Source organism: Robiginitalea marina, assembly GCF_024006985.1.
Lineage (GTDB): Bacteria > Bacteroidota > Bacteroidia > Flavobacteriales > Flavobacteriaceae > Robiginitalea > Robiginitalea marina.
Map to the genome: position 1 here is coordinate 1 of NZ_JAMXIB010000002.1, position 57,671 is coordinate 57,671.

Sequence of the window (57,671 nt, forward strand, 5' to 3'; positions counted from 1 at the left end):
GGCAGGTAAGAATCCTGCCCAATCCAATATTTTATTCGGCCCTGCGGCCTTCCCGCCAAAGGCGGGACGCGATAACCGGGCTACGCTACACCCCGGGCCGAGCGTTAAGATAACGTCCAGTGGACGTTTTTAGTCCCGATAGCTATCGGGAAGCCAGCTGGCGCGTGGGCCTCAATAACTCAACTCTCAAACCGGTAATTCCGCCAAAAGCAGAAAACAAGTTTTTAAATCCCGCTGCTGCCCAAGCAACAAAGGGACCCGGCAGAGTTTACCGCGAACAACACCTACCGGTCTGGTTCAGGGCAACGCCGCGCTGTGAAAAAAAAACAGCGGACAGGTCCGCTGCAGCCTCGCTGGGCGAGGTTTGAGCGGAGAGACTGGGACTCGAACCCAGGCGACGGTTACCCGTCGACAGATTAGCAATCTGCTCCGTTACCACTCCGGCACCTCTCCAATTTTTTTCCTGAAAAGAACGTTCCGAAACTACCTCCGGGTTAATGCGGATGCAAAGGTAGTTTTTATGGTTTTGGGACGCAACTTTTTACGGAAGTTTTTCCTGCACCCGGCTACCGCATTTCCCTTAAGTCTTTTCGGAACGAGCCCGGCAGGCCATCTGGGGAAAGTGCTTCCACCCTAAACTGCAAATTTTCAGTGTCTTCAGGGATGTCGAAGCGGATTACGGCCTCCCCGTTTTCATCGGTTTGCACCCCGGGGTTCCAGTATACGGTGGAAAGCTCGGTTTTCCGAAGCTTTCGGTTTCGGTTGCGCTCAGCCAGGTAGGATTCGAAATCCAGTTCGGGTTCGTAACCTTTAAAATTAAGCCCCCCTTCCTTCCGGTCCACATAATCCAGGAAATTGCCGCTACGGGTATAGATCAACACCACGCCGGTAGGCGCCTGCACGCCAAATATGGAGGTTTGCCCCGCATCGATAAGGAATTCAATCCTGAGGATATCCAACGGGGTAAGGTAAACCAGGGGGGAATATTCCGGATCCCCTCCGGTGCGGATGATCTGCCCGTCCACTACCCAGAGCACTCCTCCCCCGCCCCTTCGCAAATGATACGCCACGGGAATCCCCTCTACGGTGGGCCTTACCTGGAACCCGGGAATTTTAAGCAACAACAAATCGATGGGCAGGGGTTTTTCAAGGTCCTGATACACGATGTCCCTGGGGTTGGGTTGCACCCCGTAAAGGCTGGGCACCAACTCGTGTTGCAGCCTGCGTTTATCCTCAACGGTGGCTTCCCTTAGCTTTATGACCCCTGTGGTGTCGTAAGGTACCGGCTGTGTAGCTTCCACAACCTCCATTTTCCGCTGGGTTTTCGCATAGCTTTTGCTCTTCGCGGGTTCGGCTATGCCCACTCCTTTGCCGGGTGTTTTTTCCCGGATCGGGACCACCTTCACCAACCGTTCTTTCTGGTCGTCACCCCGGGTGCGGAAGACGAGTTGGGTCTCTCCCACCACCTCCAGGCCTTCGAGGTGCAGCACCCCGGCGGCATCGGTGGTCACTTCCCGGATGACCAGGGTGGAATCGGAGGTGGCCAGTACCTGTACCCTGGTTTTGGCCAGTAGGTTGTTCTCCAGGTCATAGGCTGTGCCGTGCAACTCCAGGCTCCGCTGTACCGGATACCTGATTTCACCGGGGAATGCCTTCTCCCGGGCCTCCCCTGTATTGCTTAGTGCTTTCAGGTCGGATAGAAACCGTTCCCTCCGGTCGCCCGGGTTGCGCGTCGAAAGCCACCCCGGTTGCAAAAAGGCGTCAAGCCCCCACTCCCCAGATACCGCGCCCTTGCGGACACCCACGGAGAGGTCGGTTTGCACGGGGGTCCCGTCGGGGGCGGTTACCCGTATTCTGAAGGCGGCCTGCTTTGCAGATCCGTCGGCCGGGCCGATCGGGGCCACCTCAATGTCCAGTTCCTTCCTTGGATCCAGCCAAACAGAGCGCTCTGCCCACTGCGTCCCGTCGTAATCCCTTAGCCGGAAAGTCATCAGCCCCCGGGCCAACCCCGCCGTAGGGATTTCGAAGGCCTGGGTGGGTCCGTCCTTGAATTCGAGCACATGGACGAACGGCAACCGTCCATCCTGCTCCCCCTCGAGCAACAGGGGCTGCGCGCCCATGCCTTCGGTGGCCTCCACCTCGATAAGGAGCTTCTCCGGGGAAAGGTTGTTCATCTTCAGGGCATACCCCCGGGGTTCCACCCCGGGCAGTGGAAAAAGTTCCCCGTTGGCCGTTTGGAACTGGTAGGATTTACCCTCCAGGGGACGGAAAATAGCCAGGCCATAGCCATCCGCATAGCCCTGGACCTTTACCACGGCATCCCCTGTTTCATCGACGATAGCACCTTGCAGGTCATCGGTTGACCGCAATATGAGCCGGTTCGGGAGGCCTGCCAGCAACCGGCCCCCTTCGGGGTGGAAGGAGATGCCTTCCGACGGGGGGGGCTCAGGCAAATCAAGGTTTTCCGTAGCCTCCCCTACCCGGATCGGCATCCTGAAAAACTGTCCTTCCCCGTAATTCTTCATCCAGCGGGTATACGCCAGGAGCTCGTAGGAGCCCTCACGGAGCTTCCCGGGAAGCCTTAGCACGCCTTCCCCCGTCCCCTCCCGGATCGGGTGGTACTGGGCCGCGACCAGGGCATTTTCCCTGTCGCGCAGTTCCACACGCAACACCCCGCTGGGGCTGAACCGCCTGCGGGTAGGGCTGTTGAAAACATAGGCTTTGAAAAAAAGGACATCCCCGGGCAGGGCCTGGTCCCGGTCGGTATGGAGGTAAACCCGCTCCTCCCACCGCGCCAGGGAATCGGCGATCACCTGGTCCTGGTATGGGAATGCCCCCTGCTCCATAAAGGAAGGCAAAGGGGTCCTGGCCTGGCCCTGGGCAGACAGGGAAAAAATAGCGAAAAGGGTGAGCGTCGAAAAGAGGGCTGCCTTTACCATTTTATCAGCATTTTGCGGTTGTTGATTAAAAGTTAAGGCCGAAACCGCATAATTCCTACATTTTTAGGAATTTATTAGTAAAAACCAGGGGTAGTCCCGAAAAGACCAGCCTCTTCCCCTTGGCGTTCCCCTGAAATAAACCAGACTTATTCCGGGTATTCCACGCGCAGGTGGTAGATATTGGTTAGGCGTTGTTTGAGGACCTTTTTCACCGTTTCGATGTCCTTGAAGGTAATATCGGCATTCAGGAACTGCCCCGCCTGCATTTGGCCCCCTACGATGCGGTCCACGAATTCATCGATGATCGGGTAGGTCGGGTTTACCAGGCTTTTGGAGGCCGCCTCCACCGCATCCGACATCATCAGGATGGCGGTCTCCCTTGAGAACGGGATGGGGCCGGGATAACGGAATTCCTCTTCCTGAATTCCCTCGGGGTCGGCTTCCCGGGCCTTTTTAAAGAAATAGTAGACCAGGGTGGTGCCGTGGTGGGTCCTGATAAAGTCGATAATCCGGTCGGGGAGCTTGTTCTTTCGGGCCATTTCGATCCCTTCCAGGACGTGCTTTATGATGACCCGGGCGCTGGTTTGGGGGTCCAGGTCGTCGTGGGGGTTGATGTTGGTGGTCTGGTTTTCCGTAAAGAAGGTGGGGTTGTTCATTTTACCGATATCGTGGTACAGGGCCCCTACCCTCACCAGCATGGCGTTTGCCCCGATCTCGTTGGCCGCAGCCTCGGCCAGGTTCGCCACCTGCAGGGAATGGTTGAAGGTCCCCGGGGCCTTGTTCGACAATTCCTTAAGCAACCTGGAATTCGTATCGGAAAGCTCCAGCAGCGACACATCGGAAACCATCCCAAACATCTTTTCATAGATATAGATCAGGGGCTGGGCGAATAGGGTAATCATGCCGTTGAGCAGGAAGTACCCGAAGGTCACCCACACGATATTGTCCAGGTTGCCCTCGTGGATCACGTGGAAGGCAAAATACCCCAGGATGTAGATCAGGGTGATCTGGCCCACGGAAATAAAAAGGTTGGCCCGCTTGTACAATTCGGAAACCGTGAGGATCGTTACAATCCCGGCTACGATCTGCAGGAAAATGTATTCGAAGCTGTTGGGCACTACAAAGCCGAGGATCAGCACGGTCAGTACATGGACAAACAGCCCCAGGCGGGCATCGAAAAAGGTCTTCAGAATCAGCGGCAGGATACACAGGGGCACCACAAACACCATGGCCTGGTCATATTTGACCACAAGGGTGGTCAGAAACACCATCACAAGGATATTGAAGAAAATAAAGGTGACGTTAACATTGTTTCGATATACCTCCGGGCGGTACTTTTTCAGGAACAGAAGCAGCATCATCAGCACCAGGGCAACCAGCACGGTATAGCCGGCCTGTATGAAATAGGTATTGCGGACCGACCAGAGTTCCGATTCGTATTCTGCCTTCAGGGATTCCAGGACCTTCAGGTTTTCCGCTTCCACCACCTCCCCTTTGGCGATGATCAGTTTACCCTCGTCCACGCTGCCCCGTGTAAGGGAAATCCCCGACAACCGGTTTTGCAATTCCCTTTCCATAAGGCCCTTGTCGAGGACCAGGTTTGGCTTGAGCACCCTGAGCAGGAGGGAACGGTACGCCGCCGCAAAGGGTTCTTCCCGTTTTTGGGAAACCAGGCGCCCCAGGTAACCTTCCATTTCCCCGGGATGAAGCAGGGTGTGCGCAGGCACCCGGCTGGCCTCATTGTTACGCACCAAATACACTTCCGTGGATTTGGGAACCGCCCCTTCTTCAAGAAGGCCCCGGCTGTATACGCTGTCGATCATTTCCCGCCCTTTTCGGCCCAGGCGCGCCCATTGGGCCGGGGAAAATTCAGATTGCGGAAAAAAATTCGGGAACTGCGCCTCGTAATCCTGGTGTACCTCCCGGGCGGTATCGGATTCGTACCGGTAGTAGGGGATCTGCTCCTGTTCGATCGCCTGCCGCTCTGCGGCAAGTTCTTCAGCCGACTTCCGTATGGAAAAATCGAAAGGGGCGTAGAGGTTCTCGTACTGCCAGGGTTTCCCTTTCTGGAATTCGTATTTGAACTGCCCGCCCCGTGGGAAGAAAAAAACGATGCATCCAATGGCCGCAAAATACAGGATATACTTGTATATCGTCGCTTGGGATCGGTACAGGGAATCCAGGGTTTTGGACATAGGGCCGGCTCTTCGGGTCAAAAATAGGAAAATCCCCCGCTATTTGGTGGCCTTTTGCACCACCCGGCCGGAGCATCCGGGTTTAATTTAGTAAATTTGCAACAGAAAAAATCCATCCAATGAAAGAGGTTGTCATCGTGTCCGCCGTCCGGACCCCAATAGGTAGTTTCATGGGATCCCTCTCCAGCATCCCCGCCCCCAGGCTCGGGGCAGTAGCCATCCGGGGGGCACTCGATAAAATAGGGCTCGACCCTGCAAAGGTGGAAGAGGTCCTGATGGGCCACGTGGTGCAGGCAGGGGCCGGGCAGGCGCCCGCACGGCAAGCTGCGATCTATGCCGGAATCCCGGATACGGTTCCCTGTACAACGGTGAACAAGGTATGCGCCTCAGGCATGAAGGCTGTCATGCAGGCAGCCCAGGCCATCGCCCTGGGTGACCGGGCCATCATGGTCGCCGGGGGCATGGAAAATATGAGCCTTATTCCCCATTACCTCCACCTGAGGAGCGGACAAAAGTTCGGGCCGGCCACCCTGTTGGACGGGATGCAAAAAGACGGGCTGGTGGATGCTTATGACGAGCAGGCCATGGGCGTCTGTGCCGATGCCTGCGCTGCAGAATACCAGTTCAGCCGGGAAGACCAGGATGCCTTTGCCATACAGTCCTACGAGCGTTCCGCGGCGGCCTGGGAGGGCGGGAAGTTCGCCGACGAGGTGGTGCCCGTGGAAGTCCCCCAGCGACGGGGGGATGCCCTGGTAGTCGCCCGGGATGAAGAATACAGGAATGTGCATATGGATAAAATCCCGCAACTCCGGCCTGCGTTCTCAAAGGAAGGCACGGTAACCGCGGCCAATGCGTCCACCATCAATGACGGCGCGGCTGCCCTGGTACTGATGAGCGCGGAAAAGGCAAAAGAACTGGGGCTTGAACCCCTGGCGCGTATCCGAAGCTACGCCGATGCCGCTCAGGAACCCAAATGGTTTACCACGGCCCCTGCCAAAGCCCTCCCCCTGGCCCTCGACAAAGCCGGGGTATCCCTTGGCGACATCGACTATTTTGAGTTCAACGAGGCCTTCAGTGTAGTCGGGTTGGCAAACATCAAATTACTGGGGCTGACTGACCGCAATGTCAATGTACACGGTGGTGCCGTATCCCTCGGCCACCCCCTGGGCTGTTCCGGGGCAAGGATCCTGGTCACCCTTATCCATATCCTCCGGCAAAATAATGCCCGCCTGGGGGCCGCCGCCATCTGCAACGGAGGGGGGGGCGCCTCAGCCATGGTCATCGAAAGGTCCTAAACCCCGCGAGCAGAAGGAATGCAATACGGTATTTGTTCCCTGAGCCTACTTCCTGTCCACGAAACCGCGGACGGCCATAGCGGCCTGGTGACCCAATTGCTGTACGGGGAGCTGTTTTGCCTGTTGGAATCCCGAAAGCACTGGAGCCGCATCAGGACACAGGCCGACCAAACCGAAGGATGGGTGCGCAACAGCCAGGTCCACTCCCTGGAGGAAGCCGCCTACCGCGCTTTGGAACAGGAGTCGGGCGGCGGGTGCGCCGCAGACCTGGTGTCGCACATCTGTACCGTTGACGGGGTACTGCTTGCCGTCCCCCTGGGGGCTAGCGTCAGGCATGCCGCACACCTCGGCCATTCGCATGAAGGAGCCGTATTTCCCCAACAGGGGGCCGGGAAGGAGGCCCTGGTCGAAACAGCCCTCCTGTACCTGGGTACCCCGGAAATGCAGGGGGGGCGTTCCCCGTTTGGGATTGATGCCGGGGGCCTGAGCCAGATGGTTTACCGCAGCCAGGGCCTGTTGCTGAAACGAAACCCGAACCAGCAAGCCACCCAGGGGGTTCCCCTGAGCTTTATCGAAGAAAGCGACCCGGGAGACCTCGCGTTCTTCGACGGACCCGATGGGGTGATCAACCATGTGGGGATCATCATGAAGGACAACTACATCATCCATTGCGACGGGGAGGTCCGCATCGACCGGATCGACCACACGGGCATCTTCAACACCAGCCTTAGGCGCTACACCCATCCGCTGAGGGTCATCAAGAAAATCGCAGAATAAAAAAAGCCCCGGGGGTAACCGGGGCCTCATTTCATCAGGTGCCTGGACTTATTCGCCCAGCAGTTTTTTGATGCGCATAAAGTTCTCGGTATCCCCAAGGGCACCGTAGATGTTCTTGAGTTGCGAAAGCACACTTTGGTTGTCGGGGTTTGTCTTCAGGGCATCTTCCAGGACCCTGGCCCCTTCGGAAAACAAGTCGTCCTTCTTTTGCTTGAGTTCGTCGTATTTGGCGATATCGGCCCGGGAGGTCCCCAGGGCGTTCATTTCGTCAATCAGGGCGTTCCCCTCGTTCACATACGTGGTGGAAAGGTTCAACTGGGCATTTACGTATCCGGGGTTGACTTCAATCGCCTTCCGGTAGGCTGCACGGGCTGCCTCCAGGTCTCCCTGCTCCATGTTGATCACCCCGATGTTGTAATGCAGGTCCGGGTTGTCGGGAGCCATGCGTGCCGCCTCACCCATCAGGGACTTGAATTTGTCCTTATCCCCCATCTGGTAGTACAGGTTGGCCTCATTCAGCACCAGGTTTACGTCGTTCGGGTTGTCGGCACGCGCATCCTTATAGGCTTCAAGGGCTTCGTCATTCTGGCCCAGCTGGGTGTAGATCAGGGCAATATTCCTTACAATTTCAGCGTGTTTGGATTCGGTTTTCTCATCCATCGGGTTGGTGTAGGTGCCCGATTTCACCATGATGTCGCGCTGGGTTTTGTCCATTTCCTCCACCTCGCCAGTTTCCACGTTGGTAGCCTTGTAAACCATGGTGCTCCCGTCGTACCCGACATCTTTCAGCTCCTTGTAGTAGTCCAGGGCCATTTCGTACTCACCCCCGTTCACCGCGCTGCTGGCGGCATAGTACAGGAATACCGTATCCCTGGGGCTGAGTTTGTAGCTCATGTAGAGTTTTTCGGCAGCATCCTTGAAATTTTTGTTTTTGTTGTCTTCCACAGCGGCATTCACCAGGTCATTTGCCACTGTCGTCATCTGGGTCTTGGCGTCGGCAGTGTATTTGGCCTTGCCGCTGGCCTCCTCGATGCTCACTACTTTGTTGTAGGCGTCCACAGCCTGCTGAAAGGCACTGGCATCACCTTTCCTTCCCAGGTCGGCAAATACCTGCCCCTGGAGGAAATAATACTGGGCCTGGGTCCGTTCATCGGCCCCGGAAATCAGCCCTGCAGCGCTTTCAAGGCTGGCCTTTGCTGTGGCGATATCGCCGCTCTTCAAGGCTTTTTCCGCTGCCTTGATTTCGTTCTTCTGAGAAAATCCGGCCACGCTCATCAGCAGGGCCGCCATAAGAAAGATTTTGGTTTTCATGTAATCGTGTTTATTCAAATTAGTGTTTATTCAAATTCAGTGTTTGGATTATTTACGAGTTTTCAGGGGAATCCGGATGTTCCTGGTCAAGGACCGTGCCATCTTCGGTTTTTACCTCCATATCCATGATTTCGGCCTCATCGAGGTTTTCCTCATCCTTCATCACCTTAGCCACTGCGGCGATGGAATCGTTATCCCTGAGGTTGATAAGCTTTACCCCCTGGGTGGCCCGCCCCATGGTGCGCAGGTCTTCCACGCTCATGCGGATGGCGATGCCCGATTTGTTGATGATCATCAGGTCATCGAGGTCGGAAACGTTCTTGATAGCCACCAGGCCACCGGTCTTTTTGGTGATGGAGATGGTCTTGACGCCTTTGCCGCCCCGGTTGGTAATCCGGTAATCGTCGATGCTGGAGCGTTTCCCGTAGCCATGCTCTGAAACTACCAGGATATCCTCGTCGAAATTGTTTACGGAAACCATCCCGATGACCTCATCCTTGTCATTGGCAAGGGTGATGCCGCGAACCCCGGAGGCATTGCGACCCATGGGCCGGGTCTTGCTTTCCTCGAACCTGATTGCCTTGCCCGATTTCAGCCCGAGGAAGATCTGGCTTGTGCCCGTGGTGAGCTTCGCCTCCAGCAATTCGTCACCTTCCCTTACATTGATGGCAATGATCCCGTTCTGACGGGGGCGGGAATACTGCTCCAGGGGGGTCTTTTTCACGATCCCCTTCTTGGTGGCCATTATTACGTAATGGCTGTTGACGTACTCCTCGTCCTTGAGGTCTCGGGTACAGATAAATGCCTTTACCTTATCGTCCTGGGCAATATTGATCAGGTTCTGGATCGCCCTTCCCTTGGAGGTGCGGCTCCCTTCCGGGATCTCGTAAACGCGAAGCCAGAAACACTGCCCGTTCTGGGTAAAGAAGAGCATGTACTGGTGGTTGGTCCCAACGAAAAGGTGTTCGAGGAAATCCTCATTGCGCGTGGAAGAGGCTTTCTGCCCCACCCCGCCCCTGTGCTGGGTCTTGTATTCCGTCAGGGGGGTGCGCTTGATGTAGCCGGCGTGGGAAATGGTGATCACCACCTGCTCATCGGGGATCATGTCCTCGATGCTGAGGTCCCCCCCTGCATAGTTGATCTCCGAACGGCGGGCATCCCCGTACTTTTCCTTTACCTCCAGGAGTTCTTCCTTAATGATCTCCATCCGGCGCTCCTCCCTGGCCAGGATGTCCTTGAGGTCTTCTATGGAGGCCAGGACCTCCTCGTATTCCGAGCGGAGCTTATCCTGCTCCAGGCCCGTGAGCTGGCGCAACCGCATCTCCACGATGGCCCGCGCCTGGATTTCGGTAAGCTTGAAGCGCTCAATCAGGTTTTCCCGGGCTTCTTCCGGGTTTGCAGACCCCCTGATGATCGCGATCACCTCGTCGATGTTGTCTGAGGCGATGATCAGCCCTTCCAGGATGTGTGCGCGTTCCTCCGCCTTCCGCAGCTCGTACTGCGAACGCCGCGTCACCACCTCGTGGCGGTGTTCCACAAAATACCCGATCATTTCCTTCAGGTTCAGCAGTTGCGGCCTTCCGCCCACCAGGGCGATATTGTTCACGCTAAAGGAAGTTTGCAGGGCGGTATACTTGTACAGGGTATTCAAAACGATGTTCGGGATGGCGTCCCGTTTCAGGACATAGACCACCCGCATACCCTTCCGGTTGGATTCATCGCGGATATCTGCAATGCCCTCCACCTTTTTCTCGTTGATCAGGTCAACCGTTTTCTTGATCATATCGGCTTTGTTGACCTGGTAGGGGATTTCGGTGACCACGATGCATTCCCGGCCCTGGATTTCTTCAAAATGGGCCCGGGCCCGCATCACCACCCTTCCCCGGCCGGTGTGGAAGGCCTCCCGCACCCCGTCGTATCCGTAAATAATCCCGCCTGTTGGGAAATCCGGGGCTTTGATGTGCTGGATCAGCTCGTCGATTTCGATCTCGCGGTTGTCAATATAAGCAACGGTACCGTCAACCACCTCGGAAAGGTTGTGGGGGGCCATGTTGGTGGCCATACCCACGGCTATCCCGGAAGCCCCGTTAACCAGCAGGTTCGGGATGCGCGTGGGCAACACGGTGGGTTCCTGCAGGGAATCGTCAAAATTCAGCTGGAGGTCAACGGTCTCCTTGTCGATGTCGGCAAGCATCTCGTCGGCTATCTTGCGCATGCGGGCCTCGGTATACCTCATGGCCGCAGGGCTGTCGCCGTCTATGGAACCAAAATTCCCCTGCCCGTCGATAAGCATATACCTCAGGCTCCATTCCTGGGCCATCCGGACCATGGTGTCATAAACGGAAGTATCGCCATGGGGGTGATACTTACCCAAAACCTCCCCGACAATCCTGGCCGATTTTTTATGCGCGCTGGTGGACCGAACCCCCAGTTCGTGCATCCCGAAAAGCACCCTCCGGTGTACGGGTTTCAGGCCATCCCTGACATCTGGCAGGGCACGTGACACAATGACCGACATCGAATAGTCGATGTAGGCCGATTTCATCTCATCTTCAATGTTGATGGGGATCAATTTTTCTCCTTCCGCCATAGTACTGTTTTAGTTCAGATTTTGGGGTTAAAAAATCATGCCAATATACGTAAAATCGAAGGTTTTGAGGGTAGCCGGCGGAGTTTTATTCAAGAATTTATCAACAGAATCCGGGGGGGTGAAGGTGGATAAATGCCGCGTTAATTTTTTTGTAAATCGCCTTATTTTTTGTCTATTCGGACAGGTTTATCGAATATGGGTACGGTATTTGTCTATCTTAAAAATAGATTTCGTAATTTTAATTTTGATTAAGGAGCATTTATGGATGATAATTTTTCACCAAGGGTAAAAGACGTAATTGCCTACAGCAAAGAGGAAGCACTCAGACTCGGCCATGATTTTATCGGTACCGAGCACCTGATGCTGGGGTTGCTGCGCGATGGAAACGGGAAGGCCATCAGCATTCTCGATGCCATGGACGTGGACCTGGAACACCTGCGCAGGAAGGTCGAGATCCTCAGCCCCCCCAACCCAAATGCCAACAACCAGCCCAAGGATAAAAAGAACCTGCACCTGACCCGGCAGGCAGAGCGCGCCCTGAAGACCACCTTTCTGGAAGCCAAGCTTTTCCAGAGTTCTTCGATCAATACAGCCCACCTCCTGCTCTGTATCCTGCGGAACGAAAACGACCCCACCACCAAGCTGCTGCACAAGATGAAAGTAGACTACGATGGGGTAAAGGAACAATTCAAAAGCATGATAACCAGCGAGAGCGAAGAGGACTACCGCGAATCCCCTTCCGCGGAATTCCCCAGCGATTCAGATGACGTGGGGGAAAGCAAGGAGGGCTCCTATACAGGCAGTGCCGCCCAGAAGGGGAGCAAGAAATCCAAGACCCCTGTGCTGGACAATTTTGGCCGGGACCTCACCCAACTGGCTGAGGAAAACAAACTGGACCCCGTGGTCGGGCGGGAGAAGGAGATCGAACGGGTCTCCCAAATCCTGAGCCGTCGCAAAAAAAACAACCCCCTGCTGATCGGGGAACCCGGGGTGGGGAAAAGCGCCATTGCGGAAGGCCTTGCCCTGAGGATCATCAACAAAAAAGTGTCGCGCATCCTCTACAATAAAAGGGTGGTTACCCTGGACCTGGCTTCCCTGGTGGCGGGTACCAAATACCGCGGGCAGTTCGAGGAGCGGATGAAGGCCGTGATGAACGAGCTCGAAAAGAATGACGATGTGATCCTCTTCATCGATGAAATCCACACCATCGTGGGGGCTGGCGGCGCCACCGGAAGCCTCGACGCCTCCAATATGTTCAAACCCGCCCTGGCCAGGGGCGAAATACAGTGCATCGGTGCCACTACCCTCGATGAGTACCGGCAGTACATCGAAAAGGACGGCGCCCTGGAACGGAGGTTCCAGAAAGTCATGGTGGAACCCACTTCCGTGGAGGAAACCATCGAAATCCTCAAAAACATTAAAGGAAAATACGAGGACCACCATAACGTGAACTACACGGAAGAGGCTATCGATGCCTGCGTGAAGCTAACCAACCGGTACATCACCGACCGCTTCCTGCCCGACAAGGCCATTGACGCCCTGGACGAGGCCGGTTCCCGGGTCCATATTGTGAACATGGACGTGCCCAAGCAGATCCTGGAACTGGAAAAGCAGCTCGATGAGGTGCGGGACCTCAAAAACAGCGTGGTCAAAAAGCAACGCTACGAGGAGGCCGCCAAGCTCCGGGACGATGAAAAGCGACTCGAGAAGGACCTCTCCATCGCCCAGGAGAAATGGGAGGAAGAGAGCCGCCTGAACCGCGAAACCGTTACCGCCGACAATGTGGCCGACGTGGTATCGATGATGAGCGGCATCCCGGTAAACAAGATTGCCCAGACAGAAAGCAACAAACTCGCAAAGTTGCCCGACCTGATCAAAAACAGCGTCATCGGGCAGGATGAAGCCGTGCAAAAGGTGGCCAAGGCCATCCAGCGCAACAGGGCCGGGCTGAAAGACCCCAACAAACCCATTGGCAGCTTTATTTTCCTCGGCCAGACCGGGGTGGGCAAAACCCAGCTGGCCAAGGTCCTGGCAAAAGAACTGTTCGACTCCGAAGATGCCCTGGTGCGCATCGACATGAGCGAATACATGGAAAAATTCGCCATCTCCCGGCTGGTCGGGGCGCCTCCCGGATATGTGGGATATGAAGAAGGGGGGCAGCTGACCGAAAAGGTGCGCCGCAAACCCTATTCCGTTATCCTGCTCGACGAGGTTGAGAAAGCCCACCCGGATGTGTTCAACATGCTGTTGCAGGTACTCGACGACGGATACCTCACCGACAGCCTGGGCCGGAAGATCGACTTCCGCAACACCATCATCATCATGACCTCCAATATCGGGGCCCGGCAGTTAAAGGACTTCGGGCAGGGGGTTGGTTTTGGTACCGCTGCAAGGAAATCCCAGGAGGATACTTACCAGAAAAGCGTAATCGAAAATGCCCTTAAAAAGGCCTTCGCCCCGGAATTCCTGAACCGGATCGATGACGTGATCGTATTCAACCCCCTGGAGCGGGAACACATCCACCTGATCATCGATATCGAGCTGAAGAAACTCTATGCCCGTATCAGGGATATCGGCTATGAACTCCAGCTCACCGACAGGGCCAGGGACTATATTGCCGAAAAGGGCTTTGACAAGCAATACGGGGCCCGCCCCCTTAAAAGGGCCATACAGAAATACATCGAAGATGCCCTGGCCGAGGAAATCGTCAATGCCAAGCTGCAGGAGGGTGACCACATCACCATGGACCTGGACGAAGGCAACGACCGCCTGAGTATTGCCATCACCAAATCCAGCGAGTCTTCCAAGGAGGCCTGAGGCCTGTAGGAAATTGATTATACGGGGTGTCCCTGAAAGGGGACGCCCTTTTTTTGTACCCCTTTCCCCCTTTCGTAGGAATAGGAATACAGGCGCCTGCCGGCAGGCACCTTATATGCGATATTTCGGTCATTAATCTAATAATTTTCCGTTTCGGGGGGCTTACGGGTACTTTCGCCCTGAGACACTAAAATGAAAAATGGAATGAGCTACGGACCGGCCAAAAAGACCGTCATCGTCAAGGAGTACCTGCTCGATGTTGGAAAGATTCAGGTTTATGACAATTACATGGTTTCCCTCTTCGACGAAGGATCGACCCTCACCCTGGAACGCGCTTACCAAATCATCGGGATCTCCGAGATCCATTTCAGGGACCGAAACTTCGGCTTTATCAGCCACCGGACGAATTCCTATGCCATCGACCCCACGGTATACACCTACCTCAGGGAACTGGAAAACCTAAAGGCTTTCGCCATCGTTTCCAATAAGGAAGTGGATATGCATAACTTCCATATCGAGAAAATGTTCTACAGAAAGTCCATGAAATTCTTTGTGGATTACCAGAACGCACTGAAGTGGGTGCGCAAAAGGCTGGTGATCAGCAATCCTGAATAGCCTTTCCTGGCCACTGAAGGGCCTTTGCCCACAACTTCACCCCCCGGCAGTATGCTTTTGGTCCGGGCCCGCAGGGCCCGACAATTCAAGGAATGCCTGAGAAATCGAGGAGATTATCTCCGTAGCAGTCAGGGCCTCATACCCCGTTCGGGAAGCACCGAGATCCCCGGCCCTCCCGTGGAGGTATACCCCAAGCAACGCTGCCTGCAGCGGCTCATACCCCTGGGCGAGCAACCCCGTAATCATCCCGCTTAGTACATCCCCGCTTCCGGCCGTGGCCATGCCCGGGTTGCCTGTGGTATTGACATACCCTTTCCCCTGTGCAAAAACCATGGTATGGGCGCCCTTAACGACAAGAATGCACTTGTGGGCGCCGGCAAATACCAACGCTTTTTCAAGTTTGTCAAAATCATCTTTCCAGGGACCAACCAGGCGTTTCAGTTCCCCCGGGTGGGGGGTCAGGATACTCCCCCCGGGGATCCGATGCAGGTCCGCAGGGTGGAGGCTCAGGATGTTTAGCGCGTCCGCGTCCAGCAGTACCGGTGTTTGCATTTTTTCGAGCCAGGCGAGGAACGCCTTTTGTACAGGTTCACCCGTACCCATGCCCATGCCGATGCCACACACCTGTGCTGCCCCCACGTCGGGAAGCTCCGTATGCTCTGAAAAACCGGGGGTGGTCAGCACCATGACCTCAGGTAGCTGGGCCTGCAGGGGCACATACCCGCACTCCGGCACACAGGCGGTAACCAGCCCGGCCCCGCTGGCCAATGCCGCCTTTGCAGCCAGGGCCACCGCCCCGATTTTCCCATGGCTGCCCCCCAATACCAGGGCATGCCCATAGGTCCCCTTATGGGAAAACTTCGTCCGGGGCCTGTAAAATGTGCGCACCATTTCACGCCCGACCAGGTTATATGCGGCCTCTGCCTCCTCCATATATACGGGGTCCTGACCGATATCGAGCACTTCCCAACGCTCTGCAAATACCCCGGTTTGGGGTAGGAAAAAAACGAGTTTGGGGGCCATGAACGTCAGGAGGACATCAGCCCCCACCACGGCAGAAGGGTCTTCCGGGACCCGGTGCAGGTAGAGGCCCGAGGGCATATCGATGCTCAGGACAAACGCCCCGGAGCTATTCAGGTGCCGGATCAGGTCTGCCACCCACGGATCGGGGGGGCGATTCAGGCCAATGCCAAATATCGCGTCTATAATTACCCCGTTGGCGGGGATTTCCGGGAGGGGACTTCCCTGGTCGAGGTATTCCGGCCACTTCTTTCGCCCCTTCAGCCGTTTCAGGTTGGTCAGGAAATCCTCCGATCGCGCCTGGCTGTAATCCACCACAAAAACATCTACTGTGTACCCATGGTCCAGAAGGTGTCGGGCCACGACCAGGCCATCGCCACCATTGTTCCCCACGCCGCAGAAAACAAAAACAGGCACCGGCGCTCCCTCAAGGCGGGCATGGAGCCAGTCAAAGACCCGCGTTGCCGCCCGTTCCATAAGGGCTTCGCCAGGGATCCCTTCAGCGGAAAGCGTCCGTCGGTCTGCCTCGTAGAACTGTTCTCGACTAAGTATTTTCATAGGTTCCCGGATTGCCTATTTCCTTATAAAGGAAGCAAATGTTGGAAAGATCCAAAAGAAAAATCCCCGATTTCTGAATCCTGTGTATTTCCGGGGTCAGGATTTGGACAGGGTTTCAAATGTACTACTTTTGGGGTGTTACCGGGCCGGGGCCGGACTTTTTGGGACCTGAACGGGATACCCGGGCCCGCAACCCCGCCCGATGAATACCTGACCTATGATTGTCTTAAAATTTGGGGGGACCTCCGTGGCCACCCCGGAGTCCATCGCCAGTACCCTGGCGATTGTGAAAGCTACCGAAACCCCCGCCCTGGTGGTCGTCTCTGCCCTGGGGGGCATAACCGACCTCCTGGTAAAGGCCACCCAGCAGGCTGCAGCCCAGGACGAGGCGTGGCGGGAATCCCTGGAAGCCATTGAAAGCAGGCACCTGGATACCGTAAGGGGGCTCTTGCCCCCCCAGGGGCAGCCCGCTGTGGTTGGAAAAGTCAAAAAAGACCTGAATACCCTTGAAACCCTGTTGGAAGGCTCATTCCTGATCGGGGAAACAACCCCGAAAATCCAGGACAAAATCCTGAGCTACGGGGAACTATTGTCCTCATTTATCATCGCCTCCTACTATTCCGGCCAGGGCCTTCAGGCCGGTTTCAGGGATAGCCGGAAACTGATCCGCACCGATAATACCTATGGAAATGCCCGTGTTGCAGAAGACAACACCTATGCCCTCGTCAGGGAAGCACTCGACGGCTCTCCACCCATCGTGGTACTCCCCGGGTTTATCGGGGCCACCCCGGAAGGGCATACCACCACCCTGGGGCGGGGGGGCTCAGACTATACGGCCGCCCTCTATGCTGCGGCTACCGGGGCCTCGGAACTGCAAATCTGGACCGACGTAAGCGGGATGTACACCGCCAACCCACGGGTGGTGCCGCAAGCCCGGCCAATTGCTGTGATCTCTTATGAAGAGGCCATGGAATTGTCCCATTTCGGGGCCAAGGTCCTCTACCCGCCCACCATCCGCCCGGTCTTGCAGGCAGGGATCCCGCTATCGATCCGAAATACCTTTGACCCCAAGGCGCCGGGGACCCGCATCGAAGCTTCCGCCAACGGGGCGGGAAGGACGGTCAGGGGCATCAGCTATGTGCCGGAAATCGGGCTGCTCTCCCTGGAAGGGCCCGGGATGGTCGGCATCCCGGGGGTAAGCAGGCGCTTTTTTGAGGTCCTGTCGGCCGAACGGATCAACGTGGTCCTGATTACGCAGGCGTCTTCAGAGCATTCGCTCTGCGCCGGCATCCATGAAAAAGACCTCGCCCGGGCTGCATCGGCCCTGGACGAGGCATTTGCCTTCGAGCGTTCCAAGGGGGAAGTAAAACCGGTACTGGTGGAAAACGGGTTATCCATCGTAGCCCTGGTTGGGGACCAGATGAAACACCACCAGGGGCTCAGTGGAAAAATGTTCAGCGCCCTGGGGCGCAACAACGTCAATATCCGGGCCATTGCCCAGGGGGCTTCCGAGCGGAACATCTCGGCCGTAATCGCGTCATCCGATGTCAAAAAGGCCCTCAACACCCTGCATGAAGAATTCTTCGAAGAGCGGATAAAGCCCCTGAACCTGTTTATTATGGGGGTCGGCAATGTGGGTTCGCGCCTCCTCGCGCAAATCCGCAACCAGCAACACTACCTCAGCGCGCAGCACCGGTTGCAACTCCGGGTGGTTGGGATCTCCAATTCCCGGAAAATGGTATTCGCGGAAGACGGCCTGGACCTGGACCAATGGGAACGCCTGCTGGAAAACGGCATCCCGGCCGACCCCGACGCCTTTTACCAAACGGTCAGGACGCTTAACTTAAGGAATGCCCTCTTTGTGGATAATACGGCCAGTGAATCCATTGCAGGGGGATACGCCCGGTACCTGCAGGGCAGTATTGCCGTGGTGACCTGCAACAAAATAGCCTGTTCCGCTGCCTATGGGGAGTATGCCCGCTTAAAAGGCCTTGCCCGGACCTATGGGGTCCCCTTCCTGTTTGAAACCAATGTGGGGGCAGGCCTTCCGGTGATCGACACCCTGAAAAACCTCGTGCTGTCAGGCGATCGAATCCACCGTATCCAGGCGGTACTTTCCGGGAGCCTGAATTATATCTTGAATACCTATACGGGGGAAAGGCCTTTCGTTGAAATCGTGAAGGAAGCCCGTGAGGAAGGGTATACCGAGCCCGACCCCAGAATCGACCTCAGCGGGGTAGATGTGATGCGCAAAATCCTTATCCTCGCAAGGGAAAGCGGGCACGGCCTGGAACTGGATGACATCGGGAACCGGGGCTTCCTGCCCCAAGGGGCCCTGGAGGCCCCTGCCCTGGAAGGGTTTTACGAGGCCCTTCAAGCCGGGGAGCCCCATTTTCAGGCCTTGTACAACAATGCCACCCGGGGTGGCAAACTCCTGAGATTCGTCGCGGAGTTCAATGCAGGAAAGGCCTGGGTAGGCCTGGAGGAGGTCCCGGAGGGCCATGATTTCTTCTCCCTTAAAGGGAGTGACAACATTGTCCTCTTCTACACCGACCGGTACCGGGAGCAGCCCCTGGTGGTGAAGGGGGCCGGGGCCGGGGCCGAAGTTACCGCCTCCGGGATTTTCGCCGACATCATCAGGGCAGGAAAGGTATAAGCCAGGACAGAACCATTAGAGCCACAAAATGAACCCAACTGAATTGCGCGTATTTTGCCCGGCGACCATCGCCAACCTTTCCTGTGGATTTGACGTCCTGGGACTCGCCCTGGAAGGGGTTGGAGACTACATGACCCTCAGGCTCTCCGAACAGCCCGGGGTCCGGATTACCCGGATCAGCGGGGGGTCCCTCCCCCTGGAGGCCGAAAGGAACGTGGCCGGGGTGGCTGCCCAGGCCCTGCTCAGGGTTTCCGGCTATGGCGGGGGCGTGGAAATGGAAATCGAGAAGCACATCCTTCCGGGGAGTGGGATCGGTAGCAGCGCAGCCAGTGCGGCCGGTGCGGTTTGGGGGCTGAATACCCTGCTGGGAAACCCCTTTACCCTGACGGAACTGACCGGGTTTGCGGCTTCGGGGGAAGCCCTGGCCAGCGGGGCCCCGCATGCCGATAATGTAGCGCCGGCCCTCTTCGGGGGTATCACCCTGATCCGAAGCTACACACCCCTGGATATCGCCCGGGTGCATTGCCCCCCCCTGCTCCACGCCGTGGTACTGCACCCCCAGATTGAGCTTAAAACATCCGATTCCCGCAGCCTCCTTAAAAAAACGATTACCCTGCAGCAGGGAATCCGGCAGTGGGGCAATGTCGGGGGACTTATCACCGGGCTTTTTACGGAAGACTACGACCTGATCAGCCGGTCCCTGGAAGATGGCATTGTGGAGCCTGTGCGCTCCCTCCTCATCCCCGGGTTTGGGAAACTCAAAGAAGCAGCCCTGCAGGCGGGAGCCCTGGGCTTCGGGATTTCCGGTTCGGGCCCCTCGGTCTTTGCCCTCACCCGGGGTGCGCAACCCGCCCGCCAGGTCGGCGAAGCCCTGAAGGAGGCCTATGGGCCCCTCGGGATCCCTTTTAACCTCTACGTATCAGCAGTAAGCCCACAGGGGGTACGCCCGGCGGAAACTGGACAAAACGACCAAATTGCCTGACATGGAGTACTACAGCCTGGAGGGTAAAGCACCAAAGGTCGGTTTCCGGGAAGCGGCCCTGCGCGGGATCGCCCCAGACCGGGGCCTCTATTTCCCTGAGCGGATCCCTGCCTTCCCGAAACGCTTCTGGTCGGAAATGCACCACCGCCCATTTTTGGAAATTGCCCTGGAACTGATGCTCCCCTTTACGGGGGATTCCCTTCCGGGACCCCAGCTCAGGACCATCCTCGAGAAAACCCTTGCCTTTGACACCCCCCTGGTTTGGCTCGGGGATAAGGTCGGGGTACTTGAATTGTTCCACGGCCCCACCCTGGCGTTTAAAGATGTCGGCGCCACGTTCATGGCAGGGTGCCTGGGCTATTTTTCCCAGGCCGCCAATACCCGCACCACAGTGCTGGTAGCCACCAGCGGCGACACCGGGGGTGCCGTGGCCAGGGGGTTCCTGGGGGTTCCGGGGGTAGACGTGGTTATCCTATACCCAAAAGGCATGGTCAGCGACATCCAGGAACGGCAGCTGACCACCCTGGGTGAAAACATCAGGGCTTTCCGGGTGGAAGGCACTTTTGACGATTGCCAGGCGATGGTTAAGAAAGCCTTCCTGGACCCTGAAATGAACGAATCCCTGACCCTGACCTCTGCCAACAGCATCAACGTGGCCCGGTGGCTGCCCCAAATGCTTTATTACGTTCGGGCTTTCCAACAGGCCGGGCCTGGAACCCCGGAACTGGTTTTTGCAGTGCCCAGCGGCAACTTCGGGAACCTTTGTGCGGGCATGCTGGCCTGTAAAATGGGGATGCCCGCCGCGCACTTTGTGGCCTGCACCAACCAGAACGATACCGTACCCCGGTACATGGCTTCCCGCACGTATGCCCCGAACCCCGCTGTGGCTACTTTGTCCAATGCCATGGATGTGGCCGACCCGAGCAATTTCAGCAGGGTCCTGCAGCTGTTTCAAAACCGTTCCGAAGTTCTGGCCCGGTACCTGAGCGCCTACGCCTTCTCCGATGACCAGACCCTGGAGGGGATCAGGGAACTCCATGAGCGCTTCGGCTATGTGGCAGACCCACATGGGGCTGTGGGGTACCTGGGCCTGAAACGCTACCTGGAAGCCTCAGGGGGGGGGCGGGGTGTCTTTCTGGAAACGGCCCACGCCATTAAATTCCGGGAAACGGTGGAAGCATGCCTGCATCTCGAACTCGAGCTCCCCCCGGGGTTACGGGAATTGATGCCCCGAAAAAAAGTGTTTACCTCCATAGCCGGCTATGCCCAGCTCAAGGAGGCCCTTCTCGCAAAGTGAACCCAAACGAAGGGAAATGCTTTTTGCCCCCTGTCAACTATTTTCAATACTTTTGCGGGGTAGCAAACCATCCTGATGAAAGAAACTGCATTATCCGCCACACATAAGGCCCTCGGGGCCAAAATGGTCCCTTTTGCGGGCTATAACATGCCCGTTTCGTACGAGGGGGTCAACGCTGAGCACCAAACCGTGCGGGAGGCCGTTGGGGTTTTCGATGTGTCCCATATGGGAGAGTTCCTTATCGAGGGGCCAAAAGCGCTCGAGCTCATCCAGAAGGTGACCTCCAATGACGCCTCCAGGCTGGAGGTGGGTCGGGCACAGTATAGTTGCATGCCCAATGAAACCGGCGGCATAGTGGACGACCTGATCGTCTACAGGGTCAAGCCGGAGACGTACCTGCTGGTGGTGAATGCCTCGAATATCGCCAAGGACTGGGCGCATATTGCCAAATACAACAAAGCCGTGGGGGCTGACATGAGGGACCTTTCGGACGAGTACTCCCTGCTGGCCATTCAGGGGCCCAAAGCGGCGGATGCCATGCAATCGCTGACCTCCGCAGACCTGGGGGCCATCCCTTTCTACCACTTCGAGGTGGGGGATTTCGCAGGGGTGCCCCACGTGATCCTTTCGGCCACCGGATACACCGGCTCCGGGGGCTTTGAGGTGTATTGCCGCAATAGTGAAGTACAGCAGGTCTGGGACCGGGTCATGGAGGCCGGTGCGCCTTTCGGGATCAAACCGATCGGCCTGGCGGCTCGCGATACCCTGCGCCTGGAAATGGGTTACTGCCTGTACGGCAATGATATCGATGACACCACCTCCCCCCTGGAAGCAGGCCTGGGATGGATCACGAAATTCACCAAGGACTTCGTCAACAGCGAGGGCCTTGCCCGTCAGAAAGAAGCGGGGGTGGAGCGCAAACTGGTCGGCTTTCAGCTGGAAGAGCGGGGAATTCCCAGGCACGACTACCCAATAACCGACGCCCAGGGCAACCCCGTTGGAAAGGTAACCTCCGGGACCATGTCGCCCTCCCTTGGCATGGGGATCGGCATGGGGTATGTACCGATTGCGCTTTCGGCGCCCGGAACGGAAATCCATATTCAGATCCGCAGGAACCTTTTGCCGGCCACCGTGGTCAAACTCCCGTTTTATAAGGGATAGGAAGGAAAAACCAGAACAGAAGGGTGCGGGAAGCAGGAAAGAAAATTTTGATCTTAGGGGGAAGCGGGTTTCTGGGGAACGCCATCTACAGGGAGTTGTGCAATTACTTTGACACCTATGCGACCTATTGCTCCGCGCGCCGGAGTTTTGAGGGAAACCGGAAATTTTTTCACTATGACCTGCTGGAGGATGACATATACCGCCTGCTGGAGGAAGTGAAGCCCGACCTGGTGATTTCCGCCCTGCGCGGGGATTTCGGGGCGCAAATACAGGCCCATGCACATCTGGCGGAATACATCGCCAAAAACCCGGTGCGCATGCTCTTCCTTTCCTCTGCCAACGTTTTTGACGCCTACAGTAAATTCCCTTCCTACGAATACGACAAGACCCTGTCGGAGAGTGTCTACGGCCGGCTCAAAATCCGCATCGAAAATATGCTGCTGCGCCTGCCGGCCAGGAAAATGGGGATCCTCCGATTGCCCATGGTTTTTGGCAATGCCTCCCCAAGGGTGCGGGAAATCCGCGATGCCCTCGACCTGGGGGCCCCTATTGAGGTATTTCCCAACCTCGTGATCAACGTGACCTCCCACGACCGGCTTTGCCAGCAGGTGCATTACCTCATCAACCGCGATAAGTACGGGATTTACCACCTGGGCTCCCGCGACCTGGTGCATCACGACGACCTCATCCGGGAGATGGCTGCGCACCTTGACCAGGGTACCCCCGTGTTCAAAAGGGTCTATACCACCAATGAAGAACGCTACCTGGCGGTACTCCCAAAAGACAACCTTTTGCCCAAAAACCTCCAATTGAGCTATCAGGAGGTTATCGATGACCTGATTAAGCAATAAGCTTCGTAGCTTTACAGGGAAACGCTAAAACCAGAAATCCATGGACCCATTATCTGAAAAGGAAATTGAAGACCGCCTCGCGGAACTCGAAGGGTGGGAATACGACGAGAACGCCCTGGAAACCACCTTTGAATTCCAGAATTTCCGGGAAGCCTTTACCCTGATGACCCGCATTGCCTTTGAGTGTGAAGCGCAGGGACACCACCCCGACTGGACCAATGTGTACAACCGGCTCCATATCCGCCTGAGCACCCACGATGCCGGGGGCGTAACGGCGAAGGATTTCCGACTGGCCAAAACGATTGAAGCCCTGGTGGGCACAGACGAGTAAGGGGGGGCTGGGGATTGTCGTTTCCAGTTTGACCGGGACGGGGGAATTCCTATTTTTGTTCCTCAAATTTAGCAGCTGTTTATGGGAAGAGCATTTGAGTTTCGCAAAGCCCGAAAATTCAAGCGCTGGGCCGCCATGTCCAAGGCCTTCACGCGGATCGGGAAAGATATTGTGATCGCGGTCAGGGAGGGTGGGCCCGAGCCGGAAAACAACTCGCGCCTGCGGGCTGTGATCCAGAACGCCAAGGCGGTGAACATGCCCAAGGAGAACGTCGAGCGGGCCATCAAACGTGCCTCCGACAAATCGCAGGGCGACTTCAAGGAACTCCTCTACGAGGGCTATGCCCCCCACGGCATTGCCATTTTGATCGAAACGGCCACCGATAACCACACGCGCACCGTAGCCAACATCCGCAGCTATTTCAACAAGTGCAACGGCAACCTGGGCACCTCCGGCTCGGTGGAGTTCCTGTTCGACCACACCTGTAATTTTACGATCAAACCCGCAGGCCTCGACCCGGAAGAACTAGAGCTGGACCTGATCGATTTCGGGGCCGAAGAGGTTTTCCTCGATGAGGACGGCATCCACATTTATGGCCCCTTTGAGGCCTTCGGGGCCATCCAGAGGGAACTCGAAGCCCGCGGCATCGAAATCCTCTCCTCCGGCTTCGACCGTATCCCCCAGGTCACCAAGGAACTCTCCCCTGAGCAGGCCGGGGACGTGGAAAAACTCCTTGAAAAAATCGAGGAAGACGACGACGTGCAGAACGTCTTCCACAATATGCAGGAATAACCTTTGATGATTCAGAAAGAATACTCGGGAACCCGGCCTACCACGCCTTTAAAAAACTCCCGATACCCCGCATAGTCTTTCTCATAATCGCCCGTGGGGGTTTGGGGTTCTGAAATGCGTATGGTCCGGCTGCCATAGTCAAAAGCTACCAGGACGATGGGAACCTGCGCAGCCTGGGCGATGTAATAGTATCCCGTGCGCCAGCGCTCGACTTTTTTACGGGTCCCTTCAGGGGAAAGGGCCAGGCGGAATTCTTCGCGCTCCCTGAAAATATCGGCAATGGCCTGTACGGTGTCGCTGCTTTTGGTACGTTCTACCGGGGTCCCCCCCATCCACCGGAAAAACCAGCCAAAGGGCCCTTCGAAAAGGCTTTTCTTACCAATGTAATGGATGTCGGTACCCACCACCCTGCGGATCAGGAGGCCGAGTAAGAAATCTACCCAGTGGGTGTGGGGGACAACAATGACCACGCACTTGTCGACGTTCGGGAAACTTCCCTCCAGGGTCCACCCCAGAAGGCGATAGTAGATAAAAGAGGCGATGGCCTTCATACCCTTTGGGGCTTAGATTTTTCGATAAATATCCTTGATGCGTTCGGGCCCTACCTGCTCCCTCCATCCTTCGCCCAGGGCGTTTTCCCAAAGGGGCTCCATCTCAAGGGCCACCTGTGCCATAAGGTCGAGTTCTTCCTCGGGCAACCCGGAGCAAAAGCCCTCCGGCAAAACAATCCCCTGTTTTTTCATCATCCTTTCGAAAAGCCGTACCCCTTCGGGGTAGAATTCAGACAAATGCTGAAACACCAGGCAATTCCCCAGGCCATGGGGAATATGCAACACATAGGACAGGCCGTAACTCAGGGCATGGGCAACCCCCACCTGGCTGTAGGCGATGCTCATGCCCCCGTGCCAGGAGGCCATCATCAGGTTTTCGCGGCTTTCCTCCGGGGAAAGGTCGCCAAGGAATACCTCCTGGCATAACTCCATGGCCTTTTCCCCGTAACTCCGGCTAAACGCATTGATATAGCCTCCATTCAGCGATTCGACGCAGTGGATAAAGCAGTCCATCCCGGTGTAGAACCATTGTTCCCTGGGGACCCCCAGGGTAAGGTCCGGGTCGAGGACCACCTGGTCGAAAGGGGTATGGTCCGAATTGATGCCCAGCTTCCGGTCGGGGCCAAGCAATACGGTGGTACGGGAAACTTCAGCCCCGGTCCCACTCAGGGTAGGCACCCCGACATGGTATACTGCGGGGTGGCGGACCAGGTCCCAGCCCTGATAGGCCTCGGTGGGGCCTTCATTGTTGATCATAATGGCGACAGCCTTGGCCAGGTCGAGCAGGGTCCCCCCCCCTATGCCCACAATCCCTGAAGGCGGATAAGGGCTTTCAGAACGAATCCTTCGCACCAGGGCATCCACCTGTCCGGTCCGGGGTTCCTCCCTGGCGGAAATCAGGATGATACGGTCTTCCATTATGGCAGGGATGCGACCCATCAGGGTTTTTCCCTCGAAGACATCATCGACCAGGAAAATCATGGGGGCCTGGGCATGCTTGCGGGCTGGCAGCAGGATTTCCCCCAACTGGTCGAAGCAGCCCGACCCGAATATTACCCTGGGGACCATGGGGAAATTCCGGTATTTGGTACCCTTCAGGGCGGCGCTGACATTCGTTTGATCCTTCAATTTCATAGCATCAGATTAAATACCTTAGCAGTTCCCTGAGGCTGGGAAGGGTAAGGTGCTCATTGTTGTGCAGGTGCGGTTCCACCTCTTCGTGAGCCCAGGTCGTGTGAAAGGGGACATGGATGGCCCGGGCCCCGATGTTCAGGATAGGGAGGACATCTGATTTCAGGGAGTTCCCCACCATTAGGAATTCATCCACCCCGATTTCAAGGTGGTCCAGCAATCGGCGGTAGTTGTCCTCCTTCTTATCGCTGAGCACTTCCACATGGTGGAAGTATTGTATCAGCCCCGATTTTTCAAGTTTGCGCTCCTGGTCCAGGAGATCCCCCTTGGTGAGCACCAGCAGGCGGTATTTGTGGTGGAGGGCCTCCAGGACCTCTGCAACCCCGTCGAGCAGTTCCAACGGGTGGGCAATCATGTTCTTCCCGATCTGCAGGATGTGGGCCAGGGTACTCTGGGAGACCTGCTGGTTGGAAAGTTCCAGGGCCGATTCAATCATGGAAAGCATAAACCCTTTGATGCCATATCCGTACAGGTCCAGGTTTTGCATTTCCTTCCTGAAAAGTTCCTGGTCAATGGTGTTCTTGGTTTCATAGGGTTCGAGCAGGGCGGCAAATTCCTCCTCCGCCTCCCGGAAGTAGGTCTCATTTACCCACAGGGTATCATCGGCATCAAAACCAATTGTGGTTATGTTTTCGAATTTCATGTCCATGCTGCCTTGGCCCGTTCCAGGTCCTCCGGGGTATCGATCTCGATGCCCGTAACCCTTGTTTCCACCATTTTGATCTTTTTCCCGTACTCAAGGTACCGGATGGCTTCAATTTTTTCCACAGTTTCCAGGGGTTGCATCGGCAGGTTCCTGAAATCGAGCAGGGCCCGTTTTCGGAAAGCGTATACCCCCTTATGCTTGAAATACCGTGCTTTTGGCTGCTCCGCCCGCTGGTACGGGATGGGGGCCCTTGAAAAATACATGGCAAAACCCAACCGGTCCGTAATGACCTTGACGGTATTCGGGTCGCGGATTTCATCGGCATCAGAGATTTCGGTCATCAGGGAAGCCAGGTCAACCTCCTCTTTCGGGTCTTCCCTGAACACCTGGAGGAGCTTCTCCAGACTTTCCCGTTCCGTAAAGGGTTCATCGCCCTGCACGTTGACTACAAGGTCCACCTCGAGGCCCTCCACGGCTTCGGCTATCCGGTCACTTCCCGTTTCATGGGCCTCCCGGCTCATCATCACCTTTCCACCTTCCTTCCTGATAGCCCCGGCAATTTCTTCGCTGTCGGTAACCACCAACACCTCATCGAAAAGCCCGGTGCCCAGGGCGGCCTCGTAAGTCCGTACGATGACGGGTTTCCCCCCCAGGTCTTGCATCAGTTTTCCCGGAAACCGGGAGGCGGCGTAGCGCGCCGGGATCATGGCTATGGTTTTCAAACGCATCGGCTTGTGGTTCGTTTCGCAAAAATACATTAATTCCCCGGTCAATCTCCCCGGCGATGCGGCCTTAGTTTCCGGTAGATCCGGAACACAAATACCAGTACCACGATCACCAGCAAGGCCGCCAGTACAGGGGCCAGCACGGCGGCCAGGCTCAGGGTCGTTGCCGTGGCGGTCTCCACGGCGGCTATAGCCGGGTTGGCAAGCCCCCCGGTCCCCGCCGAAGATACCAGCCTGCCCCCTGTAGCGGCCCCTTTGATAGCCGTTGCCGTGCCGCCCCCGGCGATGATCGCCAGGCTCCAGGTAACCACCGGATCCATCCCGGCGAGGGTGGATACCACCACCGCGGTCCCCGCCAGGGCGGCCAGGGGAAGGGCCAGCGCATCGAGGAGGTTGTCCACCAGGGGTATAAAATAGGCGAAAAGTTCGGCTACTGTCGCCACTCCCAGGGTAATCAGGGCGGGCAGGCTCCCCATCCAGGCCCATTCCGGGTTGAGTTCCCACAACCCGGCGTAGGATGCCAGGGAAAGGGCAAACAGGGGAAGGAATACCCGAAATCCGGCAGATGCCGCCAGCCCGATCCCCAGGAAGACGCTCATTATCGTCTCTGCGGTCATAAAACAGGTTTTCCTTTAAAAGTAAGTTATTCGCCGTTGAGAAAAAAATCGGACTGGAACCCGATCAGGAACAGGCGGGTCCTCGCCCGGGTAACTGCCGTATACAGCCAGCGCTGGTAGTCCCTGTCGGGGCTCCCTTCCAGGTAGGGCTGTTCTATGAAAACCTGCTCCCATTGCCCGCCCTGGGCCTTGTGGCAGGTAATGGCATAGGAAAACTTTACCTGCAGGGCATTGAAATACGGGTTGTTTTTGACACTGAGGAATTTCTTGTAGCCCGACCGTTCCCCTTCATAATCCTTCATCACCTCCTGGTAGAGGCGGTTATTGTCTTCGTAGGTCAGGGCCGGGCTTTCTGCCTGAAGCGTATCCAGCAACAACACCGTTTCAAAGGCGGGTTGGCCGGGGTAGTCTACCATCCGGACCCTTACCTCTGCAAAGTGAAAACCGTAAAGGTTTTTAAAGGCAAAGATCTCCAGGACTTCCAGGATATCGCCGTTGGCGATGAAACCGGCTTCAGAGGAGCTTTTCAACCAAAAGTAATTGTTTTTGACCACCATGAGGAAATCGCCCGCAGCCAGCTCATTTTCCAGAAAAAGCAACCGGCTCCGGATATTCTGGTTGTACAGGTTGGCCCTTTTGTTCGACCGCACGATGAGGGCGGTTTCTTCCTTCCCGTACGTGTCGAAAGACTCGTTGATGGCATCCTGTATTTCGTAACCGTCCACAAGCCGCACCACATCGCTGAACCCCGAAAGGGCAAAACGGAATTCCGGAAGGGGCTCCGAGGCAATGCCCTCCCGAAGGCGGGTGGCATTCATCAGGATCCCCGAGCCCTCAGCCTGCCGCATCACCTCATCGAGTTCGAGTTCCACCACTGTTTTTCCATATTGCAATTCAAGCCGCTGAGCATCCAGGGCTGGACTGAGCGACAACCTGACCGGTGGGAGCTGGGCCGTGTCGCCAATTAGGACCAGCATGCATTTGTGTCCCGAATAGACAAAGGTGATCAGGTCGTCCAGCAGGGAGCCGGCGTTACCAGGCCCGGTATCGGTAGGGTTGTCGGGGATCATAGAGGCCTCATCGACGATGAAAATGGTGTCGCGGTGGCGGTTGGGGGCAAGGGTAAACCGCACTCCCCCACCCCGTTCTTTTTTTGGAAAGTAAATCTGCCGGTGGATGGTGTGGGCTGCGGTGCCGGTGTAGGAGGCCATGACCTTGGCAGCCCTCCCAGTAGGCGCCATCAGTACCGCTTTTTTGCGCAGGTGCCAGAGGTTGGCGATCAGGGTGCCCAGCAAAGTGGTCTTACCTGTGCCCGCATACCCTTTCAGGAGGAAAAGTTCTCCCGGGTTCCCCCTGATCAGGAACCCGGAAAGGGCCCGGAGGGCTAAATCCTGTTTGGCGGTGGGGACGTGGGGGAATTTTTCGCTCAGAAGCGCGTAAAAAGAGGCCTCGGTAAGGGGTTTCATAGGCCCTCAAAGATAGGGAGGATTTTAAGGGAAAGCCTTTCGCGATTAAAAAAAAAGTGTAGTTTTGTGTTTACCACTAAATCAAATTAACATTCTCTAAAATGAAAACCATACTTCAGATTGTTCTTTGGATCGTATGTATTTTCCTCGGGTATATGATCTACAAATCCGTGACCGGGCCCATCGAATTCGATAAAGTCAAGAAAGAACGATTTGCAGAAGTGATTCAAAAGCTCAAGGATATCCGCAACGCCCAGGAAGCCTATAAAACGGTGAACGGGCGCTACGCCAATGATTTCAATAGCCTGGTGGCTTTTGTGGATACCGCAAAATATACCATTACCCAGCAGCGCGACTCTTCCTACATGGAATTCGATAAGGTGTACCAAATCGATATGCTCAAGGAAATTACCATTATCGACACCCTGGGCTTTGTGCCGGTTAAGGACTCCATCTTCCGCAATAGCGAACGCTACAAGCAAATGATGTATGTGCCCTACGGACAAAACAACGAACAGTTCACGATGAAGGCCGAAATAATTGAAAAAAGTGGATACAAGGCTCCGGTTTTTGAAGCCAAGGTAGCCAAGTCCGTGGTGCTTTACGATCAGCCCAAGGACCTCCTGGCCCGCGAAAACGTACAGGTTAGCGTGGAGGAAGTAAATGGTACGGAAATAAAAGTAGGCTCGCTTACCGAAGTGAGCACCAGCGGAAACTGGCCCCCGATCTATGACAAAAAAGGAGACCAATAACCCGGAGGAGACTACGGAAAACGCCTTTCACAAACTGTCCATCCAGGTAAGCCTGGATGGACTTTCTTTTTGCGTGCTGGATACCCTGTCAAACTCCCTGGCCCTGAGTCATTCGGTGCACTTCAAACAAGACGTAAGCCCTTTTGACCTCCACCGGGAACTCAGGGAAAGCTTCGCTGAGAAGGGGGTGCTTGAATACTTTTTTTCCGAAGTGATTGCCATCCACCGCAACGCCCTATTTACCCTTGTGCCCCAACCCCTTTTCGACCCGGATCACCTGGCCAATTATTTAAAGTTCAATGCCCGGATCCAGGCCTCTGACCACCTCGATTATGATCGCCTGGAAGGACTGGATATGGTGAATGTGTACGTCCCTTTTGCCAATGTGAACAATTATATCTACGACCTGTTCGGGGAGTTCGAATTCAGGCATAGTGGTACCGTTTTGCTGGAAAGCCTCCTTAAACTCCCGAGCAGCAGGCAGGGGACCCTCTGCTTTCTGCACCTGTCCGGGACGCAGATGGACCTCGCAATTTTTGCGAACCGAAAATTATTATTCTACAACTCCTTTCCCTTCTCCGGGCCCCCGGAAGTGATTTATTACCTTTTGTTTTCCCTGGAACAACTGGGATTGGATCCCGCGGTTACCAGGGTAAGGCTCTTCGGGGAGGTCGGGGAAGGGGACCCGGTTTACGAGCAATGCGCTGAATTCTTTGAACAGGTATCCCTGCTGCTTCCTTCGGATACGGCACTTTTACCGGCATCCCCTCCGCCTGGCATCGACTTCACCCTGATCAACGCCCTGTGATACGCATCATCTCTGGCACCCACAAAAGCCGGCGGCTCCAGGCGCCTAAAAACCTGCCGGTTCGCCCCACTACCGATCGGGCCAAGGAAGCCCTTTTCAACATCCTTGGCGGCGGATTGCATTGGACGGAAGCTTCGGTACTCGATCTGTATGCCGGCACGGGAAACATCAGTTATGAATGTGCATCCAGGGGATGCACATCGGTGACTGCCGTGGATGCACACCCGGGCTGTGTGAAATTCATTGAAAAAACCGCATCCCAGTTGGGCATGCAGATTTCTGTGGTTCGCAGGGATGTGATGAAATTCCTCGAACAGTGCGGGCAATCCTTTGACCTGATCTTTGCAGATCCTCCTTATGAGATTACCCCGGAGGAACTCGGGAAACTGGTGTCGACCTGCCTGGAAAGGGGCCTCCTTAAGCCGGGAGGGGTTCTGGTCCTTGAGCATGCCTCCTCACGCGATCTGGGAAACCTTATGGGCTTTCAGGAGGTGCGTAGGTACGGCAGGACACATTTCAGTTTCTTTACCCAGGATAAATAAAAAAAGCAGGCCGTAAGCCGGATTCTGTATCCCCGGTAAACCGGGTACCTGTCATCTATCTGGACCCAGGGTTGCCCCGGGGTTCTATCCGCCTACCCGTCAGCTCAGGCGTGCCACCTTCGGGCGCTGACCTACATGGCGTTTCACCGCATAGAGTTTGCCGATTTCACTACAGCCGAACTGTACATACTTTCTGTTGCACTGGTCCTCTCCGCCGGGGGCGGAGGGCGGGCGTTACCCGCTATGCCGCACTATGGTGTCCGGACTTTCCTCCCTGACTTTTCGAGTCAGGGCGACAGGCTGGCCTGCTCTGTTGCAAAGGTACTCCAATTGTTGATAAAATAAGCAATAGCTGTGCCAAACAGGGGGCAGGAACGGAGCTGTATCTGTATATTTGTAAGAAGGCACTCCCTGACAGAGCATCAAGAGCATGGAACCGTTTATAGTATCCGCAAGAAAATACAGGCCCCAGCACTTCGAAGACGTGGTCGGGCAGGAGGCCATTACCCGAACCCTGACCAGCGCGATTGAAAACAACCACCTGGCACAGGCCCTGTTGTTCTGTGGCCCAAGGGGGGTGGGGAAAACCACCTGCGCCCGCATCCTGGCCAAAAAAATCAACGAAGACGGCAGCCAGAAGGAAGGGGAAGATTTTGCCTTCAATATTTTTGAGCTGGATGCGGCCTCCAACAATTCGGTGGATGACATCCGGAACCTGATCGACCAGGTTCGTATCCCGCCCCAGGTTGGCAAGTACAAAGTATATATCATCGACGAGGTGCATATGCTTTCCCAGGCGGCTTTCAACGCCTTCCTGAAAACCCTGGAAGAACCCCCCAGGCATGCGATCTTCATCCTGGCCACCACGGAAAAGCACAAAATCATCCCCACCATCCTTTCGCGGTGCCAAATCTTCGATTTCCGGCGCATCACCGTTGGGGATGCGGTGAAATACCTGCAGTACATTGCGCAGGAACAGGGGATAACCGCAGAGGAAGATGCGCTGCACATCATTGCCCAGAAAGCCGATGGGGCCATGAGGGACGCCCTTTCCATCTTTGACAGGGTCGTCAGTTTTGCGGGAACTACCCTCACCCGGAAAGCAGTGGCCGAAAACCTCAATGTGCTGGACGTGGAGGTGTATTTCCGCGTTACCGACCTGATCCTGGGCCAGGACATCCCCGGCCTCCTGTTATACTTTAACCAGGTCCTTAGTTCAGGGTTTGAGGGCCACCATTTTATCAGTGGCCTGGGCTCCCATTTCCGTGACCTGATGGTTTGTCGCGATCCCCAGACGGTTTCGCTGCTGGAAACCAGCGACAATATCAAAAAGCAATACCTGGACCAGTCCCGCCTGACCGATTCAGACTTCCTGCTGCAGGCCCTTGAACTCACCACCCAGTGCGAGCTAAACTACAAAGCCAGCAGCAACCACAGGCTGCTGGTGGAACTCTGCCTGATGCAACTGGCCTCCCTGGGGGTCCATGAAAAAAAAAAGGGCACTAAGGCCGTCCCACTGATCCCGGCGAGCCAGTTCCGCGGGCAGGAAAGACAAACCCCTGCATCTCCGTCGAATGAAGCTCCCACCCGCCCCGAACCGAGCTTAAAGGAGGATGCCCCCGCAGCGGAAGCCGCCCCCGACACCCCTGCAGAGCCTGAAAAAAGGCCCAAGAAACCGGCAATAGCCGTGGACCACCTTCGGGCGGAAAAAGTCTCGGCCCTGTCGCTCTCTTCCATCAGGGCCAAAAAACTCCATGAAGCCCAAAAGAAAGCCCACTTACCGGCGGAAGAAGCCCTTCCGGAAGATGCAGTTCCGGAAGAAGACCTCGTCCGACACTGGGAGACATTCACGCACAGAATGGAGGAAAATGGCAGGAAAATCCTGGCTTCAAGCCTGGCCATGGACCGTCCTAAACTAAAGGAGGACTGCGTAATTTGGATTGAACTGCCCAACCTCACCATGAAAAAGGAGGTGGAGCGCGAGCAGCAGGAATTGATGGGGTATCTGAAAAAAACCCTGAACAATTACAGCCTGCAGCTCAGGATTACCGTAAATGAAGAAACCGCCCGGCAGTTCGCCTTTACCCCGGAGGAAAAATACCAGAAGTTGAGGGAAAAAAACCCGGCCCTGGACCTGCTTCGCAAAACCTTTGACCTGGACCTGTAGAAGGCTACTTTTTTTGCGGAAAAACCCATAAAATGAGGAAAAACAAGGCTGTAACCGCCATTCCCAGGGATTCGCGACCTCTTTCGATATTGACGATATCCCCCCCTCCAATGGTGACGCCTTCAAACACATCCGGCCAGAAAGCCACAGCAAGGCCCCCGAACGCAAGCGCCAGCAACAGGCTTACCGCTTTGGGAAGGCGGTTCAGGCCGTAAAGCAGGGATCCGAGTGCAGCGACCAGGTAGATACCTATCCAGATCCCGGCATCAGGGTCGTTCAATTGCACGTAAGCTGCCCACAGAAAAAGGGCTGAAAACAGGAATGATAAGTACTTCAATACGCTTTTCATGACTTATGGTTTAAGAGACCACATGATCCCATAGTTGCGAATATACTTCTGTGGGCTGTAGCTGCCCACCCCTGAGCAGTTCTGCCCGGTTGGTTATGAAAACCGGGTAATCTTCTTCCGAATCCGGAATCCTCCCGTGTGATCCCCTGACGAGCCCTGCCTTTAGGGGGATGATATCCATGACCGTGCGAAACCCCAACTTTTTCGCAAGGAGTTTTCGGGCGACCCTGAGGCTGACCAGGGGGTCGGAGGGATCCGTGAATAACTCCACCGGGTCGTACCCGGGTTTTTTATGAATGTCTACCATCCGGGCAAAATCCGGGGCTTTTCGGTCATCTTCCCAGAAATAATAGGTGAACCAGGAATCGGCAGCAGCCACAACCAGAAAATCCCCGGACCTCGGATGCCCCAGGCCCCGTTGGCGCTGCGCCTGGCGATCCAACACTTCCTCCACCCCGGGCACGGCTTCCAGGATTCCCCTGACCTTCTCCAGCTCCCCCGGTTCGTTGACATATACATGGGCAACCTGGTGGTCGGCCACCGCAAAGGCCCTGCTCGCCCCGGCATCCAGCAGTTCCAGGCCACGCTCTTCCCTGATCGCCAGGTATCCATGGTGGCGCAGCACCCTGTTGAGGTGGACCGGGCGTTCCACATTGGTGATGCCGTATTCCGACAGCAGCACAATATTCGCCTGGCGTTCGCTGTAGTAAGCGATTAGCTTTCCCACCACAGTATCGATCTCCAAAAGGTCCTTTCCAATCCCCGGAAAATCGTTTCCATAGCGCTGCAGGTTGTAATCGAGATGGGGAAGGTAAATCAGCGAAAGGGTGGGGTTATACTGCCGGTCGGTTTCCATGGCGGCATCGGCAATCCACTGCGAGGCCTTTATAGAAGTCCTGGGGCCCCAGAAATTGAAGAGCGGAAACCTGCCGAGGTTTTCCTGCAGCGAATCCCTCAATTCGGCCGGGTAGGTATAAATGTCGGGGATCTTCCTTCCGTCGGCCAGATAGTTGGGTCGCGGGGTAATGCTATAATCCACGGAAGAATACATGTTATACCACCAGAAGGCATTCATGCAGGTAAACCCGGGGTTTTCCTCCCGAAGGGCTTCCCAGATTTTCCTCTCCTTAACGAGGTTGTTGGACTGCCTCCAGAACTTCACCTCGCATTCCTCGTCAAAATACCATCCATTGCCAACAACCCCATGGCGATCGGGCAGTGTTCCCGTAAGGTAGGTGGCCTGAGCCGTACAGGTAACTGCGGGCAGGACCGGGCTGATACGGGCCCTCCCCCCCTTTTCCATAAACTGAAAGATCTGAGGCGTGTTTTCCGCGGAAAGCAGGCGGGACGAAAGCCCTACAACATTGATTACTGCCGTTTTCCTCATGGGTTCAGTTCATTGAGGAACCACTGCAGTTCCCGCGAAATTGAGTTTTCCAAATCCTGTTTCAACCCGGAAGGCAGGACTTCCCAGGTATAGGTTTCCACTTCGAAGTGGACGCATTCAGGATGTTCCCTGAAGTAGGACGCGGCCTCCGTAATTTCTGCCTGGGTTGCGCCCAACACCCCGTATGTGTTCACAAAAATGGGGACATGAAAATGCGACCGCAGTTCAGAGAACGGAACCGGGTTCTCCAGGAAATCGGACAAATCCCTGTAGGTGCGTAACCCCTCTTCGGTTTTCAGGGAAACCTGATGGAGGTACGTGGGTTCATCAAAGGGTTTAAGGGCCCGGATAACCTCCTGAAAATCGCCTGCCCCCGCAACCGCCCGCAGGGCGGCGCTAACCTGTACCTTGCCAACCCGGATGCCGTTTTGCCTCATCCGTTCCAATACCTCCCGGGGCGATTCAAAAGCCAGGGCAAAATGACAAATATCAAAACACAGGTTAACATGCCTCCTTACCGCGGCTTCCGCCTCCCGGGCATCCAGCCCCAGGGCCTCCTGCAGGAACGACTGCCCTGCGGGAATCAGGTAGTCCCGGTAAAAGGACAGCACCTCCCCGGAATTTTCCAGCAAGCCGTCCGGTTCGGGTTCAATGTCAAGGTGCAGAAAAACCCCGCTTTCCCTTTCTTTATCGTATAAATCCCCCACCAGTCGGGCCATCTGGGAAGCCCCCTTCGCCAGGGCCCCTGCTTTTTGCCCGGGGGTGGGGTAACTGTGCCTGTACCCTATCGGGGAGGTGGAAACACCCCCTTCCAGGCCTTCAGGAAGCAAATAGGACAGCTGGTTAAATAGCCTTTGCGTATAGGCGAGACGTTCGGGGTGCGTCCAATCGGGTTCATGGACTTTTTCTTTGACAGGCGCGCCGTGGAACTCTCCATAGGGAAAACCGTTCATCGTAAAGACATAGAAATCGTTTTTCCTGAGCCACTCCCGAAACTCCTGAAGGGCATTTCCCCGGGAAAGCTGAAGGCTGGCCAGGTTAGAAAGGCGGAGGCCTATCCCAAATACCTTTGACGGCGCCACTTTTTCCCTGATCCCCGGCAAATGGGTTTTAAGGGAATCAAAAGTGTCCTCCCAGGTAGTTCCGGGGTGGATATTGGTACAGTAGGTAAGGTGAAAATCCTTCAATCGCATGGCTAACGGCCCGTTTTAGTCTGCCAGGACGGGAAACAGCTCTGCCATGGCCTGCTCCATGAGTCCCCGGTCTATCTGGTGCACTTCTGTTTTTTGCCCTATCCCCTTAAGCAAGGTTATGGTGAGGGTTCCCCCGAGGTGTTCACGGAATTCCTCAATCCCTTCAAGGAGCATTTCCCTGGGAAAATATGGCGGGTTCTCCAGGAAATTCCGAAACCCGAGGTTTTTCAGCAGGGCCAGAATCCGCTCCTTTTCCTCCCCGGAAATCAGCCCCAACAAGTGACTGTAAATGCTATCGAGTGCCATGCCAATGGCAACAGCTTCCCCATGCCTCAGGGAATAGTCGGTAAGGTGCTCCAGTTTGTGCGCGGCCCAGTGGCCAAAGTCCAGGGGCCTCGCACTCCCCTTCTCAAAAGGATCGCCCCCCTGAGCGATGTGTTCCATGTGCAATCGGGCACAGCGAAAAATAAGGGTTTCCATGGGGTCCGGGTCGCGCCGAATAAGAGCAGCGGACTGGTTCTCGAGGTATTCGAAGAAATCCCGGTCGCGGATCAGGGCTACTTTTACAGCCTCGGCCATTCCGGAATTCCAATCGCGGTCTTCAAGGGTCGTCAGGAAATCCCGGTCGTTGATGATGGCCAGGGGCACGGAGAAGGTGCCGACGAAATTTTTCTTGCCAAAATAATTTATGCCATTTTTTACCCCCACGGCTGCATCGTTCTGAGCCAGCACCGTGGTGGGGATCCTCAGCAGCCGGATCCCCCTGTGGGCGATTGCCGCGGCATACCCAGCCATGTCGATCACAGCACCCCCGCCGACCACCACCAGGACTGAATGCCGGCAAATTCCGTGCTGGTTGATCGCACTCAGGACTAATTCGACATTTTCGGGATCGTTTTTTGCCCCTTCCCCCCCGGGAATTTCCAACAGGCCCGAAAAAAGCAGGTCCTTCTGGTAGTGCCTGCAGTACTCCCGGATTTTGGCCCCGAGGCCACGGTGGTTTTCCAAAACCCCCTGGTCGGCCACAAAGAGTGACTTAACAGGCCTGCCGGGCTTAAGCTCCCTTAGCACCGAGGCAAACAAGGGGTTTTCTATCTCAAAAACACCCCGGGTAAACTTCAGTTCGTAGTGATAACTCACCTGAAAGGTACTGCGGATTGATTTTTCCATCCTCTGAGTTGTTACGTAACGGCAAACTTCCTTGCAATTAAACCGGATAGCGGCCACAGGAGCAAAACCAGGAGGGCAATATATCCCTGCGCAAATCCGGCCACCCATGCGGCATCCATCACAATCAGGCCCAAAACCCCTGCCTTAACGGCCTTCCTGATGGCTCCTGGGGTCTTTTCCCGATAGGCCCGGAGCAGCGGGGAATAAACCAGTACGGCAAAAAAGCCCAGAAAGGGCAGCATTTGCCAGAAATGGCCTTTTTGCACCCATGTTATAGCTCCAACGCTGAAAATTGCCAAAGCGTATAGCAAAATTGCCCAAAGCACAGAAACCTTCCCTCCCCCGCTTACTTCGCTCCGGCTCACGGCGGTGATGGCAAAGATATAGATTACGGGGATCCAAACGAACCCCGGGGCCCCGCTGAACGGGACCAGACTCATCCCAAGCCACAGGTTCAGCCCCCGGCACATCCCCATCACCAGGGGCCCGAAAAAACCGTGCTTTTTGGCCAGGCCGTCATAAATCAGGATCCCGGCGGCCAGGGAAAGGGCGATTATTCCGCTTTCCAGCCTTGAAAGAAAAGCCAGAACTACCCCAAACACCAGCAGCACCGCCCCGAAAACCGCTGCGTGGCCCCATGGGATAAGGCCACTGGGGATCGGCCTTTCAGGGCGTTCCCTGAGATCCGTTTTCAGGTCGAAAACATCATTGAGCACTACCCCGGCCGCGTACAAAAACACGGAAGCCACCAGGAGGGCCAGGAATCCTGCGATAAGGTGCGGCTGCATTTCGGGGCCGGCAAGCAGGGATGCAATCCCACCCGAGATGGCCGCTCCCGCGGCGATATCCGCAGCTGCGGTCGGAAGGTTTGCCGGCCTGCATAATTGCAGGTATCCCCTTATAACATTCCGGTCCAAATCAGGTAATTTCTTCGGAATCGATCCGGGGGCTTTGCCCCCTCAGAACACTGTTGTCATTGAACAGCAGGCGTTGGTCCACCCCTTTGGCCTCCAACCAGTCGGCTTCCTTCATGGTGCTGTTTTTTCCAAAGGCTTCAAGGGCGTTCTGATAACAGCTGCGGTGCACTTCCGCCGCGTCGATCCCCCGCTTCAGCATCAGGGAAGCCGTTTTGGGGACTGCCAGGGGGTCGCTGACCCCCCAGTCGGCAGAACTGTCGACAATGATGCGCTCACTGCCGTATTTCCGGATGACCTCCACCATTCGTTCGTTGCCCATCTTGGTTTTCGGGTAGATTGTAAAGGCGGCCCAAAAGCCCCTGTCGAGTACCTCCTTAACCGTCTCCTCGTTGTTGTGGTCAATCACCACGTCGGCCGGGTCCAGGCCGTGTTCCAGGCATACCTCCATACTCCGGATGGTACCGGATTTTTTATCGCGGTGCGGGGTATGCACCTGAACGCTCATCCCGTACTCCCGGGCGAGCTCCAGCTGGGCCCGGAAATACTTGTCTTCTGCCGGGGTCTGGTCGTCATAGCCTATCTCACCTATGGCCACCACATTTTCTTTATTCAGATACAACGGCAGCAGGTCCATTACAGCTTCCGCCAGGGGCTCATTGTTGGCTTCTTTCGAATTCAGCCCGATGGTGCAGTAATGCTTTATCCCAAACTGGCTGGCCCTGAAGGGCTCCCAACCCACCAGGCTGCTAAAATAATCCTGGAAAGAACCGACTTGTGTCCGGGGTTGCCCAAGCCAGAAAGAAGGTTCTATTACGGCTACCACGCCGGCCGCGGCCATGGCCTCATAATCATCGGTGGTGCGCGAGGTCATGTGCACATGGGGGTCAATAAATCGAAGTTTTGAATCCATACTCAGTTATTTATATCCTTCCAGGTATACGGGTTTTTGATAAATGTTTTGTAGAGTTCATGGTCTTGGGCCCATTGGGTTGCCTGCGGGTCCCCACTTTGGAGCGCACAGAGGAACCCCGCCTTCTGCTCGGCCGGCTCAGAACTGGCCAGTAAGCGCTGCACATCGCCTAGCAGTGGGCCTGAGATAAATTTTGCAACAGGTTGCCATATCAACGGGTCCACTTTCCGGGAAGCCGCCCATCGCTCATGGGCATAATCGGAAATGATCCGGGCAAGGGGTCCATTCGCCCGCTCGTCTATCCCATGGATGCGCAGCAGGTCGAGCCCCATAAAAGCGGCCTTCAGATACATCTGGTTCCATTGCTGCTCGTTGAAATACGTTTTTGGATAAGGGTTGTCCATGGCGATTGCCTCAAACACGGGGGCGATATTGGTCCTCAAGGCCTCCACTGCCGCCTGGCGGAATTCCCCCGCCCGGGGCAGGAAGCTCAAAAAACGCAGGAAGGTGATCAATTCCCCGGTATCAGCCACCTGGATCAATTTGGTGATAGCCGGGATAAAATACTCCGGGTTCTCCCTCAAAACTTCACAGAGCAGGTAAACCCTACCCAAATCCCTTACGCTAACGGCACCGCCGCCGGGCAGCTGCAGGCCGTGCCCGGGGGCATCTGCGGGGATTACGGGTTTCCCTTCGAATTTCCTGCCGATCAGGCTATAGGTCAGATAAAGGTTCCTGGTGGAAGGAGGTTGGCACACCGCCTGAAGTTGGTCCGCGAACCAGCGTCGGTCAGATGCCTCCAGATGGCCAAACAAAAGATCCCCAGAGGCGGAACAAATGGGATTCGAATCCATTACCAAGGTATTTACCGGAAAACTGGTTCACAATAACGCAGTACTATGAACGACTTCACAAAGTTACTTATTATAACTTGGAAAGGAACATGGGGTTCCCCTGAAAGTCCCCTGAAATGCCGGGAGATTCTTTATACCTTTGAAAAAAACGCAACTATGCTGGGCCTCAAACTCCCAACGGACCCCAGGTGGGTAAACCTGGTGGAAAAAAACATCGATGAAATCCTCACCGATCATGCCTTTTGTGAGCAGAAAGCGGCGAGCACCGCCATTTCCCTGATCGTGAGTTTTCCTGAATTCCCCGAACTGGTTGACGAAATGGTCGCCCTTTCCCGCGAGGAAATGGGGCATTTCAAGATGGTGCACGACCGCATTAAAGCCAGGGGCCGTACCCTGGGGAAATACCGGAAAGACGATTACGTTATTGAGCTGATGAAATTTTTCCCGAAAGGGGGCGACCGGACCTCCCAGCTGGTCCACCGCCTGCTCTACGCGGCCCTGATCGAAGCCCGGAGCTGTGAGCGCTTCCGCCTGCTTTCAGAGCAGCTTAAAGACCCCGACCTGGCCGAATTTTACCGAAAACTCATGGTGAGCGAAGCCGGGCATTACACCCTTTTCCTGAAGTTTGCCCGGAAATTCGGGGATCGCAGGGAAGTGGACCAAAAATGGGAGGCCCTGCTCGAATACGAGGCCGGGATCATGAAAAACCTCGGAAAAAAAGAAACCGTCCACGGTTGATTCCCGGCCCAAACCTGCGTCAACCCCCTGCAGGGATGCCTTCTTCGCGGTAGTACAAATCGCGGATAAGGCCGTCCGCAAGGCCAATCTGGGGTACGTGGATCATTTTTGCCCCGCTCCATTTGGCTGCCTGCAGGAAGATCTGGGCCGCCGGAAGGATCACATCGGCCCGGTCGGGGTTCAGGCCGAGTTCCGCTACCCGGTCTTCATATGACATGGCCTTCAGGAAATGGTACTGGGCATTGAGCCAGATAAAGGAAAGGGGTTGTTCCCGTTTCCTTCCCGACATTTTATGCAACTTATTGATGTTCCCGCCCGAACCGATAATGGATATCCCGGGGTAGCCGCTGGTTTGCCCTGTGATCCACGCCTTTAACCCGGCCCAATCCTCCTCCGTAACCATGGACTTCAGAAGGCGAACCGTGCCTATTTTGAAGGATCTGGAAGAAACGATCTGCCCGCCGGAAAACAAGGTGAATTCCGTGCTCCCCCCACCGACGTCCACATAGAGGTAACTGCTTTCCTGCCGGATGAGCTTGCGGAGGTCCGTATGGGCGATGATAGAGGCTTCTGTGGGCCCGTCGATCACCTCCACTTCCATACCCGTGGCCCGATGAATCTCCGCAATCACTTCGGGGCCGTTACGGGCTTCCCTGAGGGCAGAGGTAGCACAGGCCCTGTATTTTTCCACGCCGCTTACCTCCATGAGCAGGCCGAAGGCCTTCAGGGTACTGGCGATGCGCCGGGTGCTCTGAGGCGAGATCACCCCGGAGGTAAAACTATCTTCCCCCAACCGCACAGGCACCCTGACCAGGGCACTCTTGTAAAACTTCACGGGTTTTCCGGGAGATTCCACTACGTTGTGGACCAGCAACCGAATGGCATTGGAACCGATATCAATGGCGGCAAACTTACGGACCTTCACTTCCCTGTTTTAATTTTCTGACATAATAGTCATACATTTCAAATTGGGACCGAAAGGCCGGGGCATCATTCCGGCGGTATTCGTTGTCCTGCTCCACATTGAAAACCCGGGCCTTGACATTGTCCTTCCAGGAGATATCAAAGGTATCTATGAGTTCCTGGCGGATTTGCGGATCATAAATAGGACACCCCACTTCCACGCGATAATCCAGGTTCCGGGTCATCCAGTCCGCAGAGGAGATAAACACCCTGGGGTCCCCGTCATTGCCGAAAATAAAGATCCTGGGGTGTTCCAGGAATTTATCGACAATACTAATCGCCTCTATGTTCTCGCTCATGCCGGGCACCCCGGGCACCAGGCAGCAAATCCCCCGGATGATCAGCTGTATCCTTACCCCGGCATTGCTGGCCTGGTAGAGCAGGTCCACCATGTCATAAGAGGTCAGGCTGTTCATCTTGATCTGGATATAGGCTTCCTTACCCTCTTTGGCATTTTTTATTTCCCTGTATATCAATTTTTTAAATCGACTACGGGTATAATGGGGAGAAACAATCAGGTGCTTGTATTTATTGATTTTGTAAGTGGTTTCAAAAAACCCGAAGACCTTGTTGAGTTCTTTCAGGATGGCCTCGTGGGCTGTAAATAGGGTGTAATCCGTGTAGATGCGGGCCGTGTCTTCGTTAAAATTCCCGGTGCTGATAAATCCATACCTGCGCAGGCCCTCCCCTTCTTCCCGTTCGATAAGGCAGATCTTGCTGTGTACCTTCAGGCCGCGTACCCCGAAAATAAGGCGTACCCCCTCTTCCTGCAGCTGTTCGGCATACTGGATATTGGCCTGCTCGTCAAAACGGGCCTGCAATTCGATCTGTACAGTTACCTGTTTCCCATTCTTGGCCGCATTGATCAGGGAGGCTGCCACCTGGGAGTTATTGGCCAGGCGGTAGAGGGTGATGTTGATGGTCCGCACCTTGGGGTCCAGGGCCGCTTCCCGAAGGAATTTTATTACGTACATAAAGGAGTGATAGGGCGCATACTGCAGGTAATCCTTCCTGCCGATCCGCTCAAACAGGCTCCCTTCCAGGCTGAGGCCCTTAACCGGCAGGGGGGTGATCTTCTTATACATCAGGTCGGCTCGTCCGAGGCTGGGAAAGCCCATGTAATCGCGTCGGTTGTGGTAACGCCCCCCGGGGATGACGCTGTCGGTATCCTGGATGTTCATTTTATCCTGGAGGAATTTCAGGGTATCGGGTTCGATGGAGCTGTCGTATACGAATCGCACCGGGTCGCTGATCTTGCGGTTTTCGACACTGCTGGAAATCTTCTCGATAAAACTCTTGCTCAGGTCATTGTCTATGTCGAGCTCGGCATCCCTGGTGATCTTGATCATATGGGCCGAAATGGAGGAATAGGAAAACATGTTGAAAATGCTCCTCAGGCAATACCGGATCAGGTCGTCGAGCAGGATGATATAATTCCGCTGTCCCTCCCTGGGAAGTTCTATAAAGCGGTTGATCTCCCTGGGAATCTCAATCAGGGCATACCTCCTGGCCTCTTGCCCCGAAGGGCTGCCGGCCTCGTCGATCAGGACCATCCGGACGGCCAGGTAGGCCGCGGTATCCTTCAGGGTGGGAAATTCCGTGTGCTCATCGAGGATAATGGTCATCAGGGCCGGGCTCACTTTCTGGACGAAATAGCTCCGGAGGAATTCCTCCTGGTGTTCCTGGATTTCGGTCTCATCGATCAGGAAGATATTCTCCTTTTCAAGTTCTTCCTCGATTTCCTGGAGGATCACAAGGCTTTCCTTTTGCTGGCGGATCACAATATTGGTAATCTCTTCCAGGAGGTCCTTGGCTTTCTCCCCGCCCAGGACGCTTTTCCCCGATTTACCCGCCTGCACGATCCGCTTTACCGTGGCGTAGCGGACTTTGAAGAATTCGTCGAGGTTGTTGGAGAAGATTCCGAGGAACCGGAGCCTTTCGATCAGGGGCACCCTTTTGTCGGCACTTTCCTGCAGTACGCGCTCATTGAACCGGAGCCAGCTGATCTCCCGGTTGATATATTGGTTTTTGTTCATTTGCTCATTTAAGTTGTCCGGGGAATACCGTCATCCGGGTCTTTCCCGTAGATACCTCTTTCCAGGTGGCCGCCTGCAGGTCCAGGTAAACCAGGCCGGCTGTAGGCACATTTTCCACATATTTGTTCCCCCAGGCATTGGCAATATAGGTCATGGCGTGGTTGTGTCCAAAAACCATAACCCGGTGGAGGCCCTCGTCCAGCCCATGAACAAAATCCCGCACCGAGGTACCTGAAAAGTCATAAAGGTCGCGGTGGACCCGGAGTTTTTCCAGGGGGATGCCCAATTCGCGCATCAGGATCATACAGGTATGCAGGGCGCGGTTGGCAGGGCTGGAAAAAACCGCCTGCACCTCAGGAAGCCGGGCTGCAACGGCCGCAGCCACCCGGTGTGCATCGGAAATGCCCCGTTCCTTCAAGGGGCGGTCAGCGTCGTCTGCATCGTAGTCCCAGGAGGATTTGGCGTGCCGGACCAGGATCAGTTCCTTCATTGTGCTATCGGTTTAGGGTGTTTGTCTTATCTGCAAGCCTCAAGGCTCAGGGAGCAAGCCGTTCCAGCTTCCAATCCCAGTCTTCCTGCAGGGTGTAGCGGAGCCGGTCATGCAGCCTGTTGGGCCTTCCCTGCCAGTATTCAATAGACCAGGGACGCACCAGGAACCCGCCCCAGTACGGGGGGCGTTGGATTTCTTTTCCCTCGTATTCCGCTTCGAGGGCTTTGAGACCGTCTTCCAGGAATTCGCGGGAGGGAATGACTTCGCTCTGGCGAGAGAGGATGGCGCCCAGCCGGCTGCCTTCCGGCCTGGATTCAAAATATCCGTCAGAAAGGTTTTCCGCAAGGCGTTCCGCCTCCCCTTTGACGATCACCTGCCGCTCCAGGTGGGACCAGTAAAATGAAAGGCATACCCGGGGGTCCGCGGCGATGGCCCTGCCTTTTTCACTTTCATAATTGGTATAAAAGATGAAACCCTCGGCCGTAAAACGCTTGAGCAGGACCATCCGGTTCTTCGGGAACCCGTCCAACCCGTTGGTTGCCACGGCCATGGCATTGGGTTCATCAATACTCCCGCTTTCCTGTACCTCATAGAACCATTTGCGGAATAATTCCATGGGGTTGGAAGGCACCTCGGACTCAAGGAGCTGCTCCTTTTGATAGGTTTTCCGAAAATTTCCGAGGTCTTCGTGCATGGGTTCGCTGTAGGGGCGCAAGATACGAACAAAGTTCGAAAAAGTAAGGGCTTCCCCCCTTGCCCTCCAGGCCCGCCGGGGGCCTTGCAGGACTACCATTCAAAGGTTTTCCCGTCTTCGGCCAGGGAAACCCTTGGAAACACCGCAAGGGCCTCCTCCCTAAAGTCCTCAAGGTTGCTGTACCGGGTGGAATAATGGCCCAGCAGGAGCTCGCCCACCCCTGCATCCCGGGCTATGGCAGCGGCCTGGGCCGCTGTGGCGTGCTTCGTTTTGGCAGCCAGGCCGGCATGTGCCTCAAGGAAGGTGGCTTCATGGTAGAGGACGTCCACCCCTTTGATCAAAGGCACCAGGGAGGGCTTGTATGCGGTATCGCTGCAAAAGGCATAGTGTTTCGGGGGTGGCGGGGGATCTGTGAGCAGGGCATTGGGGATCACCGTACCGTCGGCTGCCGGGGCGTCCGCCCCTTGCTTTATGCCCTGGAAATGCGCCCGGTCGATACCATGGGCACGGGCCACTTCGGCCCGCAGGGACCGCTCCCCTTCCCGAAGCTCAAAATGGAACCCGTTGGTATATACCCGGTGGTCCAGGGGAAGGGTCCTGACCCTGATCCTGGCGTCTTCAAAAATAACCTCCGGTTCGGTCGCGGTGAGCTCGTGGAAATGCAGGGGATAATTGGTCCAGGAATCTCCCAGTTTAAGCAGGAGGGTAATGGCTTCCTTTATTCCCGGGGGGCCATAGAGGTGCAGGGGGTTTTCCCGTCCCAGGAGCCTGAAGGTCGATATCAGCCCGGGAAGGCCGAAAAAATGGTCCCCATGCAGGTGCGAAATGAAAATATGCTCAATCCTGGAAAAACGGACCTTAAACCTGCGCAATTGCATCTGTGTCCCTTCCCCGCAATCGATTAGTACCAGGTGGCCCCCCAACTCCAGCACCTGGGCGGTAGGATGTGTCATAAAGCGGGGGGTCGCCGCGTGGCACCCCATGATCTGCAGCTTTATCCGTCGGCCATCACCCATGGGTCAGAGGTCGAGGTCCCTTTCGATGTCTTCCATCTCGATAATGTCGCGGGCCTCCTGAAGGGTGGGCACCAGGTTCATCTCCTCGGGGACTTCGTCAAAAGGGATGGTCTCGCTCACCAGCACAAAGGATTTCCCCCGGCCGCGGTGGCGGTTTGAAAGTTCCAGGAAATCGCGCACATCCCGCGGCCTGAAAGAAGCAAGGGCGGAAAGGTTGATGATCAGGTGGTCATCCCTGAGGCGCGGGTAGGCCTCTTCAAGGTTTGCCAGAAAGGTAGGCAGGGAGGTGCGTTCCTGGATGACGATAGTGGTATTCCCTTCTTTGTCGAATATCATGGCGTCCTACTTGATTTTGGAGGCGAGCAGGTAAATGACCGCCATCCGAATGGCTACGCCGTTTTCTACCTGGTTGAGGATAATGGACTGGCTGGAATCGGCCACATCGCTGGTAATCTCAACCCCCCGGTTGATGGGTCCCGGGTGCATGATGACAATTTCCCGTTCCAGGCTGTCGAGCAGGGCCTTGTTGATCCCGAACTGACGGGTGTATTCCCTGGTAGTGGGAAAATAACTCATGTCCATCCGTTCATTTTGTATCCGCAGCATGTTGGCCACGTCGCACCACTGAAGGGCGCGTTTCAGGTCGTATTCCACGCCGATCCCAAGCGATTCCACATACTTGGGGATCAATGTCCTGGGGCCGCAAACCTTTACCTCTGCCCCCAGCATCTGCAGGGTGAATATATTGGAAAGGGCTACCCGCGAATGCAGGATATCCCCGACTATAACGACTTTTTTACCCCCCACTTCCCCCAGGCGTTCCCTGATGGAATAAGCGTCGAGAAGGGCCTGGGTGGGGTGTTCATGGGCCCCGTCCCCGGCGTTTACTATAGATGCCTTTACATGGTTGGAAAGGAATATGCCCGCCCCCGGGTTCGGGTGCCGCATCACCACCATGTCGACCTTCATCGAAAGGATGTTATTGACGGTATCGATGAGCGTTTCGCCCTTTCGGACGGAAGACTGGGCTGCCGAAAAATTGATGACATCGGCCGATAGCCTCTTTTCCGCAAGTTCAAAGGAAAGTCGGGTACGGGTACTGTTCTCAAAAAATATGTTGGCAATGGTCAGGTCCCTCAGGGAGGGTACCTTTTTAATCGGACGCGCGAGGACCTCCTTGAAATGGTCGGCCGTTTCGAAGATCAGGTCCAGGTCGGACCGCTTCAGGTACTTGATGCCCAGTAAATGACGTACGCTCAGTTCACTCATGCGCTTATTGGCTAACCAGGTAGACCGTATCTTCTCCTTCGTTCTCTTTCCAGCAGACCTTCACCCGTTCCTCCTTGATGGCATCCACCTGCCGGCCCCGGTAATCGGGTTGGATGGGCAGGTGCCTGCTGAACCTCCGGTCGATAAGGGTCAGCAGTTCAATTTCCCCCGGGCGACCGAAAGACTGAAGGGCCGTGAGGGCAGCGCGAATACTGCGCCCGGTGTAGAGGACATCGTCTACCAAAACCACCCTTTTCCCCTCTACCAAAAAATCGATCTGCGTGCTGCTGGCTGCCAGGGTCTTGTCGCCCCGCCTGAAATCGTCCCGGTAAAATGTAATATCCAAAAGGCCAAAAGGGATGTGCCGTACCTTGTAGTCATTCTGGAGCACGCCCAGGAGGCGTTTTGCCAGGAAGGTACCCCGGGGCTGCAACCCGATCATGACGGAATTTGAAAAATCGAGGTGGTTCTCTAATAATTGGCAGGCCAGTCTGTGCAGGATGATATCGATTTCCCGGGAAGAGAGGAGCACTTTTTGACTCATTCGAGGTAGGCCCTTAAGGTTCGGTTCACAAAAATATACAATTCCCCCTAATTCCCGGCCATCCTCCGGCAAGGGATTGCATCCGGGGCCCCGGCATAAAAAAACCCCGGACACGCGTCCGGGGTTTCTATGGATAGATGGAGGCAACCTTACTTTTTCTTCTTGTTGCTGGCTTCCATCCGGTCTTTCAGCGCCTGCAACTGCTCGTTGGCATCTCCCAGGGTCGGCTTGGCCTCCTCTGAGGCGGTTGCCTTTTTCCGGGCAGCCCGCACATTGCGCTGTTCTTCCTCCTTGAAAATCGCGGTATGGCTTGCCACCACGCGTTTCAGGTCTTTATTGAACTCGATGATCTTGAATTCCGCTTCCTCCCCGCGGCCCAGCTTCTTGCCATCTTCTTTTTCCAAATGGCGCTGGGGTACAAAGGCGGTTATGTCTTCATTGAATTCAACGATCGCTCCCTTGTCGACAATTTCCTTGATGGAAGACTTGTGGACGGTTCCCTCCGCATAGTCATCCTCGTATTTGTCCCAGGGGTTCTCAGTGGTCTGCTTGTGGCCAAGGCTCAGTTTGCGACCATCCACATCCAGCTCCAGCACTTCCACCTCCAGCACATCGCCTACGGTGACGAACTCAGAGGGGTGCTTGATTTTCTTGGTCCAGGAGAGGTCGGAGATATAAATCAGTCCGTCGATCCCTTCCTCCAGTTCCACGAAGACCCCGAAGTTGGTAAAGTTGCGTACAATCCCCTTGTGGCGCGAGCCTACCGGGTATTTTGAAGTGATATCGGTCCAGGGGTCCGGCGTAAGTTGCTTGAGCCCGAGGGACATTTTGCGGTCTTCCCGGTCGAGGGTCAGTACCACAGCCTCCAGTTCATCGCCTACTTTCACAAAATCCTGGGCACTCCTCAGGTGGGTAGACCAGGACATTTCAGAGACGTGGATCAGTCCTTCAACCCCTTCGGCTACTTCCAGGAATGCACCGTAATCGGCAATGACCACTACTTTCCCCTTAACCTTGTCGCCAACCTTGATCTCATCGCCCAGGGCATCCCAGGGATGCTTCTCAAGCTGCTTGAGACCCAACTGGATACGCGACTTGTTGTCGTCGAAATCCAGGATGACCACATTGAGTTTCTGGTCGAGGTCGACCACTTCGCTCGGGTGGTTGATCCGGCTCCAGGAAAGGTCGGTAATGTGCACCAGGCCATCCACGCCCCCAAGGTCGATAAAGACCCCGTAGGAGGTAATGTTCTTGACCACCCCTTCCAGGACCTGCCCTTTTTCGAGCTGGCTGATGATTTCTTTTTTCTGTTCTTCGATATCCGCTTCGATCAGCGCTTTGTGGGATACCACCACGTTCTTGAATTCCTGGTTGATTTTCACCACTTTGAATTCCATGGTCTTCCCTACATACTGGTCGTAATCGCGAATCGGCTTGACGTCGATCTGTGAGCCCGGCAAGAAGGCCTCGATGCCGAAAACATCGACGATCATCCCTCCTTTGGTACGGCATTTCACAAATCCGGTCACAACCTCTTCCTTCTCATAGGCGGTGTTTACGCGCTCCCAGGCTTTGATCGTGCGGGCCTTGCGGTGCGAAAGCACCAGCTGTCCGCTGCGGTCTTCCCTGATATCGATAAGGACTTCCACCTTATCCCCAACTTTCAGGTTAGGGTTATAACGGAATTCGTTCAGGGAAATCACCCCTTCCGATTTCGCGTTGATATCGATGATTGCCTCGCGGTCGGTCAGGTGGGTTACGGTACCTTCCACAACCTCCTCGTCGGCGGTATCCACAAAATTGCGGGTTACCAGGTCTTCGAATTCCTTAAGTTTCTGGTCTTCGACCCGTTCGATCCCTTCCTCGTACTTTTCCCAATCGAAATTTTCGAGGAATTCCTTCGGATCCTGCTGTTGGGCCGGCGCGGCGGCCGGCGCTTCTGCCTGGGTGGTTTCCACCTCTGCGGCGACTTGTTTTTCTTCAGCCATGTGCTGAGTAATGTTTGTATTCCAAGGTATTCAGGAGCCTGACAGATGCCCTGGAAGCTGTTCTACATGTCTTTGATCGTACCCTTTTCCTCCTGATTCCCTGTCAAAAAGGTGTGCAAAAATACAACATTTATCGCGTTTCGCCAACATTATTTTTTAGTTATCCCCCCGGCAGGCTTCCGGGTTTTTGGCGCATAATTCGTATCTTTAAAGGCATTAGCAAACCACATAACACCAGTTATTCATGAGCGCAAAAGACAAGTACCAGGCTGTACTCGACCTGGGGGAAAAACTCGGGGCCAAAGACGGTAAGGTTTCAGAGGAAAACGGAGTCCTTAAAATCAAGGGCACGGTAAAAACCCCCTATGAAAAAGACATCCTTTGGGATAAAATCAAGGCAATCGGAGGGGAGAAACCTTCTGACATCATGGCCAACATTCTGGTGGAAGATTCCTCCGTCTACCACAGGCACGAGGTGAAATCAGGGGAATCCCTCAGCAAAATCGCCAAGCACTATTACGGCGACCCTATGAAATACCAGCGGATTTTTGAAGCGAACCGCGATATCCTGAAAAACCCTGACCTGATCCATCCCGGGCAAAACCTGGTGATCCCAAACCTGTAACTGTAAGGTTTCCAAAGAATCGGGCGCCTGCTACCCGGGCGCCTGATTTGTTTTTTCGATGATCCTGAGGGCGTGGGAATGGATGCGCTCGAATTGCTCTTCCAGCCCCATATCACTGTTGTCGAAGAGGATGGCGTCTTCGGCCTGCCTTAATGGGGAAACCTCCCTGTGGGAATCGAGGTAGTCGCGCTCCCTGACGTTTTTAAGGACCTCTTCGTAGCTGACCTGCTCCCCCCGATCCAGCAATTCCTTATACCTGCGGGCCGCCCTGATTTCCGGTGAAGCCGTCATGAATATCTTCAATTCGGCTTCAGGGAGGACTACCGTGCCTATGTCGCGCCCGTCCATAACCACCCCCCGGTTGCGGCCCATTTCGCGCTGGAGTTTCACCAGCTTCTCCCTGACCCCCGCAATGGCGGAAACCTGGCTGACGTGGCTGGATACCTCTATGGTTCTTATTTGCTTTTCGACATTCTCCCCATTTAGCCTGATTTCCGAGCGCCCGTTATCGGGGTTCAGGGCAAAATCGAGCTCGACACCCCGCAGGAGTTCCACCAGCCTTTCGGCGTTGGGCTGCCCGTTCAACAGGCCTTCCCTGAGGGCAAAAAGGGTGACGGCCCGGTACATGGCGCCAGAGTCGATATAAATATAGCCAAGGGATTTTGCCAGTTGCCTGGCCAGGGTGCTTTTCCCCGTGGAAGAGTAGCCGTCTATGGCTATGGAAATCTTGCGCATGCGCAAAAATAAGGAATTAAATCGCTGCAAAAAGCAGCCCAGGGGCGCCATGGCGCCCCTGGGTCTGCAAGCCGTTTATAATTTTTTGGCATTCTTTACCTTCTGGGAGGTAATCGCAATGTCGATGACTTCCATCATGTCCTTTACGAAGTGGAAGGTCAGGCCCTTGAGGTAATCTGCCTTAATCTCCTCCACGTCGCGCCGGTTCTCTTCACAGAGGATGACCTCCCTGATCCGCGCCCTTTTGGCGGCCAGGATCTTCTCCTTGATGCCCCCAACCGGCAAAACCTTCCCCCTCAGGGTGATCTCCCCGGTCATCGCCATACTGCGTTTCACCTTCCGTTGCGTAAACAGGCTGACCAGCGAGGTCAGCATGGTAATCCCCGCACTGGGGCCGTCCTTGGGGGTTGCCCCTTCGGGCACGTGGATGTGGACGTTGTATTTCCCGAATACCTCGGGGTCAATCCCCAGCTCGGCAGCATGCGATTTGATATATTCCAGGGCGATGGTCGCGGATTCTTTCATCACCTGCCCCAGGTTACCGGTGATGTTCAGGGTACCCTTGCCCCTGGAGAGTATGGATTCAATAAACAGGATATCGCCGCCCACACTGGTCCAGGCCAGCCCGGTGACCACCCCGGCCACCTCGTTGCTCTCGTATTTGTCGCGCAGCATGCGGGGGGCACCCAGCACTTTTTCGATGTCCTCATCGGTTACCTTCACGTTATACGGTTCTTCGGTGGCAATGTTCTTCGCGGCATGACGGACCATTTTGGCGAGCTGCTTTTCCAGCCCCCTTACCCCAGATTCCCGGGTATAGCCCTCCACGATCTTTTCAAGCTGCCGTTTGCCGATCTTCAGGTCCTTTGCAGTGAGGCCGTGCTCCCTGAGTTGTTTGGGCAATAGGTGCCGCCTGGCTATTTCCACCTTCTCTTCTATGGTATATCCGGTCACATTGATGATTTCCATCCGGTCGCGCAGGGCCGGCTGAATGCTCGACAGGCTATTGGCCGTGGCAATGAACATCACCTTGGACAGGTCGTACCCCATCTCCAAGAAGTTATCGTGGAATTCCGTATTCTGTTCAGGGTCAAGTACTTCCAGCATGGCGGAGGAAGGATCCCCCTGGTAACTGGTGGAAAGCTTGTCGATCTCATCGAGGACAAACACCGGGTTGGAGGTCCCCGCCTTCCGGATACTCTGCAGGATACGCCCCGGCATGGCACCGATGTAGGTTTTCCGGTGCCCCCTGATCTCCGCCTCGTCGCGGAGGCCGCCCAGCGACATCCGGATATATTCCCTCCCGAGGGCCTCGGCCACGGATTTGCCGAGGGACGTCTTCCCCACCCCGGGGGGGCCATACAGGCAAAGGATGGGTGATTTCATGTCTTTCCTCAATTTGAGGACGGCGAGGTATTCGATGATGCGCCTTTTGACATCCTCCAGGCCATAGTGGTCCCGGTCCAAAATGCGTTCTGCCCGTTTCAGGTCAAACTGGTCCTCGGAATAGTGGTCCCAAGGGAGTTCCAGCATAAGGTCCAGGTAATTGCGCTGGATGGAATATTCGGCCACCTGGGGGTTCATGCGCTGGAGCTTGGCCAGTTCCCGCTCGAAGTGTTCGCTCACTTTCTCGCTCCATTGCTTTTCCCTGGCACGGGCTTCCATTTCCTCGATCTCCTCATCGTAGGAAACGCCCCCGAGTTCCTCCTGTATGGTCTTCATCTGCTGGTGCAGGAAATACTCCCGTTGTTGCTGGTCCATGTCGGAGCGCACGCGGGATTGCAGCTCATTTCGAAGCTCCAGCTTCTGGAGTTCCACATTGAGGTGCTTCAGGGTTGCCAGGGCGCGCTCCTGCAGGTTGCCCAGCTCCAGGAGTTGCTGTTTTTCCGCTACGGTGAGGTTCAGGTTGGAACAGACAAAGTTGATGAGGAAGGAGTTGCTCTGGATGTTTCGGATGGCAAAGGCGGCCTCACTGGGGATATTCGGGTTGTCCTTGATGATCTTCAGCGCCAGTTCCTTGATGGACTCTATAATGGTGACAAACTCCACACTTGCCTCATCGGGCCGCTCCTCCTCCGCTTCCCTGATGGTGGCGGTGAGGTACGGCTCCTCGGTGAGGACCTCGGCGATCTCAAACCGCTTTTTACCCTGGATGATTACGGTGGTGTTTCCGTCCGGCATCTGCAGGACCCTGAGGATGCGGGCAACCGTGCCCAGGGTATTGATATCCTGTACGCCCGGGTTCTCCACGTTTTCATCCTTTTGCGACACCACCCCGATTACCTTCGGGCCGGAATTGGCGTCCCTGATCAGGTGGATAGACTTGTCCCTGCCCGCCGTGATGGGGATAACGACACCCGGAAAGAGCACCGTATTGCGCAGGGGGAGGATGGGCAGGGTCTCCGGGAGCTGCTCATTGTTCATCTCTTCTTCATCCTCCGGCGTCAGCAGGGGGATGAGTTCAGAATCCTCCCCCACCCCCTGAAGCGACAGATTGTCAATGGATATAAATTTTGTTCTCGACATAGCGTGTTTTTCGGTCATTCTGTCACCTGAGGACAGTATTTTGCTGTTCAGGCCGGGCCACCTGCAGGCTAATTTGCCTCGTCTTCATCCCGAAAAGCTGTGTTTTCGCCCGACCTTCACCCACTTTTGGGCAATTCCTGTGCCAAGGCTGAAATTTTAGCCGGGCCAAACTGTAACAATGCGAAATTTACTTCATCTTTAAAGCAAACTATCACTTTTTGAGCCGCCAGAAAGAAGATATTGAAGAATTGCTGCAGTCCTGCAAGCAAGGGAACCGACGAGCACAAATGAAGGTTTACGACCGGTACTACCGCGCCATGTACAACACCGCGGTACGGATCGTGAAAGATCCTGCAACAGCTGAAGATATCATGCAGGAATCCTTCCTGAGTGCCTTCACAAGGTTACACACCTTTAAAGGGGAGGTCACCTTTGGTTCCTGGCTGAAACGGATTGTCATCAACAACAGTATCCACCACTACCGGAAACAACAAAAACGTCAGGAAGTGGGACTTGAAAGTGTATTGTACAAGGTCGAAGATAACGACGGGGCTTCCACGGATCATGGAAGTACGGAACGAATGGCTCAAAAAGTGATGGAAACCATGAAACAACTCAAGGATAGCTACCGCGTTTCTTTGACCTTACACTTGATTGAAGGGTATGACTATGAAGAAGTTTCCGAAATCATGGATATCAGTTATGGAAACTGCCGGACGCTGATCTCCAGGGCCAAGGAAAGCCTCAGAAAGAAATTAACCGCACCACAGGTATGAAACAAAACCAGGACATCGAAAACCTTTTTAAAACCCTGGAGGGGCAACTCGACCGGGAGGAGGCGCCCGAAGGCCATCGCGAACGCTTCCTGCAGCGTCTGGAATCGGGAAGTACCCCGGGTACAGGCAGGGGGCAGCCCTGGTGGAGGCACCTTTCCGTGGCCGCCGCGGCGGTCCTGCTCCTCGCGGCCACTGCCTTCCTTTGGCTCCCCGGGCCTTCCCTGGAGCAACAGGTAGCTGAAATTTCCCCGGAGGTTTCCCAGACGTCCAACTACTTTGCCGGAATGGTCTCCCGTCAGGTACAGGAACTCCGCCAACTGGAAAGCCCGCAGACCCGGCCCCTGATTGAAGATACCTTAAAGCAGCTGGAAGCCCTGGACCGCAGCTACCGCCAACTGGAGGAAGACCTCCTTGCCGGGGGCAACAGCAAAATGATCCTCGGGGCGATGATCCAGAATTTCCAGACCCGCATCAGCCTGTTGCAGGAAGTGATGAAAGAAGCAGAACGCGTAAATCAATTTAAAAATCAAACCCATGAAAATAGTTCCCTTTAAGATTGCAATCGCCTTTTTGATCGCTCTTGCCCTCCCTTTAACCGGACGTTGCAACGACTTCAAAGGAAGGCATACCCAGGAGAAAACCATTAAAAAAGAATTCGAGGTAAACCCGGATGCCCTGTTGAAAATCGACAACAGCTACGGCAACCTGGTGCTCAGTTCCTGGAACGAAAACCGGGTGGTCATCGAAGTTCACATCACCGTAACCGGGAGCAACGAGAGCCGGGTGGCGCGAAAACTGGAGGAGATCACCGTCGCTTTTGAGGCTTCCCCGGGAATGGTTTCGGCAAAAACAGTGTTTAACCGGGGTTCCGGCTGGAACTGGAAGGGAAACAACGTAAACATGCAGGTCAATTACAATGTGAAACTCCCGGTTAAGAACAGCATCAACCTCAGCAATGACTACGGCGGCATCACCCTCGACCGTATCGACGGCCATGCCAAAATAAGCTGCGACTATGGACGGGTAGACCTGGGGGAACTGCGCGGGCGGAACAACCAGCTCAGCTTCGACTACCTCTCCAAATCGCGGATCGGGACCATGAACAGCGGGGAAATCCGGGCCGATTACTCGCGGTTTACCCTGGAAAAAACCGGGGCGCTGATCCTTAAGGCCGACTATACGGATGCCACCCTGGAAGCCGTGGAAACGCTTGATTACACTTGTGATTATGGCTCCCTTGAAGTGGGAAATGCCCGCGACATCATCGGGAAGGGTGACTATATCAGCGTCCGCCTGGGAACCCTCCAGGGCAATGTGGACATCAAGGCAAACTATGGCAGCATCAGCATAGACCGGATGGCTCCAGACGCGGGAAACATCACCCTTTCAACAGACTATACGGGTATAAAAATCGGATATGACCCCGAATACCATTTCGATTTCGAAATCAGTACGGAATACGCCGGCGTGAGCGGGCGGGAGCCCCTGGAAGTCAGGGTAAGCCGCGAAAAATCGAGCGAGCGCTACTACAGCGGGTTCCACGGTGTTCCGGACAGCGGAAACCGGGTAAGCATTAGAAGCCAATACGGAAACATCTCCCTTAAAAAGAATTGAACACCCTGAAAAACACAAAACTCATGAAAAAATTACACTTGTTTGGCCTTTGCATGCTCCTGGCGCTTCCGGCCACCGCCCAATGGGGAAAGAAGATCAAAGGAAACGGGAACCGGGTTACCGAAACACGGAATGTAGGTTCCTATGAGGAAGTCTCCGTGGCGGGCTGGTTCGACGTGGAACTGGTCAGCGGGCAGGAAGGGACCCTTGAGGTAAAAGGGGAAGAAAACCTTTTGGAACACCTGGTTACGGAAGTCAAGAACGGTAAGCTGGTCATTAAACCGGAATCCGGGTACAATCTGCAACCCTCTTCCTGGAAATCAGACGGGATCCTGATTACCATACCCGTGCAGGACCTCAGCGGGGTATCCCTCTCCGGGTCCGGCGACATCCGCGGAAAAACCAAGCTGGAAGCGGAAACCTTTGCCGCCGTCATGTCGGGCTCAGGCGACATTGAGCTCGATATAGAGAGTGAGCAGGTGGAGGCCACCCTGTCGGGTTCCGGAAACCTTACCCTGAGGGGGCGGAGCGGGAGCCTGACCGTGAGTGTTTCGGGTTCCGGGGATGTGGATGCCTACGGCCTGGAAGCCCGTTCGGTGGATGCCTCAGTGTCGGGTTCCGCAGACATCCGGGTGACCGCCACCCAATCCCTCAAAGCGCGCATTTCCGGTTCCGGGGACATCCATTACCGGGGCAACCCTGAAATCATCGATAGCAAATCGGCAGGTTCGGGAGACGTAAAAAAAGGATAACCCACAGGATCCGCAACTGCATCCCTGGGGCCAGGTCGGCCTCAGGGATTCTTTTTTGAGGGTACCCGCAGTAAAAGCAGCATGCCCCCTATAAAGAATACCCCGAGGAAAATGGTGGCATTGCGCATGCTCCCCGTGAATTGTGCCACCAGGCCGTAGAGGAAGGTCCCGATGACGATCCCAATCTTTTCCGCCACATCGTAAAAGCTGAAGAAGGAAGCGGTATCGCGCGTCTCAGGGATAAACTTGGAATACGTCGACCTGGAAAGCGCCTGTATGCCCCCCATGACCAGGCCAACAATGCCCGCTGCCAGGTAAAAATCCATGGGGTCCACCAGGAAATAGGCGTAAACGCAGATCCCCACCCACATAAAATTGATCGCTACCAGGACCGGGATGTTCCCAAAGGCCCTGGAAGCCCGGGCAGTGGCTGTTGCCCCCGCTATAGCGACCAGCTGGATGAGCAGGATGCT

The 57,671-nt window shown here is 55.5% G+C and carries 51 protein-coding genes, 1 tRNA gene and 1 other RNA gene (1 of these 53 running past the window's edge); 21 read left to right on the forward strand and 32 right to left on the reverse strand.

Annotated features, from left to right (window positions below; genetic code table 11):
* Positions 1-369: 369 nt before the first annotated feature.
* The 3 genes from NG653_RS02795 to NG653_RS02805 all read right to left on the reverse strand — a co-directional run bounded on the left by NG653_RS02795 (position 370) and on the right by NG653_RS02805 (position 5,134).
* Positions 370-453 (reverse strand) — tRNA-Ser (locus tag NG653_RS02795).
* A gap of 113 nt (positions 454-566) precedes the next feature.
* A complete protein-coding gene (locus tag NG653_RS02800) occupies positions 567-2,939 on the reverse strand; it encodes an alpha-2-macroglobulin family protein (RefSeq protein WP_252740151.1) in 2,373 nt (790 codons plus the stop codon).
* A 146-nt stretch (positions 2,940-3,085) separates the two neighbouring features.
* Positions 3,086-5,134: an HD family phosphohydrolase gene (locus NG653_RS02805; protein WP_252740152.1), complete on the reverse strand. Its 2,049-nt coding sequence runs from the start codon at positions 5,132-5,134 to the stop codon at positions 3,086-3,088.
* A gap of 119 nt (positions 5,135-5,253) precedes the next feature.
* Here NG653_RS02805 and NG653_RS02810 point away from each other — a divergent pair, with 119 nt between their 5' ends.
* A complete protein-coding gene (locus tag NG653_RS02810) occupies positions 5,254-6,429 on the forward strand; it encodes an acetyl-CoA C-acyltransferase (protein ID WP_252740153.1) in 1,176 nt (391 codons plus the stop codon).
* A gap of 18 nt (positions 6,430-6,447) precedes the next feature.
* On the forward strand, positions 6,448-7,206 hold the full coding sequence (locus tag NG653_RS02815; protein ID WP_252740154.1) for a C40 family peptidase: 759 nt from the start codon (positions 6,448-6,450) through the stop codon (positions 7,204-7,206).
* Between the two features lie 48 nt (positions 7,207-7,254).
* On the opposite strand, the gene NG653_RS02820 is transcribed toward NG653_RS02815, so the two are convergent.
* Both NG653_RS02820 and gyrA read right to left on the reverse strand, forming a co-directional pair.
* A complete protein-coding gene (locus NG653_RS02820) occupies positions 7,255-8,517 on the reverse strand; it encodes a tetratricopeptide repeat protein (protein ID WP_252740155.1) in 1,263 nt (420 codons plus the stop codon).
* Between the two features lie 52 nt (positions 8,518-8,569).
* Positions 8,570-11,107, reverse strand: coding sequence for a DNA gyrase subunit A (gene gyrA, locus NG653_RS02825; protein ID WP_252740156.1), 2,538 nt, complete (start codon positions 11,105-11,107; stop codon positions 8,570-8,572).
* Between the two features lie 261 nt (positions 11,108-11,368).
* Between gyrA and NG653_RS02830 the strand changes: the two genes are divergently transcribed.
* Positions 11,369-13,924, forward strand: coding sequence for an ATP-dependent Clp protease ATP-binding subunit (locus NG653_RS02830; RefSeq protein ID WP_252740157.1), 2,556 nt, complete (start codon positions 11,369-11,371; stop codon positions 13,922-13,924).
* A 204-nt stretch (positions 13,925-14,128) separates the two neighbouring features.
* Positions 14,129-14,539: an STAS/SEC14 domain-containing protein gene (locus NG653_RS02835; protein ID WP_252740158.1), complete on the forward strand. Its 411-nt coding sequence runs from the start codon at positions 14,129-14,131 to the stop codon at positions 14,537-14,539.
* A 36-nt stretch (positions 14,540-14,575) separates the two neighbouring features.
* Here NG653_RS02835 and NG653_RS02840 read toward each other — a convergent pair whose 3' ends face one another.
* Entirely contained in the window at positions 14,576-16,117 is a 1,542-nt protein-coding gene (locus NG653_RS02840; protein ID WP_252740159.1) for an NAD(P)H-hydrate dehydratase, read from the reverse strand.
* Positions 16,118-16,334: 217 nt separating this feature from the next.
* Between NG653_RS02840 and thrA the strand changes: the two genes are divergently transcribed.
* From thrA to NG653_RS02875, 7 genes are all read left to right on the forward strand, one after another.
* Positions 16,335-18,773, forward strand: coding sequence for a bifunctional aspartate kinase/homoserine dehydrogenase I (gene thrA / locus NG653_RS02845; RefSeq protein WP_252740160.1), 2,439 nt, complete (start codon positions 16,335-16,337; stop codon positions 18,771-18,773).
* Between the two features lie 28 nt (positions 18,774-18,801).
* The gene (locus tag NG653_RS02850) at positions 18,802-19,755 is read left to right on the forward strand and encodes a homoserine kinase (protein ID WP_252740161.1); all 954 of its coding nucleotides are present in this window, start codon (positions 18,802-18,804) and stop codon (positions 19,753-19,755) included.
* A gap of 1 nt (position 19,756) precedes the next feature.
* Positions 19,757-21,052, forward strand: coding sequence for a threonine synthase (thrC, locus tag NG653_RS02855; RefSeq protein WP_252740510.1), 1,296 nt, complete (start codon positions 19,757-19,759; stop codon positions 21,050-21,052).
* A 75-nt stretch (positions 21,053-21,127) separates the two neighbouring features.
* On the forward strand, positions 21,128-22,213 hold the full coding sequence (gene gcvT / locus NG653_RS02860) for a glycine cleavage system aminomethyltransferase GcvT (RefSeq protein WP_252740162.1): 1,086 nt from the start codon (positions 21,128-21,130) through the stop codon (positions 22,211-22,213).
* 23 nt (positions 22,214-22,236) lie between these two features.
* Entirely contained in the window at positions 22,237-23,064 is an 828-nt protein-coding gene (locus tag NG653_RS02865) for a sugar nucleotide-binding protein (protein ID WP_252740163.1), read from the forward strand.
* 40 nt (positions 23,065-23,104) lie between these two features.
* Entirely contained in the window at positions 23,105-23,395 is a 291-nt protein-coding gene (locus NG653_RS02870) for a 4a-hydroxytetrahydrobiopterin dehydratase (RefSeq protein WP_252740164.1), read from the forward strand.
* An 81-nt stretch (positions 23,396-23,476) separates the two neighbouring features.
* A complete protein-coding gene (locus NG653_RS02875; RefSeq protein WP_252740165.1) occupies positions 23,477-24,187 on the forward strand; it encodes a YebC/PmpR family DNA-binding transcriptional regulator in 711 nt (236 codons plus the stop codon).
* Between the two features lie 11 nt (positions 24,188-24,198).
* Here NG653_RS02875 and NG653_RS02880 read toward each other — a convergent pair whose 3' ends face one another.
* From NG653_RS02880 to NG653_RS02905, 6 genes are all read right to left on the reverse strand, one after another.
* Positions 24,199-24,738 (reverse strand): lysophospholipid acyltransferase family protein, encoded by a 540-nt coding sequence (locus NG653_RS02880; protein ID WP_252740166.1) that lies wholly within the window; start codon positions 24,736-24,738, stop codon positions 24,199-24,201.
* Positions 24,739-24,750: 12 nt separating this feature from the next.
* Positions 24,751-25,872 (reverse strand): iron-containing alcohol dehydrogenase family protein, encoded by a 1,122-nt coding sequence (locus NG653_RS02885; protein ID WP_252740167.1) that lies wholly within the window; start codon positions 25,870-25,872, stop codon positions 24,751-24,753.
* A gap of 4 nt (positions 25,873-25,876) precedes the next feature.
* Positions 25,877-26,578, reverse strand: a complete 702-nt coding sequence (locus NG653_RS02890) for an HAD family hydrolase (protein ID WP_252740168.1) — start codon at positions 26,576-26,578, stop codon at positions 25,877-25,879.
* Complete coding sequence (gene kdsB / locus NG653_RS02895) at positions 26,569-27,282, reverse strand: 3-deoxy-manno-octulosonate cytidylyltransferase (protein ID WP_252740511.1); 714 nt, start codon at positions 27,280-27,282, stop codon at positions 26,569-26,571. The genes NG653_RS02890 and kdsB overlap by 10 nt, the downstream gene beginning before the upstream one ends.
* Positions 27,283-27,344: 62 nt before the next feature.
* Positions 27,345-27,917, reverse strand: a complete 573-nt coding sequence (locus NG653_RS02900) for a DUF4126 domain-containing protein (RefSeq protein WP_252740169.1) — start codon at positions 27,915-27,917, stop codon at positions 27,345-27,347.
* 26 nt (positions 27,918-27,943) lie between these two features.
* The gene (locus NG653_RS02905) at positions 27,944-29,383 is read right to left on the reverse strand and encodes an ATP-dependent DNA helicase (protein ID WP_252740170.1); all 1,440 of its coding nucleotides are present in this window, start codon (positions 29,381-29,383) and stop codon (positions 27,944-27,946) included.
* A 101-nt stretch (positions 29,384-29,484) separates the two neighbouring features.
* Here NG653_RS02905 and NG653_RS02910 point away from each other — a divergent pair, with 101 nt between their 5' ends.
* Genes NG653_RS02910 through NG653_RS02920 form a run of 3 tightly spaced genes read left to right on the forward strand, consistent with a single transcriptional unit; the run spans position 29,485 to position 31,485 of the window.
* Entirely contained in the window at positions 29,485-30,135 is a 651-nt protein-coding gene (locus NG653_RS02910) for a hypothetical protein (protein ID WP_252740171.1), read from the forward strand.
* Positions 30,113-30,943: a DUF3822 family protein gene (locus tag NG653_RS02915; RefSeq protein ID WP_252740172.1), complete on the forward strand. Its 831-nt coding sequence runs from the start codon at positions 30,113-30,115 to the stop codon at positions 30,941-30,943. Before NG653_RS02910 ends, NG653_RS02915 begins: the two co-directional genes overlap by 23 nt.
* Positions 30,940-31,485, forward strand: a complete 546-nt coding sequence (locus NG653_RS02920; protein WP_370281064.1) for an RsmD family RNA methyltransferase — start codon at positions 30,940-30,942, stop codon at positions 31,483-31,485. Before NG653_RS02915 ends, NG653_RS02920 begins: the two co-directional genes overlap by 4 nt.
* On the opposite strand, the gene rnpB is transcribed toward NG653_RS02920, so the two are convergent.
* Positions 31,484-31,797: RNase P RNA component class A (rnpB, locus tag NG653_RS02925), an RNA gene on the reverse strand. The genes NG653_RS02920 and rnpB overlap by 2 nt on opposite strands.
* Positions 31,798-31,915: 118 nt before the next feature.
* Between rnpB and NG653_RS02930 the strand changes: the two genes are divergently transcribed.
* Entirely contained in the window at positions 31,916-33,652 is a 1,737-nt protein-coding gene (locus NG653_RS02930) for a DNA polymerase III subunit gamma/tau (RefSeq protein WP_252740173.1), read from the forward strand.
* A gap of 4 nt (positions 33,653-33,656) precedes the next feature.
* Here the strand turns inward: NG653_RS02930 and NG653_RS02935 are convergent, their stop codons facing one another.
* From NG653_RS02935 to NG653_RS02965, 7 genes are read right to left on the reverse strand one after another with little or no spacing between them, the layout of a single operon-like run.
* Positions 33,657-34,001: a transmembrane 220 family protein gene (locus NG653_RS02935; protein ID WP_252740174.1), complete on the reverse strand. Its 345-nt coding sequence runs from the start codon at positions 33,999-34,001 to the stop codon at positions 33,657-33,659.
* Positions 34,002-34,011: 10 nt separating this feature from the next.
* On the reverse strand, positions 34,012-35,388 hold the full coding sequence (locus tag NG653_RS02940; protein ID WP_252740175.1) for an alkaline phosphatase family protein: 1,377 nt from the start codon (positions 35,386-35,388) through the stop codon (positions 34,012-34,014).
* Positions 35,385-36,581: a metabolite traffic protein EboE gene (gene eboE, locus NG653_RS02945; protein WP_252740176.1), complete on the reverse strand. Its 1,197-nt coding sequence runs from the start codon at positions 36,579-36,581 to the stop codon at positions 35,385-35,387. Before eboE ends, NG653_RS02940 begins: the two co-directional genes overlap by 4 nt.
* 15 nt (positions 36,582-36,596) lie before the next feature.
* Positions 36,597-37,751, reverse strand: coding sequence for a 3-dehydroquinate synthase (locus tag NG653_RS02950; RefSeq protein ID WP_252740177.1), 1,155 nt, complete (start codon positions 37,749-37,751; stop codon positions 36,597-36,599).
* A gap of 11 nt (positions 37,752-37,762) precedes the next feature.
* A complete protein-coding gene (gene eboC / locus NG653_RS02955) occupies positions 37,763-38,668 on the reverse strand; it encodes a UbiA-like protein EboC (RefSeq protein ID WP_252740178.1) in 906 nt (301 codons plus the stop codon).
* Position 38,669: 1 nt separating this feature from the next.
* On the reverse strand, positions 38,670-39,578 hold the full coding sequence (locus NG653_RS02960; protein ID WP_252740179.1) for a TatD family hydrolase: 909 nt from the start codon (positions 39,576-39,578) through the stop codon (positions 38,670-38,672).
* Between the two features lie 2 nt (positions 39,579-39,580).
* Positions 39,581-40,432: an EboA domain-containing protein gene (locus tag NG653_RS02965; protein WP_252740180.1), complete on the reverse strand. Its 852-nt coding sequence runs from the start codon at positions 40,430-40,432 to the stop codon at positions 39,581-39,583.
* 156 nt (positions 40,433-40,588) lie between these two features.
* On the opposite strand from NG653_RS02965, the gene NG653_RS02970 reads away from it, so the two are divergent.
* Positions 40,589-41,170 (forward strand): MiaE family protein, encoded by a 582-nt coding sequence (locus NG653_RS02970; protein WP_252740181.1) that lies wholly within the window; start codon positions 40,589-40,591, stop codon positions 41,168-41,170.
* A gap of 19 nt (positions 41,171-41,189) precedes the next feature.
* Here the strand turns inward: NG653_RS02970 and NG653_RS02975 are convergent, their stop codons facing one another.
* The 9 genes from NG653_RS02975 to rpsA all read right to left on the reverse strand — a co-directional run bounded on the left by NG653_RS02975 (position 41,190) and on the right by rpsA (position 50,170).
* Positions 41,190-42,095, reverse strand: coding sequence for a Ppx/GppA phosphatase family protein (locus NG653_RS02975; RefSeq protein ID WP_252740182.1), 906 nt, complete (start codon positions 42,093-42,095; stop codon positions 41,190-41,192).
* Positions 42,082-44,169, reverse strand: coding sequence for a polyphosphate kinase 1 (gene ppk1 / locus NG653_RS02980; RefSeq protein ID WP_252740183.1), 2,088 nt, complete (start codon positions 44,167-44,169; stop codon positions 42,082-42,084). Before ppk1 ends, NG653_RS02975 begins: the two co-directional genes overlap by 14 nt.
* A gap of 4 nt (positions 44,170-44,173) precedes the next feature.
* On the reverse strand, positions 44,174-44,659 hold the full coding sequence (locus tag NG653_RS02985) for a SixA phosphatase family protein (protein ID WP_252740184.1): 486 nt from the start codon (positions 44,657-44,659) through the stop codon (positions 44,174-44,176).
* A 46-nt stretch (positions 44,660-44,705) separates the two neighbouring features.
* The gene (gene pdxH, locus NG653_RS02990) at positions 44,706-45,353 is read right to left on the reverse strand and encodes a pyridoxamine 5'-phosphate oxidase (protein ID WP_252740513.1); all 648 of its coding nucleotides are present in this window, start codon (positions 45,351-45,353) and stop codon (positions 44,706-44,708) included.
* A 92-nt stretch (positions 45,354-45,445) separates the two neighbouring features.
* A complete protein-coding gene (locus NG653_RS02995; RefSeq protein ID WP_252740514.1) occupies positions 45,446-46,351 on the reverse strand; it encodes a ribonuclease Z in 906 nt (301 codons plus the stop codon).
* Positions 46,352-46,372: 21 nt separating this feature from the next.
* Complete coding sequence (locus NG653_RS03000; RefSeq protein ID WP_252740185.1) at positions 46,373-46,705, reverse strand: ribonuclease Z; 333 nt, start codon at positions 46,703-46,705, stop codon at positions 46,373-46,375.
* A gap of 6 nt (positions 46,706-46,711) precedes the next feature.
* A complete protein-coding gene (locus NG653_RS03005; protein ID WP_252740186.1) occupies positions 46,712-47,638 on the reverse strand; it encodes an aspartate carbamoyltransferase catalytic subunit in 927 nt (308 codons plus the stop codon).
* Positions 47,639-47,642: 4 nt separating this feature from the next.
* A complete protein-coding gene (gene pyrR / locus NG653_RS03010; protein WP_252740187.1) occupies positions 47,643-48,182 on the reverse strand; it encodes a bifunctional pyr operon transcriptional regulator/uracil phosphoribosyltransferase PyrR in 540 nt (179 codons plus the stop codon).
* Between the two features lie 149 nt (positions 48,183-48,331).
* Positions 48,332-50,170 (reverse strand): 30S ribosomal protein S1, encoded by a 1,839-nt coding sequence (gene rpsA, locus NG653_RS03015; protein ID WP_252740188.1) that lies wholly within the window; start codon positions 50,168-50,170, stop codon positions 48,332-48,334.
* Between the two features lie 244 nt (positions 50,171-50,414).
* Here rpsA and NG653_RS03020 point away from each other — a divergent pair, with 244 nt between their 5' ends.
* Entirely contained in the window at positions 50,415-50,795 is a 381-nt protein-coding gene (locus tag NG653_RS03020) for a LysM peptidoglycan-binding domain-containing protein (RefSeq protein ID WP_252740189.1), read from the forward strand.
* A gap of 30 nt (positions 50,796-50,825) precedes the next feature.
* On the opposite strand, the gene cmk is transcribed toward NG653_RS03020, so the two are convergent.
* A complete protein-coding gene (gene cmk, locus NG653_RS03025; RefSeq protein WP_252740190.1) occupies positions 50,826-51,530 on the reverse strand; it encodes a (d)CMP kinase in 705 nt (234 codons plus the stop codon).
* Positions 51,531-51,605: 75 nt separating this feature from the next.
* Positions 51,606-54,056 (reverse strand): endopeptidase La, encoded by a 2,451-nt coding sequence (gene lon / locus NG653_RS03030; protein WP_252740191.1) that lies wholly within the window; start codon positions 54,054-54,056, stop codon positions 51,606-51,608.
* Positions 54,057-54,274: 218 nt separating this feature from the next.
* On the opposite strand from lon, the gene NG653_RS03035 reads away from it, so the two are divergent.
* The 4 genes from NG653_RS03035 to NG653_RS03050 are packed head-to-tail and all read left to right on the forward strand — an operon-like array spanning position 54,275 to position 57,198.
* Complete coding sequence (locus tag NG653_RS03035) at positions 54,275-54,832, forward strand: RNA polymerase sigma factor (RefSeq protein ID WP_252740192.1); 558 nt, start codon at positions 54,275-54,277, stop codon at positions 54,830-54,832.
* Complete coding sequence (locus NG653_RS03040) at positions 54,829-55,386, forward strand: hypothetical protein (protein ID WP_252740193.1); 558 nt, start codon at positions 54,829-54,831, stop codon at positions 55,384-55,386. The genes NG653_RS03035 and NG653_RS03040 overlap by 4 nt, the downstream gene beginning before the upstream one ends.
* Positions 55,367-56,446, forward strand: a complete 1,080-nt coding sequence (locus tag NG653_RS03045; RefSeq protein ID WP_252740194.1) for a DUF4097 family beta strand repeat-containing protein — start codon at positions 55,367-55,369, stop codon at positions 56,444-56,446. Before NG653_RS03040 ends, NG653_RS03045 begins: the two co-directional genes overlap by 20 nt.
* Positions 56,447-56,469: 23 nt before the next feature.
* The gene (locus tag NG653_RS03050) at positions 56,470-57,198 is read left to right on the forward strand and encodes a head GIN domain-containing protein (protein WP_252740195.1); all 729 of its coding nucleotides are present in this window, start codon (positions 56,470-56,472) and stop codon (positions 57,196-57,198) included.
* 41 nt (positions 57,199-57,239) lie between these two features.
* Here the strand turns inward: NG653_RS03050 and NG653_RS03055 are convergent, their stop codons facing one another.
* Positions 57,240-57,671, reverse strand: partial view of an MFS transporter gene (locus NG653_RS03055; protein ID WP_252740196.1) — the 3' portion only. 897 nt of this gene lie beyond the right edge of the window; the window shows 432 of its 1,329 coding nt (coding positions 898-1,329); the start codon falls outside the window, past its right edge; its stop codon occupies positions 57,240-57,242.

Bases quoted from the DNA above. Each gene is read 5' to 3' on its own strand.
- NG653_RS02875 (WP_252740165.1), top strand. From the start codon at position 23,477: ATGGGAAGAGCATTTGAGTTTCGCAAAGCCCGAAAATTCAAGCGCTGG.
- lon (WP_252740191.1), bottom strand. From the start codon at position 54,056: ATGTCGAGAACAAAATTTATATCCATTGACAATCTGTCGCTTCAGGGG.
- NG653_RS02890 (WP_252740168.1), bottom strand. From the start codon at position 26,578: ATGGACATGAAATTCGAAAACATAACCACAATTGGTTTTGATGCCGAT.
- NG653_RS03000 (WP_252740185.1), bottom strand. From the start codon at position 46,705: ATGATATTCGACAAAGAAGGGAATACCACTATCGTCATCCAGGAACGC.
- gcvT (WP_252740162.1), top strand. From the start codon at position 21,128: ATGAAAGAAACTGCATTATCCGCCACACATAAGGCCCTCGGGGCCAAA.
- NG653_RS02950 (WP_252740177.1), bottom strand. From the start codon at position 37,751: ATGGAAAAATCAATCCGCAGTACCTTTCAGGTGAGTTATCACTACGAA.
- kdsB (WP_252740511.1), bottom strand. From the start codon at position 27,282: ATGATCCCGGCGCGCTACGCCGCCTCCCGGTTTCCGGGAAAACTGATG.
- NG653_RS02810 (WP_252740153.1), top strand. From the start codon at position 5,254: ATGAAAGAGGTTGTCATCGTGTCCGCCGTCCGGACCCCAATAGGTAGT.
- NG653_RS02960 (WP_252740179.1), bottom strand. From the start codon at position 39,578: ATGGATTCAAAACTTCGATTTATTGACCCCCATGTGCACATGACCTCG.
- gyrA (WP_252740156.1), bottom strand. From the start codon at position 11,107: ATGGCGGAAGGAGAAAAATTGATCCCCATCAACATTGAAGATGAGATG.
- NG653_RS02985 (WP_252740184.1), bottom strand. From the start codon at position 44,659: ATGAAGGAACTGATCCTGGTCCGGCACGCCAAATCCTCCTGGGACTAC.
- NG653_RS03045 (WP_252740194.1), top strand. From the start codon at position 55,367: ATGAAAATAGTTCCCTTTAAGATTGCAATCGCCTTTTTGATCGCTCTT.
- eboE (WP_252740176.1), bottom strand. From the start codon at position 36,581: ATGCGATTGAAGGATTTTCACCTTACCTACTGTACCAATATCCACCCC.
- pdxH (WP_252740513.1), bottom strand. From the start codon at position 45,353: ATGCACGAAGACCTCGGAAATTTTCGGAAAACCTATCAAAAGGAGCAG.
- NG653_RS03040 (WP_252740193.1), top strand. From the start codon at position 54,829: ATGAAACAAAACCAGGACATCGAAAACCTTTTTAAAACCCTGGAGGGG.
- NG653_RS03005 (WP_252740186.1), bottom strand. From the start codon at position 47,638: ATGAGTGAACTGAGCGTACGTCATTTACTGGGCATCAAGTACCTGAAG.
- NG653_RS02800 (WP_252740151.1), bottom strand. From the start codon at position 2,939: ATGGTAAAGGCAGCCCTCTTTTCGACGCTCACCCTTTTCGCTATTTTT.
- cmk (WP_252740190.1), bottom strand. From the start codon at position 51,530: ATGCGCAAGATTTCCATAGCCATAGACGGCTACTCTTCCACGGGGAAA.
- NG653_RS02930 (WP_252740173.1), top strand. From the start codon at position 31,916: ATGGAACCGTTTATAGTATCCGCAAGAAAATACAGGCCCCAGCACTTC.
- NG653_RS02835 (WP_252740158.1), top strand. From the start codon at position 14,129: ATGAGCTACGGACCGGCCAAAAAGACCGTCATCGTCAAGGAGTACCTG.
- thrA (WP_252740160.1), top strand. From the start codon at position 16,335: ATGATTGTCTTAAAATTTGGGGGGACCTCCGTGGCCACCCCGGAGTCC.
- NG653_RS02905 (WP_252740170.1), bottom strand. From the start codon at position 29,383: ATGAAACCCCTTACCGAGGCCTCTTTTTACGCGCTTCTGAGCGAAAAA.
- NG653_RS02970 (WP_252740181.1), top strand. From the start codon at position 40,589: ATGCTGGGCCTCAAACTCCCAACGGACCCCAGGTGGGTAAACCTGGTG.
- NG653_RS02870 (WP_252740164.1), top strand. From the start codon at position 23,105: ATGGACCCATTATCTGAAAAGGAAATTGAAGACCGCCTCGCGGAACTC.
- NG653_RS02940 (WP_252740175.1), bottom strand. From the start codon at position 35,388: ATGAGGAAAACGGCAGTAATCAATGTTGTAGGGCTTTCGTCCCGCCTG.
- NG653_RS02850 (WP_252740161.1), top strand. From the start codon at position 18,802: ATGAACCCAACTGAATTGCGCGTATTTTGCCCGGCGACCATCGCCAAC.
- NG653_RS02900 (WP_252740169.1), bottom strand. From the start codon at position 27,917: ATGACCGCAGAGACGATAATGAGCGTCTTCCTGGGGATCGGGCTGGCG.
- NG653_RS02815 (WP_252740154.1), top strand. From the start codon at position 6,448: ATGCAATACGGTATTTGTTCCCTGAGCCTACTTCCTGTCCACGAAACC.
- NG653_RS02840 (WP_252740159.1), bottom strand. From the start codon at position 16,117: ATGAAAATACTTAGTCGAGAACAGTTCTACGAGGCAGACCGACGGACG.
- NG653_RS02820 (WP_252740155.1), bottom strand. From the start codon at position 8,517: ATGAAAACCAAAATCTTTCTTATGGCGGCCCTGCTGATGAGCGTGGCC.
- NG653_RS02880 (WP_252740166.1), bottom strand. From the start codon at position 24,738: ATGAAGGCCATCGCCTCTTTTATCTACTATCGCCTTCTGGGGTGGACC.
- NG653_RS03050 (WP_252740195.1), top strand. From the start codon at position 56,470: ATGAAAAAATTACACTTGTTTGGCCTTTGCATGCTCCTGGCGCTTCCG.
- rpsA (WP_252740188.1), bottom strand. From the start codon at position 50,170: ATGGCTGAAGAAAAACAAGTCGCCGCAGAGGTGGAAACCACCCAGGCA.
- NG653_RS02915 (WP_252740172.1), top strand. From the start codon at position 30,113: ATGACAAAAAAGGAGACCAATAACCCGGAGGAGACTACGGAAAACGCC.
- NG653_RS02805 (WP_252740152.1), bottom strand. From the start codon at position 5,134: ATGTCCAAAACCCTGGATTCCCTGTACCGATCCCAAGCGACGATATAC.
- thrC (WP_252740510.1), top strand. From the start codon at position 19,757: ATGGAGTACTACAGCCTGGAGGGTAAAGCACCAAAGGTCGGTTTCCGG.
- NG653_RS02935 (WP_252740174.1), bottom strand. From the start codon at position 34,001: ATGAAAAGCGTATTGAAGTACTTATCATTCCTGTTTTCAGCCCTTTTT.
- NG653_RS02885 (WP_252740167.1), bottom strand. From the start codon at position 25,872: ATGAAATTGAAGGATCAAACGAATGTCAGCGCCGCCCTGAAGGGTACC.
- ppk1 (WP_252740183.1), bottom strand. From the start codon at position 44,169: ATGAACAAAAACCAATATATCAACCGGGAGATCAGCTGGCTCCGGTTC.
- NG653_RS02830 (WP_252740157.1), top strand. From the start codon at position 11,369: ATGGATGATAATTTTTCACCAAGGGTAAAAGACGTAATTGCCTACAGC.
- NG653_RS03020 (WP_252740189.1), top strand. From the start codon at position 50,415: ATGAGCGCAAAAGACAAGTACCAGGCTGTACTCGACCTGGGGGAAAAA.
- pyrR (WP_252740187.1), bottom strand. From the start codon at position 48,182: ATGAGTCAAAAAGTGCTCCTCTCTTCCCGGGAAATCGATATCATCCTG.
- NG653_RS02910 (WP_252740171.1), top strand. From the start codon at position 29,485: ATGAAAACCATACTTCAGATTGTTCTTTGGATCGTATGTATTTTCCTC.
- NG653_RS02965 (WP_252740180.1), bottom strand. From the start codon at position 40,432: ATGGATTCGAATCCCATTTGTTCCGCCTCTGGGGATCTTTTGTTTGGC.